Raw genomic sequence first — 46077 nt, forward strand, 5'->3', positions numbered from 1 at the left:
ACTGACCGGCTCCGGCGACATCGCCCCCGCGGTGTCCGGGTCCGGGGGCCTGGGGACCACCGTCACGCAGACCCTCATCGGCACGTTCGCCGGGCTGTTGGCAGTGGTCGTGCTCGGGGCGACGTTCATCACGGCCGAGTACCGACGCGGCCTCATCCGTACCACCGTGGCCGCGAGCCCGCGCCGCGGGCGGGTGCTGGCCGCGAAAGCCGTCGTGCTCGCCGCCGCCGCCTTCGCCACAGGTCTGGTCTCCGCCGCGCTGGTGGTCCCGCTCGGCCAGCGCGTGCTGCGCGGCAACGGCGTCTACGTCGCCCCCGCTTCGCCACTCACCGAGGTGCGTCTCATCGTGGGGACCGCGGGGCTGCTGGCCGTCGCCGCTGTCCTCGCCCTGGGCATCGGAACGCTGCTGCGGCGCAGCGCCACCGCGGTCGCGGCGGTCACCGTGGTGATCGTCCTGCCGTATCTGCTGGCCGTGAGCGTCCTGCCGGCCGGGGCCGGGCAGTGGCTGCTGCGGCTCACGCCCGCCGCCGGCTTCGCCATACAGCAGAGCGCTGTGCGCTACGGCCAGGTCAGCAGCGTGTACACGGCGGCGGAGGGCTACTTCCCGCTGTCGCCCTGGGCAGGCTTCGCCGTGCTCTGCGCGTGGGCGGCTCTCGTGCTGTCCGTGGCCTTCCGCGCCTTCCGCCGAAGGGACGTGTGAGCATGCGTGACGCCCTGCGCGCGGAGTGGACCAAGCTGCGCACCGACCCCGGCCTGACCTGGCTGCTGCTTGCCGCTGTCGTGTTGACGGCGGGAGTCGGTGCCGCCGCCGCGGCCACCGTGCGCTGCCCGGCTGCCGGTTGCTCCACCGACCCCGTCCGGATCAGCCTGACCGGCGTCACGCTCGGGCAGGCGGTCGTGGCGGTGCTCGCCGTGCTGGCGGTCGGCAACGAGTACAGCACGGGAATGATCCGTTCGACCCTGGCCGCCATGCCGCGCCGGTGGGCCGTGCTCACCGCCAAGTCGGCCGTCGTGTCCGCTGTGGTGGCGGCCGCCGCCCTGCTCGCCGTACTCGTGTCGCTGCTGGCCGGGGGGCTCATCCTGCCCGGCGACGGCTTCACCACGACCTCTGGGCACGGCCCGCTGTCACCGGCCGACGGCTCCGTCATCCGGGCCGCGGTCGGCTCGGTCCTCTACCTGGTGCTCATAGCCCTGCTCGCCCTCGGCACCGCCATGGCGGTACGTGACTCGGCCACCGCCATCGGCACCGTCCTGGGCCTGCTCTACGTCCTGCCGATCCTCACCCAGGTGGTGTCCGACCCGCACTGGCGCCGCCACTTCCAGCAACTCTCCCCGATGAGCGCCGGGTTGAACATCCAGGCCACCACCCACCTCAGCACCCTGCCCCTCAGCCCCTGGGCGGGACTCGGCGTGCTCGCCGCCTGGTCGTCCGCCGCGCTCCTCGGCGGCGGGCTGCTCCTGCGTCACCGGGACGCGTAACGGCCCGGCAGTGCTCGTGTCCGCCCGGCGTGGCCCGGCCGTCCCTGGTGGATCGGGCACCAGGCTGGGCAGGTGAAGGAGCGCGGTCACGAGCCGCGGCCGCTACCGACGAACGCGATCAAGGAAGGAGTGTGCGTGATGAGGTACATCAAGCTGCGTGACCTGGAGGTGTCCCGGATCGGGCTGGGCGCGATGGGCATGTCCACCGCCTACACCGGCTTCGGGGCGGACGAGGCGGAGTCGATCCGTACGGTGCACCGGGCACTGGAGCTGGGCGTCACCTTCATCGACACCGCCGAGATCTACGGCCCGTACACCAACGAGGAACTCCTCGGCCGGGCCCTGAACGGCCGCCGTGACCAGGTCGTGCTGGCCACCAAGTTCGGCATGGTCTCCCACGCGGGCGACGGCCCGGGAAACCTGGACAGCAGCCCGGCCAACATCCGCACCGCTGTCGAGGGCTCCCTCAGGCGGCTGGGCACCGACCACATCGACCTGTACTACCAGCACCGCGTCGACCCGAAGACCCCGATCGAGGAGACCGTCGGCGCCCTTGCCGAACTGGTCACCCAGGGCAAGATCCGCACGATCGGCCTGTCCGAGGCCGGACCGGACACCATCCGCCGCGCCCACGCCGTGCACCCCGTCACCGCCGTCCAGTCCGAGTACTCGTTGTTCACCCGTGGCCTGGAACAGCGCGTGATCCCGGTGCTGCGGGAGCTGAACATCGGCCTGGTGCCGTTCTCGCCGCTCGGACGCGGACTGCTGACCGGGCAGGTCCGCTCCACCGACGATCTCGCGGAGAACGACTTCCGCCGCAGCAACCCGCGGTTCGCGGCGGAGAACTTCGCTCGCAACCTCGCGCTGGCCGACCAGGTCAAGGCGCTGGCCGACCAGGTCGGCGCCACCCCCGCCCAGGTCGCCCTGGCCTGGGTCCTCGCCCAGGGGGATGACATCGCCCCCATCCCCGGCACCAAGCGCGTCACGCGCGTCGAGGAGAACACCGCCGCCGACGCCCTTCAGCTGACCGAGCAGCAGATCGCACAGCTCAGCGCCCTGCCGCCGGCCGCGGGCGACACCCACAACGAGGCCCAGATGCGCATGATGGAACGCTGACCGCCACCGGCACCCCTTTCAGCGGGGTCGGCGCACCTCCCAGGCCGGCCGGTGGAGTTGATCGTTGTAGACGATGATGTCGGCGTGGTCGGTGGGGCGGGCTGTGGCGAAGTAGAGCTGCTGGGCGGGGATGTAGCGGTCGCGCCAGGACCGTTCGATGGCGGCGGTGTCCGCGGTGGGTCCGGTCGGCCCCGTGCCCCGGTCCCTGGCGCGGTCCACCGTCTGCTCGAAGGGGACGGACACGAAGATGCGCAGGTCCCACCGGTCGATGAGTTCCGGGCGCAGGAGGAAGACTCCGTCGAAGAGCAGCACGGCGTCCGCCGGGGCGGTCGTGGCCGGCAGGGATGTCGGGGTGTCGGTGTCCTTGTCGAAGGCCGTGGTGCGGATCGTTCGGTCCCCGCCCGGGCCCAAGGGGTCGAGGAGGACCCGGCACAGTGCGGCGCGGTCGTGGGCGTCGAAGTAGCAGCCCTCGGCCGAGTACTGGCCGCGCCGGTAGCGGTGTGCGCGGGGGAGAAGGAAGTCGTCGATGCACGCGCGGATGACCTCGCGGCCCTGCGCGCGCAGGACGACGGCGAGCTCGTCGGCCAGCGTGGTCTTGCCGGAGGCGGGCGGCCCGTCAATGGCGACCCGCAGCGGGTGCGTGGTCGTGACGGCCGCTATCGCCTCGGCCAGCCGACTTGTGAGCTCACCGCGGGTGCCGTGGTCCATTCCTGCCTCTCGTTGCACGTCGGTGCCGGATCTAGGTGGTCTCACGGATGTGCCCCGCTCGTGAGGGCGTCAAAGATGGCACGGACTTCCGCCACCGGGTTCCCACCACAATGAAGGGCTCACCACCCTACGAACGCTCCCGCCTAAGATCACGTACACCGTCGTGACAGCAGGGAGTGCGGATGAGCGGGAACGCCCGGCCGGAGCCAGGGCTGTCGCCCGAGAGGCTGGCCTTCTTCACCGACGCGATCTTCGCGATCGCGATGACCCTGCTGGCGGTCGAGCTGGAGCGCCCGGACGACAAGGAGCTGGCGTCGGCCCACGCCCTGGGGAGCTTCCTGGTCGACCAGCGCAGCTCCTTTCTGGCCTTCGCCCTGGCCTTCGTTCTTCTCTGGTCGGTGTGGCGCCGCCATCACAGGCTCATGGACCAGGTCGACGAACTCTCGAAGGCGTTTGCCGCCTGGCACGCGCCCTTCCTCCTGTTGGTGGCATTCCTCCCGTTCCCCACCGCCGTCATCGGCGCCTCGATCAGCAATCCGCTGGCGCAGACCCTTTTCGCGGGGACGATAGCGGCGATGGTGTTCTGCGAGGCCGTGATCAAGGAGATCTCCATGACGTCCCTCGCGGCCCCGGGCGGCCCGGTCGGAACCCGCCAGCACCCCGACGGCTCCTGGGGAGTCGGCCTCTGGTTCGCGCTGAGCGCCGGCCTCGCGTGGGTGTCGTCGTACGCCTTCGTGCTGTGGTTCTTCGCGCCGCTCGCCGCCGAGTACGGCGGAGCCCTGATCTCCCGCCTGCGTACGGGCCGCCTGTCAGAGGGGGCTGGTAGACATGCCTGGTGGACAAAGAAGAGTTCTTAGCGGCACTCCGCGACAATCCGCAGGCAGCACTCGAGCTCGGATGCCGGATTGTCGCGACGGCCGGCGTCGATGAACGTCGGCACGCGGACGTCCCGTTCGAGATCGCACGTGACGCAGACCGCGCGACGGTGTGGCACGCGGCCGAGGCTTATACGGAAGTGAGTGACGGTGGGGCCGCGCGGTGGATGGCGGAAGGGGCGGCGTCCCTGAGCGACCCGGACGGCATCGTCGTGGATCCCCTGACGCTGCCGATCTCCATATGGGAGTACGACGAAGACCGTTGGACGCTCGATCACCAGGACTGGCGTATCGCTGTGGGGTGCGATGACCCGGCCCGTGCGATCGTCGCTCTGCATGCGGCACGGCCGCGCCTCCTCTCCGTCGCCAACGACGGCAGCGTGCAGCTGGACATCCCCGCCGGGCTCACGGGACCTCCTGGGCCCTGGTACACGCCGAATTTCGTGGGCGTCGATGAGGACGTCCCCCTGATCTGGCTGGACTGCAAGAGCGGCGCCGTCTTTCCCCTCATGGCCCGGACCGTCCTCGAAATCGTCATCGAGGAGCTGCGCGCGGCCGGTATCACTCGAGCCGAGCTGACGACGCCGAAGAATCAGGATTCAAGGCGCAGATTCCGCGGGTCCGCGTCTTCGGGGTGACGGAGGACCAGGCGCAGGGTGTAGGCGGGTTCGCTTCCCTGGTGGAGCCAGGACGTGGCGGCCACCGTGTAGGCGGCTCCGTCCTTCAACCAGTCGGCGGCTGCCTGGAAGACGTCCGCGGGGCTGTCGCCGGCGAGTACCAAAGTGCCGTCGTCCTCGACGGCGACCCACAGGTCCACGTGGGAGTTGACGAACGCTCCCGCACGTTCCCGCAACTCCTCGGCGAGGGACTGGTTCTGCAGGTCACTGATCATCTCGTCCTCCTCCTGCGCGGCAATTACTGTTCGTGTACCCGACTCACCCTCTGTCATGCCGGGCCGCTGGGCTGGCGGTCGCTGCCGCGCTGAGCTGGCCTTTTTGCGCAAGCGCGGGCACTCTCCTCACGGGCCGGTGGGCGCTGCCGATCGGATGGGTGGACGCTGGAAGACAGGGCGACATCGGTCCCCGCGGACCCGGCCACGCTCGTGCGGCGTCGGCACCGCGGGGAGGGCAGGAAGGAGAGGCCATGAGGGTGGGTGTGCTGACCGGTGGCGGCGACTGCCCTGGGCTCAATGCCGTGATCCGCAGCGTGGTGCGCAAGGGCGTACAGGAATACGGATACGAATTCATCGGCTTGCGCGACGGGTGGCTCGGCGCGATCGAGGACCGGACCGTACCGCTGGGCATCCCCGAGGTACGCGGAATCCTTCCCCGGGGAGGGACCATCCTCGGCTCCTCCCGTACCAACCCGCTCACGAAGGAGGACGGGGAAGGCCGGGTGCGGGACACACTGGCCGCGCACGGCATCGACGCGCTCATCGCCATCGGCGGCGAGGACACCCTGGGGGTCGCCGCCGAGCTGGGCCACCGGGGGCTGAAGGTGGTGGGCGTACCGAAGACCATCGACAACGACGTGGCCGGGACCGACTACACGTTCGGATTCGACACCGCCGTCGGCATCGCCACCGAGGCGATCGACCGCCTGCACACCACCGCCGAGTCGCACATGCGGGCCCTGGTGGTCGAGGTGATGGGGCGGCACGCAGGCTGGATCGCCCTGCACGCCGGGATTGCGGGCGGCGCCAACGTGATCCTCATTCCGGAGCGGCCGTTCGACATCGACCAGGTCTGCGGGTGGGTGGAGAGCCGATTCAAGATCCACTATGCCCCGATCGTGGTGGTGGCGGAGGGTGCGGTGCCCAAGGAAGGCCACATGGTCCTCAAGGACCGGACGGTTGACGAGTTCGGGCACGTGCGGTTGTCCGGCATCGGCGAGTGGCTGGCCCGGGAGATCACCGACCGCACCGGGGAGGACGCCCGCACCACCGTCCTGGGCCATGTCCAGCGGGGCGGCACGCCGAGCCCGTACGACCGCTGGCTCGCGACGCGCTTCGGTCTGCACGCGGTCGACGCGGTCAGGGACGGGGACTTCGGCTCGATGGTCGCCGTGCGCGGCACGGACATCGTCCGCATTCCGCTCGACACTGCCACGACGGGGGCCAAGACGGTCGATCCCTCGCTCTACGACGAGTTCGAGGTGTTCTTCGGCTGACGGCTGGCGGCTGGCGGCTGGCGGCTGGCGGCTCTGGCTCACGGCTTCGGCTGACGGCTCGACCGAGGAGCAGGCTTCCCCGCCCGGTTCCGGCGCCCGGTTTCAGGGTCAGCCGGCGTGCGGTACGACGGCCACCGGGCAGCGGGCGTGGTGCAGCACCGCGTGGGCGACCGGCCCGAGCCTGCCCTCGGGCGCCCGCGGCTCGGTGCGCCGCCCGATGACCAGCAGCTCCGCGTCCGAGGACGCGGTGACCAGCGCCATCGCCGGATGGAGCAGCCGGACGTCGGGTTGCACGGCGACCTCGGGGTATTTCTCCTGCCACGGCCGCAGGGCGTCGGACAGCAGGAGGACCTCCTGGTCCTCCCAGTCGGCGCGGTCGCCTTCGGTGACGTCCAGCATCAGCGGGGAGACGGCCGCGGCGGGAAGCGCCCAGGCGCGCACCACCCGCAGGAGCGCGTCGTGCCCGAGGGCGGCGGCGAAGGCGAAGTCCGCCGTGGCGTCCGCCGTCGCGTCCGGCGTGTGCGCGGCGAGACCGGCGACCACACGTGCCGAGTCCGCCATCTCCTCCGCGTCACCGCTACCGGCGTGCGGTTCCGGGACCACCACCACCGGACAGAGGGCGGCGGCAGCCGCGCGCAGCGCCACCGACCCCATCGCGAGACCGTCGAAGCCGCCTGCCCCCCGGGCGCCGACGACCAGCAGCCCGGCGTCGGCCGCGGCCGCCAGCAGGGTCTCGGCCGGACTCCCGGACACCTGCTCACCCCGTACGACCAGGCGCGGATACCTCTCGCGGAGGCCGGCGACCGCGTGCTGGAGCATTTCCTCGCCGACCGGCTGCCACACCTCCGCGGCGGCTACGGGCATCACCATTCCGGGCGCCGACGGTATGGCGTGCACCAGCCGGAGGGTGGCGTGGCGAAGCGCCGCTTCCCTGGCGGCCCAGTCAGCCGCCGCCAGACTGCGTGCGGAGCCGTCGACACCCGCCACCACGGGCAGATTCATCGCGCCCTCCTTCGCCTCGCGGGTCCCACGAACGCGCGGCGGGCCCCGGAGCCCTTCCACTCCACTGTTCCACGGCCGGCCCCATCCGGCCGCTCCTGCCGTTACGCGGGCTCCTGGAGTACGGAGAGCACATTCCCTGCGGGGTCGGTGAACCACGCGATGAGCGGGCCGCCGCCTCGGAAGATGCCCTTGTCGTCCGTCGCGAGGTTGTCGTACTCGGCGAACCGCACGCCCTTTGCGCGCAGCTCGTCGACCGCGGCCTCGATGTCGGCGACGGGGAAGTTGAGGATCGTGTACGTCGCCGGGGTGTGGTCGGCCTTGGGGTAGACCAGGATGTCCCGATCGCCAGCGATGTGGAGCGTCAGCATGCCGTGCTGCTCGGACACCCGGATCCCCAGCGTCTCGCCGTAGAACTTCCTGGCCCCTTCGATGTCGTCCACCGAGAAGCCGCTGAACGCCTTTGTCGAACCGAACATCTTCGCCTCCGCTTCCTGTGCATGAAACCTGCCTACCCCTGGAGACCGGAACTCGGCCGGAAACTCATCGCCAAGGCGCGAGGGCGTGAGGGCGCGAGAGCGCGAGGCAGCGGGATCCCGGGGATCCCCGCGCTCCCGCGAAGAGACGGCAGGCGACCAGGACTCAGGGCCCCGTACGGGCGTACGACCCTTCAGCTCAGCTCAGCTCAGCTCGCGGCGCCGGTCACGCCTGGGGCGACGAAGCGGCGGTGAAGGGGGCGGAAGGTGGTCTCCGGTTCGCCCTCGATGCCGGCCTTCTGGATCGCGGCGGCGAGCCGGTCGGCGAAGAAGCGCTCGAAGTCGGCCTGCGAGTCCCAGACGTCGGTCACGTACATGGCACCGCCCTCGAAGGAAGCAGCGTGCAGGACCGCACCGGGCGGCACGTCCTGCTCCCAGCGGACCGCTTCGCGTACCACGTCGTACTGCTCGGGCGTGGCGCCGACCCAGCGCATCGTCATCATTACGGCCATTTCCAGGATCTCCGTTCCGGGCGACGAGCCCCCTCGTCAGCAGACCGCGACGGCCGCAGCCGCGCACGCCGGGGTACCCCGTTCGTGCACGGGCTGCGGTCGGCCTCCGCGGGGCGGGGGCCGACCGCCGGGCTTGCCCGTACGGGGGTCAGGCGTAGACGCGGCCCGCGAAGCGGCGCTCGAAGCCGTCACCGATGTCGGCGGTGACCGTGACGTCGTACTGGCCGTCGGAGGAGGGCGCCAGGGTGGTGGTGGCGGTGCCGCCGGCCGCGACACGGACGGTCGTGCCGCCGGTGCCGGTGTAGCCGTCGGGGGCGAGTGTGAACGTCACCGCGGCGCCCCCGGCGTTGGTCAGGGTCAGGGTGAGGGTGCGGGGAGTGGCGGGGTCGATGGACACCGCCGCCTCGGGGTGGCCCTTGGCCGCGTTGCTCCATGTGCGCACATCGCCCTTGAAACCGCGCAGGTAGCCGTCGGGGCCGTGCAGGTCGAAGTCGTAGAGGCCGCCGCCGTAGGTCTGGGCGCTGAAGTAGTCGGAGATCGTGCCGCCCGCGGGCAGGGTGTAGCGCCAGTTGTCGTAGGCGCGGTGGTTGACGGTGTACGCGGCGAAGGCGGCGCCGAGGGTGCCGCGCGAGACGGTGGTGAACCAGATCCGCCCGGTCGCGGTGTCCGTCCTGGACGTGGTGTCGAAGAAGTAGCCGACCGTACGGGCGGGGCGGGTGCCGCTCTCCTGTACGGGGGCCACGGGCGTGGCCGGCGGGGCGGCGTCGGGCAGGCTGTTCTCCGCGTCGCAGGCGGCCACCAGGGCGGCGGTGTCCGGCAGCGACGGGAAGGAGGTGTTGGCGGTGGTGAAGTCGAACGCCGACATCAGGTCGCCGCAGACCGTACGGCGCCAGGCGGAGATGTTCGTCTCCTTCACGCCCGTCCAGTTCTCCAGGAAGCGCAGCGGCGAGGTGTGGTCGGCGACCTGGGAGTTGACCCAACCGCCGCGGCTCCACGGCGAGATGACGATCATCGGCACCCGCGGGCCGAGGCCGATGGGCTGACCGCTGACGAACTCGTCGGCGGTGCCGGCGGGCGGGACCGGCGGCGCCACATGGTCGAAGAATCCGTCGTTCTCGTCGAAGTTGAGGAAGACCACCGTCTTCGCCCACACCGCCGGGTCGGCGGCGAGCGCGTCCAGGACGTAGCGCGCGGTGTAGTCGGCCCCGTAGGCCGGCGGGTAGTCCGGGTGCTCGCTCTGGCTGGCCGGGGCGACGATCCAGCTGACCGCGGGCAGGGTGCCCGCCGCGACGTCCGCGGCGAAGGCGTCGGCGGCGCGGCGCTGCATGCCGTTGACGTAGAGCGGCGAGGTGGTCGCCGCCTTCTTGAAGCTGGTGAACCATGCCAGCGGGTTGTCGTCGTAGTTGTCCTGCTGCTGGTAGACGCGCCACGAGATGCCGGCCGCCTGCAGCCGCTCGGCGTACGTCGTCCAGGTGTAGCCCTTCTCGGAGTTGTCGGTGACCGGGCCGCCGTGCTTGCCGCCGGGATCGATCGTGCCGGTCCACTGGTAGAGCCGGTTGGGGTTGGTCGGCCCCTGCACCGAGCAGAAGTACTGGTCGCAGACGGTGAACGCCTCGGCGAGCGCGTACTGGAAGGGGATGTCGGAGCGCTGGTAGTAGCCCATCGACCAGGCGCTCTTGGCCGGGACCCAGTTGTTGTACAGGCCGTTGTTCCAGGCGTTGTGCGTGCCCGACCAGCCGTGGTCGAGGTCGCGCACCCGCTGGGCGTCCGTGGTGGCCGTGTCCAGGTGCCACGGCAGCACCAGGCTGCCGCCGGACGGACCGGAGCTGGTCTGCTGCAGCACGTCGGCGTTGTTCGGGAAGCGCAGCCGGGAGCGGTCGGCGAAGCCGCGCACGCCCTTGAGGGTGCCGAAGTAGTGGTCGAAGGAGCGGTTCTCCTGCATGAAGATCACGACGTGCTCGATGTCGTCGAGCGTGCCGGCGGCGGGCGCGGCCGCCATCGCCTGCTGCACGGACAGCGGCAGCACACCGGCCGCGGCCAGCGTGGTGCCGGCTGCGAGGAACTTGCGGCGGGTCAGGGGCGTCACGATGTCTCCTCGATGAGGGACCGGGGGTCCCGGCCGGGCCCCCGGTGGTGCGCGGGAAGAAGAAGCTCCGCCGGTGCCGGACCGTCAGGCGCCGCCGTACGACGCCGGGTTCGCCTCGACGTCCCGCCGGTCGCGCGCTCGGCGGCGGACGACACCTGCTGCGCCGGTCGCGCGCCTGGCGCCCTGCCCCGCGGTTCCGGTGACGATGGCGGCTCTCACGGCGGAGACTTTCGCGGCCGCAGATGACCCGTCGCGGTCGCGTTGCCCAACGACCAGTGAACAGGCCAGCAATTTCGGCCTAGACCCGTTATCATTTCGTTACCATTGAGGGGTGCCCGACCAGGGCCTCGGCCCGGTCAGCGGTGACCGTCCTTCTCCCCTCGGCTCACGCGGGCGAGGTCAGTCGAGGACCCCGATCTCGGTCGCGGCGAGCCGGTCCCGATCGGCGATCACGTCGTAGCCGCTGACGGTGCCGTCGTGGACGGTGAAGGCGACGGCGAGCAGCAGACGTCCCCGCGGGGCGACGACGAGCCCCACGCGGCCGTCCACCAGGGCGAGTTCGGACATCCGCGAGCGTTCGGCCAGCAGCACCGTGCCCTCGGCCACGGCCCGGGCACCGCGCACCTCGGCGGGCATGCCCGGCGGCAGGGCGGCGGCGTCCGCGCGGCGCACCGCGTCCGGGGACAGCACGGCGAGGACCGCGGTGAGGTCGCCGGACCGGGCGGCGGTCAGAAACGCTGTCACGGTCTCGCGCTGCCGGGCGAGTTCGGCGGCCGGCACCGCGGGCCGGCCGCGGACCTTGCCCCGGGCCCTGCTGGCCAGCTTCTTCGCGGCGTCCGCGGTGCGCCCCACGATGGGCGCGATCTCGTCGAAGGGCACCGCGAACATGTCGTGCAGCACGAAGGCGACCCGCTCGGCGGGCGTCAGCCGGTCCAGCACCACCAGCAGCGCGCGGCTGACCGCGTCGGCCCGCAGCACCTCCTCCTCCGGCGCGCCCGCCCTCGCCGGGCCCACGGCAGGGACCTGGTCGAGCAGGTGCTGCTCGGTGAAGTGCTCCCGGCGTGACCGGCGCGAGCGCAGCATGTCGAGGCAGATCCGGGTCACCACCGTGCGCAGCCATCCCGCGAGGTTCTCCACCTCGGCGGTGTCGGTACGTTCCAGCCGCAGCCATGTCTCCTGCACGGCGTCCTCGGCCTCGCTCACCGAGCCGAGCATCCGGTACGCCACCGCCAGCAGCGCGCCGCGCTCGGTCTCGAAGCGCTGGGTCTCGAAGCGCTGGGCCTCAACGTGCCCTGCCCCGACGCGCTGATCCCCGGAACGCCCGGCCTTCCCGCCTGCCGCCCCTCCCGTCCGCCCTTGCCGCGTACGCCGTTCCTCGTGCCCGCCCACTGTCCGCACCGCTGCCTCTCGTCCCTCATCATCACGTCCGCCTCCACCCCGCGGGTACGGACCCCGTACGCCGTAGGGGCGGGCTCCCTGACCGCCGTGTCGCGCCCGATGGTCACCTTTGCCGGACCCGCTCCGTCAGGTGCGGGACAGCGCGTACGCCGCGCTGCCCCGGCCCGCACCCCTGTGACGGAGCCGGCGCCCGACACGTGACACAAGGAGACCCGCCATGACATCCCTGCTGCACCTCGACTCCGCCGCGAACGGCTCGGGCGAGTCGGTCAGCAGAGAGCTGACCGCACTGTTCGCCCGCACCTGGAAGGAGGCGTACGGCCCCGTCGGATACCGCTACCGCGACCTCGCCGCCGACCCGGTGCCGCCGCTGGACACCGCCTACTGCACCCTCGGCCGGCGCGTGGAGCGCGCGGGCATGCTGCCGCCGAACCGCGTGCCGGACCTGGTCGCCGGACCCGACGAGGAGCGGGCGTGGGCGCTCACCCGTCCGCTGATCGCCGAACTGCTGGCCGCCGACACGGTGGTCATCGGCGCGCCGATGTACAACTACGGGGTGCCGGCGCTGCTGAAGGCGTGGATCGACCGGGTGACGTTTCCCGGCGCCTTCACCGACCCCGTTCATGGCGCGAGCTTGCTGGCCGACACGCGGTTCGTCGTGATCGCGGCGCGTGGCGGCGCGTACGGGCCGGGCACCGCTCACGCGGCCTGTGATTTCCAGACGCCCTATCTGCGCGCCTACTGGCGCCGGTACGGCGTGCCCGAGGAGCACATCGCCTTCGTCGCCGCCGAACTGACCGTCGCCGGGCTGATGCCGCACCTGGCGCAGTACCGCGAGACGGCCGCCGCGTCGCTGGCCGCCGCGCGCGCCGAGGTGACGGCGCTGGCCTTGGCGGGGGCGGGAGTCTGACGCTCCGCCGCGAGGGGGACCGCCCGCTTGCGGCCGGCCTGGTGCGGCCGGTCGAAGTGCGTAGTTTCCCCGATGCCGGAGACCGCCGCCTTTGCGAGGGTCGGTGCCGGGTGAGCCGATCATGCTGAACCGCCCACCCTCATGGCATCCGTTGGCGGAAGGTTGGTCGCATCATGTCCTGGCTCGACGATCCCCTGGCGAAAGCGGCGGTCCCGCTCGCTCCGGCGACGGTGCTGCGGACTCTCGCCGACGCCGCCGGGGATGTTCCGCCGCGGCTCACGGTCCACCTGTCCGGCGGTCACGCTCTCGCCGGCGTCCTGGTGGCGGTCGGCGCCGATCGCGGAACCGACGTCGTCGTCGTGGCCGATCCGGGCAGTGGCCGGCTCGAGTACGCGCTGGTGTCCGGCGTGGTCGCCGTCGCACTGCACGACCCGGCACCCTTCCAGGACGTACTCACCGGGGGCCGAGTGCCGCTGTCCCGGGCCGGCGGTCCTGTCACACGGCTCGCGTTGCGCCGGGAGTTCGCCCCCACCGAGGACTTCCCGCTGGACGTGGACTGGGCGGCGTTGGACGGATCCGACGTCGAGCTCGGCAACCTCGCCGCCCTGCTGCGCGGCCTGCGCGATGCCGTCGTCCAGGTACGCGCCGACGACATGGGCCGGCAGGCATGGGCGCAGATCCACACGGTGCGCGTGGCACACCGAGCCGAAACCCACCTCACGGTGCGGCCGATCGCGGACGGACTCTCTGTCCAGGCCGATCTGACCGCCGCGCTGCCCCGCGCCCTGCCGGACGAGCTTGTCGGGCAGATCAGCGCTCTGCTGTAGCCGGGCGCCGCACCAGCGCCCCCCAGCCTGGCCGCCCAGGGACAGTGAACGCGCCCGCGTCCACGGCGAGTACGGCATCCGGTGGGTGCCGTACCGCCGCGCGGGCGCCGTCATCAATCCCGGTGCGCCCCGCGAGCCCTGCCTCGTACCGGCCCCTCGGCACTCTCCGCTACCGGCCCCGCTGACCGCCGGGTACGGACGGGCGCGCGGGCCGCTTTTCGAAGGGGCCGGGTACAGGAAAGTACGATTCGAGGAACGGGGTGATCAGGTCTGTCTGGTCGGCTAAGTCGTCGTCGGTCGAGACGGTGTCGTTGACGCAGAACACGGTCTTGTCCCGGGCGGCGAGGAGGCGGCCCAGCCTCGTGTCCGTCCAGGGGTGGGAGAGGTCGATATAGACGTAGGGGAGTTCGGCCGGGATCGCCCGTCCGGTCGTGAAGGCGTAGTAGTGGTGCAGCGAGGACGCGACGGAGATGTCGTCCATGCCGCGGAAGCGACTGGACTCCGTGCGGCGGTGCTCCGCGGCGAAGGTGTGCTCGATCTCCTGGAGCACACTGCGGCGAAGGGCATGCGGCATGTGCTTCATCTTCTGGACGATCACCCCGCCGTTGTACTCTTCGATGATCCGGCGGTTGTTCTTTCCGGCCGCGGCGACCGGGGGGTCGTCCGGCGACTTCTCGCCGAGCGGCACCAGGGCCGAGGACGGAAAGAACTTGGTGGTGCCGTTCGCGAGGAAGAAGTCCTGGGCGGTGGTCTCCCGGCCGAGCATCACGTCGTCGTTGAAGTACAGGAAGTGCTCGGACAGGCCCTCGATGCGATGCAACTGGCTCTCGATGGCATGGGAGTTGAAGGTCGGCAGGCTGCCGGGTGAGCGAAAGATCTCCCGATGGCTCACGACATGGACGCCGGGTACGGAAGTGTCCAGCCAGTCCGGTACCTGGTCGTCGGTGACGACGTAGACGTTGCGTGTCCAGGGCGCGTACATGTGCAGGGAACGCAGGGAGTACCGCAGTTCGTCACGGCTGAGATAGCGGGCGGCATTGGCCGACTCGCCGTGGTACGACGCGCCCGTGTGCTCCGCCCGCCGGGCCAGCCATGCGGGGTCCGTGCCGTCGACCCAGGTGTAGACGACGTCGACGGGGAAGCGGATCTTGTCCACGGGGTGGATGGCGAAGTGCTCCCGGGTGGGAACCTCGACGCGGGCGGGCGAGTGCTCGTCCAGGGGCGCCAGGTCGGTGAGGTACGCCTCGGAGACGGTCACCGGCTTGGAGTCCGCGGGTATGTGCTCGGCGAACCGTCCTGGGCGGGGGGCGACCAGGCGTCCCTCCTCCTCGGTCCAGAACTCCACGTCGCAGCCGTAGCGCGTGCCCAGTCCCAGGCGGCTGGTGCCGTTGGTGCGGTACCACGTGAGGCGCAGGATCTCGGCGCGCGCGACCCGTCGCCAGGTCGACGGCTCGAATCCGGGCCACGACGCCTCGGGCACCGGGCGGTTCCCCTTGACCACGGTCACATAGCCGGGCTCCTGCCCGCACAGTGCCTCCAGCGCCGCCAGCACCTGCGGCCGGTCCTTGTCCCGCACGGCGACGGCTGCGGCGGTCTCGGAGCGGCTCCGTACACAGAAGTGCTCCAGGCCGCCCGCGGCCAGGGCGCTCAGCACAGCCGCGAGGTTGGCCCGGCGGGCCGTCAACGGTGTCGCGTCGGCGTCGATCAGAGCGATCTTGGGTTCCCTGCCCGCTGCCAGCACGGTGCGGCCGGGCTGATCGACGATGCCGTTGAGGCGCTTGCCCAGGCGCGACGCGCGGGCCAGCTCGGCCGCGTCGGCGGCGCCGGCAATCCGCATTTTGACCTGGGTACGCAAGCCGCGGTGGACGTGCCCCGCGATGATCCTGCGAGCGCCTTCCGGCAGAGCGCGCCGGTACGCGCCCACCAAGCGGGGCGCCTCAGGGTTTCGCATGATCGACCGCTCCTCACGAAAACCGGCGAGGCGTGAAATGCCGTCCTGGGCATAATCCCGTGAACAGCCCCTGGACCACCGGACAGTGGCTGACCGTAACCCGACGTTCCCAGGCGAGGCAATTATTTTGGTAAACGTGCGTATGCGCATGTGAATTCTGCGACGGGGCGCTGTCCACGCCCTTGGTACTTCTGCTACCCGACGTGTGAGAGCCGTCCGAACTCCCTTATGAAGACGGGGTTTTCGCTATTGTCGGCACCTGTGCAGTCGACGGGGGAGTCCCGGTGGCGCCACTACGATCCCTGACCGGGAGACAGCTGTGTTCATCCGGATACTTGTCGGCGTCGCCGTATGCGCGGCGGCCTGTGTGGTGCTGGACGTGGTGGTCGCCACGGTCCGCCTCTGCTCGACCGATCCGGACGAGCCGTACTTCGGCCACGACGATCACGGCGGCCGGCAGGACATCGTGTATCCCTTCCGGTGACACCGGGGTGGCGGCGTCCCGACGGGCCCCGGCGCGCTATGCGCGACTTGCACCGGTCCAGCGGGTGACCCGGGGAGCGCCCCCTGGGCCGAGCGTCACCAGCGCGACGGTGCCCGAGCCGATGCCGATCACGGCCGGACGCCCGACGGCGACCGTCGGCGCCAGGTCGTGGTGGCCGTGGCCCAGCCCGGCGAGCCCCATGGTGGCCGGACCCGTCCGGACGGCCAGGACGGGAGTGCCCCCCAGCGGCTGCCCGGCCAGCAGGGAGACGTCGCCGAAGCCGGCGTCGTTCACTCGGTACGCCGGTGTCCAACGGCCGGCGGGCCCACCGGAGAGCCGCTCCACCACGAGGGCCGCACTCTGCGGGACGTGATAGGCCAGCAGCAGGGAACCGTCCTGGGCGGCAACGGCGTCCGGTGCGCCGCCCGGTGGCGAGGCCGACCATGTCCGCACGGGCCGCACCTCGCCCGTGGGCGTGTCCTGCCCCCAGTGGTGCACGGAGGAGGGGCCTGCCGCGAACACATGGACGCACCCCGACGCGTCGAGTGCCGCCGTCAAGCCCTCCTGGACCTGCCCGCCCGACAGCAGGCGCCAGCCGGACCAGTTGCCCGCGGTGTCCCGGACTCTGGAGCTGAGCCCCTTGGAGGCATTGCGCACGAAAAGGTGTACCCGGCCGTCCACGCCGGTGATGACCGTGGGCGGCCCGACCCGGCGGCCGCGTACGGGGTCGCTCTCCGGGTTTCCCAGGCTGCGCCAGGCATGACCGGCGAGGGCGCCGGACGAACGCGGCGGCTCCGCCAGCATGACGATGTCCCGCGTGTTGCCCCGCACCGTCCCCTCCAGGCCGCCGAATCGTAGGCCGAACAGCAGCGCCTGGCCGTCGCGCGTCGTCGCCGCGCTCAACGCGGGAGCCAGCGGTCCGCCGCCGAGGTCCTCCGGCTCCCCCCATCTGCCGCTGCCCGCCGCGGACTCCACCCAGCGCACTGCCCGGGTGCCCAGCACGGCGTGGACCACCAGAGCGCCGTCGCTGCCGGCGGAGGCGAGCGGGCCGGCGGTGGGATAGCGGTGATGGGTGCTGCGCACCCAGCCCCTCCTGGACTTCAGTGTGGAGCCCTGGCCGATGCTGTAGTCCCCGCACCCCGCCGCGTTGCCGCACGCCCAGGCGGGACTGCCGCCGTACGCGTCGAGGTATCCGGCTTTGAGCCGTACGAGTGCGGGCGGGAGGTTGAACGGCCAGCGCTGGTTGTAGTAGCCGCGATACGTGTCGGTGAGAAAGGCCGGGGCCTCGCCGTCGCGCTCGATGCTGCCGCGTACCCACTGTGCCATCGCGGCCCAGGTGAAGAGCGCCGCGGCGGTGTGATCGGGGTGGTCCGAGTAACCGCGCTGGTCGGAACTCCGCGGATGGTGCTTGTCGTGCACCTGGATGTCGGGGTCGGGGTCGAGGGTGCGGATCAGGGTGGGCCGATAGGTGCGGAAGAGGAACGCGAGGGAGTCGGTCAGGCGCTGCGCGCTGTACGTGCGTTCGCCCCGGACCGGCGAGTCGTTCAGGGCGACGGTGTGTACGACGGTGCCCCGCCGGTCCCACAAGTCGGCCAGTCCCACGTAGCCGTGGGGGACCTTGTTGTGCATGTCGATGGCGAGGAAGACCAAGTGCGCACTTCTGCCTCGGTAGTGAAGGGTGTCCACCTCGGCGTGGCCGCCGCCGGGCAGCGCGAGCGTGGTGCGCACCCACGGCGTGAAGACGTCGGCTCCCAGCATCCGCGCGTAGCCCTGGCGCAGGCCCTGCTGACGGGAGGACACGTAGGCGGGGATGTCGGGCCGTGGCTGTGGCTGCCCGGGAACCTGGTTGACGCCGAAGGATCCGCCGCCGGTGACGTAGACGGAGACGACCGGCACGCCGCATTGGAGGGTGCCGACCGTGTCGGGGTTCATGAAGAACAGGTCGTCGTCGGGGTGTGCCAGCACCTGCATCGCCAACGGCCTGCCGGTGGCCGCGAATCGCACCTTCCGTGAGACCGGCAGCGCTCCGCCCGTCGGGGCATCGGTGAGGCCGGAGGTGCCCGGCGTCGAGGTGGGTGAGCCCGTGCAGCCCCCGGCGATGCCCGCGCCGAGAGCCGCTGCCATCGACGCGAGCACGGCCCGACGGGGGCGGCGGCCCCGGCGCAGGTCCCCTATGCGATCCACTCTCGGCCCCGCTCCCTTTGCGCAGTGAATTGGTCTCTCCGCGCAGAAGAGTGGAAGCAGGCGCTCTTGGTTTCCACGACAGGGCGAGTTCTTCTCGCGGTGAGGGGTTTTCGTCGTGACGGATGTGAAGCGTGTCCAGACCGGGCGCCAACCCGTTGTGAGTATTGTCCGGAGGCCGAATCCGGCGGCGGCTGAGGAGTTACGCTTCTCTTTCTCGTGCGGTGTCAGGCGGCCAGAACCTACGCGTCCCCGGTCTTCCCTCCGCGCACGTGACAGATGGTGAAACCAACGGAACGGGATGAGAGAGACGGGGTGTCCCGGCGACCGTGAGCGAATTCCTTCTGCCCTATGCGGTGAAGACCGCGCAGCAGGCGAGATCGGCAGCGGCGCGGATACGGCGCCGGGTCCAGCGGATCACCACCGTCCCCACGGTGGGCACCACGGTGCGCCCGCGGCCGATGCTGGTCCCGGTGCATCTGTCCGTACTCGGCGGACGCACTCTGAACGTGGCGATCCCCCTGCGGGGGAGTGATGAGGACGTCGCCGGTGCGCGCCTGGAACTGGTCCGCGGCGCAGAGCGGATGTCCACCCCACTGGTGCGGGAACGGCACGGGGCGGACGGCACGCTGCTCACCGCGACCGTGACGTTGCGTCATGGCGACGGGCCGCAGGGCCGTTCTGCCGCTCCTGACCACGGCCGCCCTTCATCCATGGTCCTGCGCGGTGGTCTGTGGCGGTTCTCAGCGGCACTTGTCCACGACGACGGCCGTGAGACTCGTGTCGATCTCGCGGCGGTCGAGCGGCGCGTGAGCGAGGGACCGACCGTCTCCCATCCGCCCTGCCCGTACAGCGGCGCGGTCTTCCGCCTGATGCGTTCGGTGAACGGCCGGGCGCTGCTCAAGGTCTCCGGCCCGGCGCAGCACGCGGAGCTCGTCGACTTCGACCTCCGCTGGGACCGGGTGACCGTACGCGGACGTCTACTGGGCCGCCGGCAGCCCGCCCAGCGGTTCTCCGCCGAAGTGCGTCGGCGCGGCACCGGCCGCACGATCGCCGCCGAAACGGTGTGGGACGGCGACCGTTTCACCTTCGATCTGCCCCTGGCCGCGATCACCCGGGGACAGCGCACCGAGCGCACCTGGGATGCCTACCTGACGGCCGGCCGGACCCGGCTGAAGGTCGCACGCCGTCTGACCGACGTGCGGCACCCCAAGCGGGTCTTCCGTACGCCCTACCGCATCGTCGCCCTTGAGGGCGGCTCGCTGGTGCGGGTCCACGCCTATGTCACACCGGCCGGAGCCCTCGCGGTGGCCTGTGCGGACTTCACCGCCGACGCACCCGCCGATGTCACCGCCGATGCAACCACCGCCGACTCCACTGCCGATGAGGACGCATGAGAATCACCTTTCTGCTCACCTGGGGCGACGAGATGGGCGGCACGGAAATGGCCGCCTACACCCAGGCGGTCCATCTCGCACCCCGGCACGATGTCGAGGTGCTGAGCGTCTTCAAGACCCGTTCCGAGCCGTTCTTCGCCATCGCCCAGCAGGTCGAGCGCCGCTACCTGGTGGACAGAACGGGTCCCTGTGAACGTCCGACCCGCCGCACGGCCCTCGACGCAGCGGCATGCCGCACGCTCGCGTCGCTGCCCAGCGAGATCGTCAAGCCGGCGTGGGAGCCCACCTTCGACCGGCTCTCGGACATCGAGATGACCGCAGCCCTCGGCGCCCTCGACTGCGACGTCCTCATCACCACCACGCCCGCGCTGATGGCCGCGGCCGCCGCACTCGTCCCGGCGCGGGTGGTCACCGTGCACGAGGAACACCGCGCTTCGCAACTGCGCGGTGTCTCGGGCGAGCCGCTTCTGGCGTGCGCACCGCGGATCGACGCCCTGGTGTCGCTGACGAACCGTACGAACGACTGGTTCGCCGACTCGCTGGGGGCGTCGGCTCCCGAGCTCGCGGTCATTCCCAACGCCGTGCCCGACGGCTACCGCCCGCGGGCCGACCTGGACGGCAGAGCGCTCGTCCTCGCCGCGCGGATGACACCGGAGAAGCAACTGGACCACGCGATCCGGGCATTCCGCGAGATCGCCGACGACTTCCCCGACTGGCGGTTGCGGATCCTCGGCGACGGCCCGCAGGAAGTGCGGCTCCGGCATCTGGTCGAGGGCCTGGGGTTGCACCTGCGGGTCGAACTCGTCGGCAGGTCACAGACGATGGAGGAGGAGTGGGCCAAGGCGGCCCTGTGCCTGCTGCCGTCGCGCAACGAAGCCTTCCCCCTCGTCCTGCTGGAGGTGTTCGCCGCAGGTGTGCCGGTCGTCGCGTACGACATCGTGACGGGCCCGGCCGAGATCATCCGCCACGGTGTGGACGGCCTGCTGGTGCCCTCCGGTGACGTCGCGTCGCTGGCCGCCGCGATGTCACAGCTCATGGGTGACGACCGGCAGCGGCGTGCCATGGGCGAGGCGGCCCGCGAGGGCGTCTACGAAAGGTTCGGCAGCCGGACGGTCACCGCGCGATGGGAGGACCTCCTCACCCGCCTGGTCGCCCGCCGCGACAGCCCGCAGCGCCTGGCCGACCGCGCGGACCGCGTCGCGCTGCGGCTCGCGGCGGGCGGCACCCGCGACTTCAGCGTCGCGGCACCTGTCTCGCACCTGCCCGACTCCTCCGACGAGCAGAAGGCCCGCGAGGTGCTCCTCCAGGCACAGAACCGCTCGCTGATCCGCTCTGCCGGGCGGCTCGCCGAGGAACGCGACGACATCAGCGGCCCCCTCATGACACAGACCAACCTGGAGATCGCCTCCACCGTGCTGGAGGACGCCGGAATCCCGTACGTCCTGCTGCGCGCCGACGGCCCCGCCCACCGCCTGGCGGTTCCCGTCGAGGAACGCGGCCGCGTACGGGACGCGCTGGCCGCCGCACTGCACGGCGAGCCGGTGTATGCCGAGCTGATCACCCCACGGGGCGCCGCACCCGGCGCCGTCCTCGCCGAACGCCTGGGCGGGGTCGGTGAGATCGCGGGCCTGCGCGTGTTCAAACCCGTCACCACCACCAGCCGCACCCTGCGCTACGGCCCGGCGTACGGCTGCACCATCGAGTTCTGGGCGCTGGAGGACGACGGCTGGCGGGCGGCCCCCCGGGGCGCGACCCTGCTCGGCAACCGGCTGCCGTCGCTGGAGGCTACGGCGAAGCTCCGCGTCGGCGGGCGCGACTACCCCACACTGGCGCAGTTCACCAAACCGCTCATGTGGCAGGTCGACTTCCCCGTGGACGCGGTCTACACCTGGGTCGACGACACCGACCCGGACTGGCGGACCCGCCGCGACACGGCGCGCGGACGCCTGGGCATGGCCACCCAGGAAGCGGACGGCGGCGACGTCCGCTTCCGCAACCGCGACGAACTGCGCTACTCCCTGCGCTCGCTGGCGATGTTCGCCCCGTGGATACGCACCATCTACCTCGTCACCGACGACCAGACTCCGGCGTGGCTGGACACCGGCCGGCCCGGCATCAGGGTGGTGAGCCACCGGGACATCTTCGAGAACCCGGCCTGGCTGCCCACCTTCAACTCGCACGCCATCGAGAGCCAGCTCCACCGGATCGACGGGCTCGCCGAACACTTCCTGTACCTCAACGACGACGTGTTCATCGGGCGCCCGCTGTCCGCGCAGTCGTTCTTCCAGAGCAACGGCGTGGCGAAGTTCTTCCGCTCACCGACCGCGGTCCCCCCGAGCGAACCGTCCCCGGATGACGAGGGCTACTTCGCGGCGGCCAAGAACAACCGCGCGCTGCTGGAGCGGGCCTTCGGACGCACCGCGACCCACGGATTCCTGCACGCCCCGCACCCGTTGCGCCGCAGCGTCCTGGCCGATATCGCCGAGCGGTTTCCCCAAGAGGTGGCACGGACGGCCGCCAATCCGTTCCGAGGCAACCGCGACCTCTCGATCGTCTCCTCGCTCCACCACCACTACGGCTACCTGACCGGGCGCTCGGCGCCAGGAGCGGTGTCGTGCCGCTACGTCAACGCGGGCGACTACGGGCACCACTCCGTGCTGAGCCACCTGCTGGCCACGCGCAACCACGACACCTTCTGCATCGGCGAGTCCCCCGACGCGGAAGTGCCCGCCGCCGAGCAGGACCGGGTGCTGCACGCCTTCCTGAGCGCGTACTTCCCCGTGCCGTCGCGCTTCGAGAAGAGCTGAGCGGGAGTCGGCACCCCCTGCGGTGAGGCTCGTCAGCGTCCTCGCCGGGCCGCCGACTGGATGCGCAGGGCGATCACGAGATCGTGCGCGCCTCCTGAACGGCCGACCAGCCGACGGCCCAACAGCCGCTCGCACGCGGCGAGATGATTGCGCACGGTGTTGGGATGCGCGTCAAGGTGCTGCGCGCACTCCTCGATCCGGCCGTTCGCGGCTATCCATGCCGTCACCGTGCGCAGGAGCGGACGCGCGTCCCTCCGTAAAGGTGCGGTGAGCTCCTGGGCCCAGGCCAGGGCGGCAGGAGAGTGGAGAATCTCCGCCAGCGAGAGTGCGGGCTCCCGCGTACCGCCGGGGGCCGACTGCGACTGCGTCTGTGCCAGCTCCAGCGCGAGGTTGAGCTCGGCCCTCACCCGCATGTCGCGGAGGTCGACTCCGAGGACCGATCCGGCGCGGTTCCAACGAGCGGCCACCGTCTTGCGGTTCAGGCTGATCTTCTCCGCGGCGGCCGCGTGTCCGGTGTGCAGGACTTCTCCCACGATCGAGAGCAGGTCGAACCGTTCCTCGTCCGACAGCTCCTGAAAGGGCGTGAGATACGCCTGAGCCCAGCCTCTGGCGCTGTCGGGCAGGTGCTGGGCCAACTGCTTTCCGTCGCTGTGCAGAGCGATGCGTTCCGGCCGGCGCCGAGCCACCCTGAGTGCCCGCGCCGCCATGTCGTAGGCATCACGGAACCGATCCAGCTCCACGGGCCCACTCTCGCCCACGGCGGCAATGGAACGGGCCTCCACCAGTTCCTTGAGCGCCCTCCTGACCTCGTCGGTGTGAGGGGACCGAGGTGGGGGAGCGACGACCACCACATGATCGGGGCAGTGCGGATCCGCGGCGGCCAGGGCGGCGCCCGCGAGAGCGCGCCGGCAGGATTCGAGGGACAGGGTTCTGCTGCCCGGCGGACACTCGACGAGGAACACCCGCGTCGGCGACGTGTCGAGAACGCCCGGGAGGACAGGGCGGGCGAGCCTGCGCGCCGCCGTCACGTCGCCGGCCATCAGGTGGGTCAGAATCGCCGCACGCGCGGTGTGGACAGCGGGGGCGAGCTCGTGTTCCCCGCGTGCCAGACGGGACGGCGTGCTCGACGCGCCCAGCGCCAGCGCCGCGTAGTTGACCAGGTCCGCCACCCACCTCGGGTACTGGGCCCGGCCCGCGACCAGGATCACCGGGCGCGGCCGGAGGCTGCCGATCCCCACGATCTGCACATAGGAGCCGGGCAGTACGAGGCACGCGGCACCCAGCGCCCCCTCCCGCACCCTCTTGGCGGTGGCGGAACCATGGGCGCGCAGCAGACTCGACGAGGCGTCGTCCCGGCCGATCACCCTGGTATCGGGCGTGATGACCGCCGCGTGGCCGCCGACCATCCCCGCGATGTGGTCCAGGAGCTTGACCAACGCGAGGTGACCGTCCGGTGCGGACGGCCGCAACTGCTCGACGAGGAGGTGCAGGAACGCCGACTCCGCCGCGACCCGATCGAGTGCCATCAACTGTCTCGCCTCCTCAGGCTTGCCGGTACGGGTGATCGCGACGGGTCACGCACAGCCGCAGCGCGGTCAGGTCATCCACTGGTGATCTCCTCGGGCTCCTCGCTCACTCCCTACTTGTCCGGAGCCCGGTTCCGCGTTCGCGCCGTTCCGAGTCGGCGCCCCGGCCTCGACAGCCGACCGCGCCGCGCACACGCACACCTTGGGGGGATGTGGACCGATCCCGCCTCGCTCTTCGACAGTTGGACACGCGGCTCCGGCCCCGGGTTGTCACCTCCCGTTCGACGGTTGTGTGACCGGATTGTCGCGGAGTCGTCACTTCCGCCCGCGTGTGGTCTCAGACGCACCTCCCGTCGCGGAAAGCGTCGTTGATCACGACATCGGCGCGGACCTGAGCACGCTCAGCGGAGCAGCCAGGTGACCGCCGTGGTCACCAGGAAGACGACGACCGCCGCGAGCCAGACCGCAGGGCTCGAGGGGCGGGTGGGCTGTGCGGGCCCGGCAGGGGGCTCTTCTACCTCCCGCGGTGACAGCAGCGCGTCCGCGAATGCCTGGGCGGTGTCCGGCCGGTCGTCGGGATCCGCGGACAGGGCGGCATCAAGGAGCGCGCGGACGGCGTCGGGAACCTCCAGGTCCGCGCGGATCGTCGGCGAGGGGGCCTTTGCCGCCTGCTCCGGGGTGAGGGTCGCGACGCGACCGCCGGTACCGAAGGGCTTGTTTCCGGTCAGCAGCTCGAAGGTGACGACGCCGAGGGCGTACACGTCTGCGCGGCTGTCGAATCCGGTGGTCTGGAAGGCCTGTTCGGGCGCCATGTAGGCGGGGGTGCCGGTGGTCACGGTCAGCCCCGAGGCGTCGGCGGCCTGCTTGGCGCTGCCGAGGTCCGCGACGAGTACGGCATGGGGTGCGCGGCCGGTGTTGAGCAGGAGGTTCGACGGCTTGACGTCACGGTGGATGATGCCCGCGTCGTGGAGCACCTGCACGGCGTATCCGGCCTCGGCCGCCAGGCGGAGCGCCTCCTGGGGACGGCAGTGCCCGATCTTCTCGGCCAGCGTGCCGCCCTGGACGTAGTCCATGACGAAGTAGGGCCGCTCGTCCTGGACACCGACGTCGTGGACCCGCACCACGCGGGGACTGGAGAGCCTGCGCAGCAGCCTCGCCTCGGCCAGGAACCGCTCCCGCACGTCGGCGTTCGACGCCCAGTTGTCGGCCAGCACCTTGACCGCGACGTCCGTGTCGAGTTCGGGATCGTATGCCTTCCACACGGTGGCGAACGAACCGGCTCCCAGCCTGTCCTCGAGGAGGTAACGACCCAGCTTCCGCATGTGGCAACATTCTGCCGTAGACGGTGGAGCCGGCAAACGCGGGTTGCCCACGCGGTAGTCGGCTCGGACGGAAACGGAAGAAGCAGGGTGGACGACGAGGACGACCTGGCAGCGCTTGTGGCGTCCGCCCAGGCAGGCGACCGGGAGTCCCTGGACCGCCTCCTCGTCAAGCTCCGGCCGGTGGTCATGCGCCGCTGCTCCAGGTTCCTGCCGCACCACGCCGACGCCGAAGAGGCCGCGCAGGACGCCCTGCTGTCGATCAGCACACATCTGCCGGAGTACCACGGCCGGGGCTCGTTCCTCGGGTGGGTGACGGTGATCGCCTCGAACGCCGCCCGGTCCACGTATCGTTCGATGCGCAGGCGCGCGGAGGACAGTCACGCGGCCGTTCCTGACGACGTCGACCCCCGAACGACCAGCGTCATCGTGGGGACCCGGCTGGGCCTCATGGAAGCGCTGGCGGAGCTCGAGGAGCGGCATCCGGCCCTGGTGGAGTCCTTTGTGCTGCGTGATCTCGGGGACCTGACCTATGGCCAGGTCGCCGAGATCACGGGCGCTCCCTTGGGGACGGTCAAGGACCGTATCCATCAGGCGCGCCGATTCATGCGGGGACGTCTCGGCGGCGTCTGAGGTACGGGGGAGGGGAGGTGTCGCTGTGCGGACTCCGGCCATCGTGGCCATCCTGGCAACGGCCGTCGCACTCGGTCTGCTGACCGGCGAGTTCGTCCTGCCCGCTCGTTCCGCTGCGACGCCGACGCCGGTCGTGGCGTCGTCCTCGCCGGCCGACGGCTCTTCCACGCCGAAACCCACGCCGACGCCGACGCCGACACCGACGCCCGCGAGCGGGCCGATGACCAACCGGAACATGGTGACGGCGGCCGACCTCAAGGAGGCCGGGTACGCGCAGCCCATCCATGTCCAGGACTCCGTAGGGGACGGTACGTACGCCACCGCGGCCTGCACGGGGGAGACGTCCCTCGGCGAGACCCTGGGAGAGCGGAACGCGCACATCCGCGGGTTGAGGACGCGCGCGGACCAGGACGAGGTCGCGCACGAAGTCGCAGCTGAAGCCAGCAGCCCCGAACTGGCCCAGAACTTCGCTGAGCGCCTCCTGCTGGAGGACGTGCAGTGCCAGGAGGAACCGGCCACCCACTGGGTCTACGGACCGACGCACACGGTTGCTGTCGCACCCGGCATCACGGGGAGCTGGATGGGCACGTACCAGGGTGATCTGAACACCACGGGGACCGCGCCACGTGGCAAGGAGCCGTGCGGAGGACTGGCCGTCCTGCGGAACGGTTCCCACTACGGGGTTCTTGAGGTCGAGGCGTGCCTGGGCACGGCCGCGATGAACCGCCTCGTCCGTGCGGCGGTCGGCCGACTCTGAGGCCGCCACCGGGACCCGGTTCAGCGGGTGTGATGTAGCTCACACCACGCAGGCGCACTGCCGTCCAACATCCGCCGCGCGACCGGCATCTCTCCCTACGTACAAGGACGCGAATCGCGTCGTGACCACACAGGAGATGACATGTCCGACAACGGGGAATCCACCAGCACGTTCTCGCGCCGCGGTCGTACCGCGCGGAAGGCGGCCATCGCGGGCGCGGCCGTGATCGCGGTCGCCGCCGGCACGGCTTCCGCCGCCGGGGCCACGGACGCGCGATCCCACGGCCGACCGGCGGCCGCGCCTGCCGCCGTCGCACAGCCCGGCCTCGGCTCGGCGAAGCTGGTCCAGAGCGAGGACTTCTTCCAGCAGGGCCTGGCTCCGGTCGGCGCGACTGTCGACCTGACCGGGAAGCAGGCGCTCTCGGCGTGCTCGGGCGAGGAGACGATGCGCGCGCTGACCAAGGGGAAGGCCGCCGCCTACGCCGACGTGTCGTGGACCTTCGACACCGCCGGCACTTTTCTGACCGAATCCGTCGCGGACGGTGCGACCGTCGCGTCCGCGGTCTCGTACGAGAAGCAGCTCAACCGGCTCGTGCGCGACTGCCAGAACGAGCCCGCGGGCCACTGGCACTACGGGGCGGGCCACTCCCTGACCGTCCAGGGCGGGGAGGCCACCTGGTACCCGTCGTTCAACGGCGACGGCGCGGTCAGCGGCGGCGCCGTGGTGATCCGCGCGGGCCACGACTTCGGCATCCTCGAACTCACCGGGCAGCCCACCGACGACCCCGGCTACATCAAGGGCATCGCGGCCGCGGCCACCAAGCGGCTGGCCGGCTGACCCCGCCCCACAGCGGCGCACCTCCCACGCCGACCGCCGTTCCCGCCGGGCACCCCGGTGGGAACGGCGGTCGGACGTGCGTGACGGCTCAGGAGTCGCCGCGGACCAGCAGGACGGAGACGGGAGCGGCCTTGGCCACGCTGTGGCTCACGCTGGCGTGCAGCAGGGCGGCGATACCCCGGTAGTGCCCGGGGCCGACCGCGATCAGGTCGCTGCCGAGAGCCTCGGCACGCTCCACGAGGATCGCGGCAAGTTCCTCCCGCAGGCCCTCGTCCACCTCGCCCTCGGCGGTGATCCCCTCGGCCCGCAGACGCCCCAGCGCCTCGTCGACGACCTGCCGCCCCGCGTCCCCCTCCTCGACGGGTACGACGACGGCCCCGCTGATCCCGTCACCGATGACCTGCTCGGGACGGATGTGGATGACGTGCACGCTCGCGCCCGTGAGCTTGGCGAGGGAGACGACGGAGTCCAGCACCGCGGCGCCGTGCGCCGATCCGTCGACGGCGGCGAGGATGTTCTTGTACATGCGCTCAACTTCCTTGTCACAGGGGCCCGAGGGATGCGCGGCCCTTCGATCGGTTCAGCCCTCAATCACCTCGCTCCATTCCGTGATCCGGAGTGACGGCCACCACTCGCCTCGGCGGTGCGCGATCGCAAGAAAGTGCCCCGGGGCACGGGTGGCCCCGGGGCGTGGGTGGGTCAGATCTTGATGCGGTCGAGGTTGGGTCCGGTGCCCGCCGTGTTGGCGATGACGACGGAGTTGGTTCCGGCCCGCAGGGACACCGAGACCTTCAGGGTGACGACGGTGTTGTAGTCCGGTGTCGACGGGAAGTTCACCGTCTGGGTGGCGCCGCCCGCGGTCACGGTCGCGCTGTGGACGCTGCCGACGCTCATGAAGTAGACGGTCATCGGATAGGTGCCGTCCGTCGGCGCGGTCACCGAGAAGGTGGCGCTGCCCAGGAAGCTGATCTTCTTGCCGCCGGAGCAGTGCGCGCAGCTGGTGACCGTGGTGCCGGTGCCCAGGACCGCCTTCTCCGCTTCGTAGGACTTTCCGGGGGAGGTGGGCGGACCGCTGGTCGTCGGCGTCGAGGTGGGAGTGTCCGTCGGCGTCGAGGTGGGCGTGTCCGTGGGTGTGGGGGTGGACGTGTCGGTGGGCGTGACGGTGGGTGTGTCCGTCGGCGTGCTCACCGGGGCCACCGACTTGAGGAAGAGCGACTGACCGCTGTCGGTCCGGGACGCGTCCACACCGTGCCCGCCCGTGTAGTCCTTCGTCTCGTTCTTCGCCCAGTCGGCGATCGGCGTGCCACCCACGTCGAGCAGGTGGTAGGCGCCGTCGGACGGCCCGGCCACACCGAACTGGTAGATCGTGTTCTTCTGCGGGTAGTACGGCTGGTACGGCCCGCCGGTGGAGAGCTGCTTGGTCATCGTGTTGTCGAAGAAGACGTTCTGCGGTCCGGACGCCCCCGACCACTTGACGCCCTTCTGGCCCGCGGTCCAGTAGATCGGGTACCAGTTGGAGGTGTCGGGCGTGGTGGTGCCGCCGCCGTCGTCACCGCAGTTGGACTTGCAGTTGCCGGCGCGGTGGTCGTACGGCACGGCCTGGGTGTTGAGCTCGATCAGATTGCGGCGCTCGTACCCGCCGTGCATGTTGAAGTCGGAGTCGATGTCGTTGCCGATCGCCACGTTGTCCGACGCCGACCACTGGAAGGTGAAGTGCCGCAAGTTTCGGGTGACGTTGTCGGCGTAGAGCGAGTCCCAGACCCGGGAGCCGCGGAAGTAGCCCCGGCCACCAGCGCCCTTGTTCCACGAGCCGTCCAGGAAGTTGTCCTGGATCTGGACGTTCTTGGCCTCTTCGGTGACGATCGGGTGGGATCCGGTCATGTAGCTGCGGATCCCCTTCACCCAGTCGTTCACCGCCCACTTGAGAACGATGCCGTTCATCTCGGCGTGCGGGTCCATGTTGCCGTAGTTCTGCACCGAGTCGGCCTGGTTGAGGCCCGACATCGGCTGGGTCATGTAGAAGTTCTCCAGGCCGACGCCGACGACCGGCTCGACGAGCGGTGAGGCGTTGCTGGCGTAGACCGAGCCGTCGATCGGCGCGGAGCCGTCGGAGGTGGAGTCGATCGGCATGTCGTACTCGAGCGGCTTGTCGATCGTGACCGTGTGGTTGGTGGTGTCGACGGCGCTGATCGTGAAGATCTGCTGCCGCATCTGCAGGTTCTCTTCGGGGTACGTCGCGCTGACCGCGTCCATCGACTGGTAGAACTTCTGCGAGTTGGCGGCCATCATGTTCACGAAGCCGCCGACCTTGAGGTTCGTCATCTTGGCGTTGGTCGCCAGGTAGACGACGGTGTCGCCCTGCCGGGCGGCGTATTTGGTCTCGCCCGGCTTGGCCCGCAGCTTGACGCCGGCCTTCCAGTGCTGGTTGATCGACCCGAGGAAGATCTCCTTGCGGTTGGCCGGGGCGGAGTTGTACTCCGACTGGTACGACGGGTCGACGGTGCGGGAACTGACCCGGAAGAGGCCGGTACCCGGCCAGGCCCACCCCATCTTCCCGTCACCCGACGTCATGTTGTCCCCGTCGGAGTCGGTGCCGTCCGGGGTGAGGACGTCGTACAGGGTGTTGGCGTCCGGGCGGTACTCGAACGCGGTGCCGGTCGCCGGATCGGTGCCCGAGCCCCGCAGAATCGTGTAGTTGGCGTCCACCTCGATCTCGTGGGTGACATTGAGGACGCCTGGCGGGAATGTGATCAGCGACAGCTTGGTGTACGAGTTGGTCGGCGAGCAGGTGCTCTTGAGCTTGTCGATGGCTGCCTGGATGCCGTTGGTGTCGTCCTTGCCGTCATTGGGCACCACGCCGTAGGTGGAGGCCAGTTGGGACGGTGTGATCTGGCAGGACGTCGAGGGGTTGATGTCCGAGGCGTCGGGCAGCGGTTGGCCGCCGCGGTAGCCGGCCTTGCTCCAGTCGGGCAGGCCGGGCAGCGGGGCGCGCCGGTTGGCGGCCGAGAGGTCGAGTGCCCGTTGCACGGGCGGGGGGTTCACGCCCGGGGGCACTGTGGACGCACCGGCGCTGCCGGCGGTGACGCCGGCCCAGCCGGCCGTCGCGATGCTGGCGGCGAGCAGGGCGAGGGTTCCGCCGAGCGCTAACCGGCGTTTGCTGTTCGATGGCATGGGATGTCCCAACATGAGGCAGTGGGGGGATAGGGCACCGTGCGGCCAGACACGGTGCCGGACGCTTCGGCAGGCCATGGGAAGAGCTGGGGGACAGGCGTGCCGAGCGGCTCTGTCCCCGGCGCAGGGGTTGGACCTGGTGCCGGGGGTTTTGTGGTGCCGGTCATGAGGGGTGGCCCGTGGGGGGCCACCCGGTCATGGTGGGTTGGTGTTGGGGGTTAGAGGACGATGCGGTCGAGGTTGGGTGCTCCGGCGTTGGGGTTGGAGAATTTGATGGTGTTGTTGCCGGCTTTGAGTTGGACGGTGACGTTCTGGGTGACGACGGTGTTGTAGTCGGGTGTTTCGGGGAAGTTGACGGTCTGGTTGACGCCGTTGACGGTGAGGGTGGCGGTGCGGGGTTGGCCGACGCTCATGAAGGAGATGGCCATGGTGTAGCTGCCGGCGGCGGGTTCGGTGATGTTGTTGAAGGTCGCGGTGCCGCCGTTGCCGAGGTAGCTGAGTTTCTTGCCGCCCGAGCAGTGTGCGCAGTTCGTGATGGTGGTGCCACCGGCCAGAGTTGCTGCCTCGGCCTCGTAGGAGTTCCCGCCACCCGGAGGCGGTGACGACGGCGGAGGAGTCGTCGGCGGCGGGGTGCCGCCGCCGTTCATGCTCGCGCCGAGGGTGTCGAGCGCGTTCTGGACCATGGCCTGGGCGTTGTCGTTGAGGTTGGAGTTGGTGCCGTTGACGACCCAGTTCGCACCGGAGAACATCACGACGGTCACGCCGTTGTCGACGCCGCCGGTGGTGCCGCTGCTGGGTATGCCGAGCAGCTGGGCGGCCTTCACGGACGCCTCGCCGAGCTCGCGGGAGTCGTTGTCCGACGTGCTCTGGTTGTTCGCGGTCTGGGTGTCACCGAAGATCGAGCCGATGACGTGGCCGTTGTAGAACATCAGCGCGAACTGCCGCCCGCTCATGCCGTGTTCCTTGTAGAAGAAGTGCGGGCACGGCTTCACGCGGTCCCAGCAGTCGTCGCCCAGCACGTAGAACGGCACGTGGTGCGCGCCCAGGGCCTTGCCGTTGCTGTCCGACCAGGTGGTCTCGCCCTGGTGGTCGGGGTCGGGGTCCGGGTCGCTGCCGTCGGTGTCGATGGCCATACCCGAGCTGTACGAGTAGACGCCCGGAGCGACCTGGTACACGTTGACGTTCTGGGCTCTGGTCATGGTGTTGATGTGCGGCTTGGTGTTGACCTGGTTCGCGGCGGTCGAGTTCGCCTTGATGCCGGCCAGTACCTCGGCGGCGGTGTACGAGGCGGAGGCCGGGGCGGCCTTGACCGTTGTGGGGGTTGTCGCGTCGGCGTGACCGACGGCGAGGGGAACCGCGAGCGCGAGGGCCGCGGCGGCGGCCACAGCGAGGCGCGTACGAGTCGATGACATGGCGGGTGGGGCCTCCGAGTCGATCGTTAGGAAAACTTCCTAACGAATGAAAGCAGTCGCGACCCGGTCACGCAATCGTCTGGTCACGTCGCTTTCCCGCGCTCATGATCCACGGACGTCCATGTCGGTGGCGATCCCTCGGCGAGGCTGGTCTGTTAGGAAACTTTCCATTCCAGCATCTTGACGAGGAGTGCCACGGAGATATTGACTGCGGGCGCTGCGGACGCAACGCCCGACCCCGAACCCCCCACGAAACCCCGGCAGTTGATGCTGACGCGTCCGATCCCGCAGTTCCTCCCGCGTCGGCGCCCTGCTTCGCTTCGGCTCTCCCGGAACACCGGCATGCCACAGCTCCGGCCCTCAGCGCGGACCGGCGGCTGAGCCCTCGGGGCGTGCCCCGTCCCGATCCCACCTGGAGGACATACGTGACGTGGTCACGACTCACCAAGGGGCTTGTCGCCGCCGCACTGCCGACAGCAGCGGTAGCGATGAGCATCAACGCGATCGCCAGTGCCAGTCCTCAGGCGGCGAACGCGTTCCCGGCCCACTACGCCGCGCCGTACCTGGAGCTCTCCAGCGGCACCGCAGGCGACATGGCAGCCGACATGAAGGCCACCGGGCTCAAGGACTACACCCTGGCGTTCCTCATCCCCAAGTCCGGTTGCACTCCGCAGTGGGAGGCCGGAAACAGCGCACTGGGCGCCTTCACTTCACAGGTCGCCGCCTTGAAGGCGGCGGGCGGTGACGTCGCCATCTCCTTCGGCGGCGCGGAGGGTGGGGAGTTGGCGCAGACCTGCACGTCCGTCGCGTCACTCACCGCCGCCTACGCCAGCGTGGTCAACACGTACGGCATCACCCGGCTCGACTTCGACATCGAAGGCGCCACCCTGGGCAACACCGCGGCCAACACCCGGCGCAACCAGGCCCTCGCCGCCCTCCAGGCACAGAACCCGAACGTCGAAGTCGACTACACCCTCGCCGTCGACCCGTCCGGCCTCGAGTCCGACACGCTCAACCTGCTCAAGGACGCCAAGAGCAAGGGCGTCAACGTCAACCTGGTCAACATCATGACCATGGACTTCGGTGACGGCGAGAACGCCCTCAACGACGCCCTGTCGGCGGCCAAGGGCACCGCCGCACAGCTCGCGAGCCTGTACGGCATCTCCACCTCCCAGGCATACGGGCGCATGGGCCTCACTCCGATCGCCGGCAAGAACGACGACAACGAGAACTTCACCCAGGCCAACGCCGGCACGCTGGAGTCCTTCGCCGCCACCAACGGCGTCCAGGAGCTGTCCTTCTGGGAGGTCGACAGCTACGACAAGGGCACCGGATACGCCTACTCCCGGATCTTCAACAAGATCACCGGCGGCACCACCCCGCCGACCACGCCGCCGCCCACGACTTCTCCGCCGTCGTCACCGCCTCCGGGTGGCGGGAACTCCTACGAGGCCGAGGCAGCAACCCTGGCCGGTGGCACCACCATCACGAACTGCGCCCACTGCTCAGGCGGCAAGAAACTCAGCTACCTCGGCAACGGCGGCACCGCGACCTTCAACAACATCACCGAACCCGCCGCAGGCAGCTACACCATGGCCATCTCCTTCATGAGCGTCGGCCAACCCCGCACCGCCACCCTCACCGTCAACGGCGTCAACCAGACCGTCAACTTCCCCGAAACACCCGACTACAACACCGTCGTCACCCAGAACGTCACCGTCCAACTCAAAGCCGGCAACAACACCATCAAATTCTCCAACCCCAACGCCGGAGCACCCAACCTCGACCGCATCATCGTCTGACCCCCACACCCCGAACCAACCCCGACAGGTGGCCCACCACAGGGCCACCTGTCGCATTTTGAGCTCCCGCTGCGCACTGCTGACACGTACGCGTGAACACCGGTGTGCCTGCGTCCAGTTGTCTTGTTACCGAACGCGGACAGGCCCGAGCGAACTCGGTCCGCGCGGGTGTCGTCTGATGGGGTGCAGCGAAACAGCTGATGCGGCTGGTCCCCCTGCGGGGGCAGGGGATGCCGTGTCCTGACGTTCTTTTGGGGGAGCTCTCATCATGACCACATACCGTGCCCGCCGTACCGCCCGTTGTGCCGCACTGGCCGCCGTCACCGCCGCGCTGGCGTTGGGCCTGACCGCCTGCGGCGGCTCTGACGACGGCGCGAAGGCGGCCGGCGGCGACCACAGTGCCGGCGCCACGCAGAGCCCTTCCGCGTCGGGCGGGGACGGCAAGGGCACCGCCGGCAACAGTGGTGACCCCGCCAAGGGGGCGCCCTCGGCGAGCGGCTCGGGCGGGACGGACCAGTCCGCGAGCCACGGCACAACCGGCGGCGCACAGCAGTGCCGTGGAGACGAGATGCTGGTCACCGCGGAGCACCGGTTCGCCGGTCAGCAGGGCGACCACCTGCTGGTCACGGCGTCGAACGAGGGCGCCAAGCCGTGCTGGGTCACCTCGTACCCGGTCGTGAAGCTCGGCGGAAACGTCGACGGCGCCGCACTGCCGCACTCCAAGAAGGACAACCCCGGTGGCGGCAAGCACATCACGCTCCAGCCCGGCGGCAAGGCGTACAGCGCGGTGAACCTGTTCGCCTACGGTTCGAAGAACCACACGGCGCAGTCGTTCGCCATGGCACTGCGCGACGCGGACGGCCACAACGGCCCCTTCTACTCGGTCGACACCAAGGGCCAGAAGCCGCAGTTCAGTTGGAGCGACGCCGACGTGATGAACTGGAACACCGAGAAGCCGTACAACTTCTGACGGCGTCTTTCGGCCAGACGTGCGCCCTGCCCCGTCACCGTTCGGCGGGGCGAACCGGCTGGCCGCGTGTCGCGCGTGGGACTGCTGTCAACTACTGGGATCAGAGTGGCGACTTTCAGCCAAGTTGATATTGCTCCCGTGACATGTACATCTCCGGGCCCATACGGTGAACAGCGCCTCGGACGACCTCACGTCGACCGGGGCGCACCCTCATGTTCGCCATCCGTACCGGGCCGCCCACACATGCGGCGCGATACGGCACGCCGGCTGTCGTGAGCAGTCGGCGTCCCCCCACAAGGAGCTCAATAGATGCGTTCCCGTATAGCCGTCGGCATCGCCGGTAGCCTGGCGCTGTCGTCCTGTCTGGTTCTGGCCGCCACTGCCACCGCTACGCCCCCCGACGCGACACCGGCAGGCCACCAGGCCCACCACAAGCACTTCGCCACCGGCCTCGACCTGACGGCGGTCAAGGCCCACCACGCCGTGAGTTCCGCGGCGGTCACCGCCAAGGCTCTGAAGGCCATCGCGCCGTTCGCCCGCTCCGGCGCGGCGCCGGCCAGCGCGGACCTCACCCAGTACGCCCTCAGCCCCGGCGACCAGGGCCCGGTCGGCTCCTGCGTCACCTGGGCCACCGGCTACTCCGGCTACGGCATCCTGATGAACGAACAGGGCATCAGCGGCGCGCCGATGGCCCCGATGTACATCTACGCGCAGATCGCCCAGGGCAACGACACCGGAACCTACGGCAGCGTCGCACTGAAGATGGAGCAGCAGCAGGGCATCGACACCCAGTCCGACTACTGGCAGGGCACCACGGACTACACCACCCAGCCGGACGCCAGCGAGACCGCCAACGCGGCCCACTACAAGCTCTCGGGCTTCGTCCAGCTGCCCACCAGCGGCCCCTCGGCCCGTGCCGCGATCGAGGACGCGATCTCCCAGGGCGAGCCGGTGCCGATCGGCTTCTCGGTCCAGCAGAGCTTCATGGACCTCAACGCCCAGACCGCGTCGGACTACAGCTACACGCCCGGTGACACCGGCAGCGACCCGGTCGTCGGCGGTCACGAGATCACCATCGTGGCCTACAACGACCAGGGCGTGACGATCGAGAACAGCTGGGGCACCAGCAACTGGGGCAACGGCGGCTACGCCAACCTCCCCTGGAGCTTCTTCGACACCGGCGCGGTGAACGAGATCCACGCGATGGGCAAACTCGCCTGACACACCGCCCGCAGCCCGGCCGCGAAATCCGCTCCACCACTCCCGCGGCCGGGCTCCGGGCGGCCTGCCGCCGCCGGGAGAGAACGGCCCTCTAGCGGGGCGATCTCTCGCTGAGGAGTGAGGCGGCGGTGGAAGTGGCGTAGTGGCGGACGCTGTTGTGGTCGCGGTGGCTGGTGGTGAGGCCCGCGTGGCGGAGCGCGGTGGCGTGCTCGGAGGCCGAGGCCAGGGACTGGTCGGCGCGTTGGGCGAGTTCGCTGGTGGTGAGTCCCGGGGTGGTGTGGATGACGTGCAGGATCCGTGATCGGCTGGTACCGAGGATCTTGTCGATGGCTTTGCGGTGCCGCCCGGGGGGCGGGCTGGTGAAGGGGCCTGTGCCGGGGTCGAGGGGGAGTTGGTAGACCAGCACGGGGATGTCGTCGGGGTTGGGCAGGAAGCGGGGGGTCGGTCCGCAGAACACCATGGGGACGACGACCAGGCCGCGGCCGGCCAAGTGGACGTCGGTGTCCTCCCGGCTGGGGATGGTCAGTACCGGTGGTTCCCAGCGGAGCGCTGGGTGGAGGCCGAGCAGGAGTGCGCCGACGCCGTGCTGGGCCAGGGCGGTTCTTCGGACGGCGAGATCGCTGTCGAGGGCCGACTGCATCTGCTGGACGTGGGGAGCGATGGCCACGTGGTGGTAGGTGGCCATCGCGCTGGTGAGGGCCGCCATGGTGTCGGTGTCGCCGTGGGCGAGCGAACCCGCCCAGGAGGGCAGGGTGTGATGACCGGCCAGTGTTCTCAGTTCGTCGGCGATCCGGTGATGCGGCGTGACGCTGATTCCCTTCAGGACATCCGCGCCGTCATGGGTGTCGACGATGGTCGGGGTGAGGAAGTCGGGGATCCAGCCGCGCACGGGAAGCAGTTCCGCCAGGGGGCGGACCAGCGCGGGCACCTGGCCCCGCAGGGAGTCGCGCCAGGGCCCGTACCGGGCTCGCTGATCGGTGCGGCGCAGGATCTGCAGACTGAGCACGGCCTCGTTCATTTGCGGCAGCAAGTGGTGGAACAGCACAACGCGGGCCAGGTCTTCCGTAGTGAAATGCAGTCGCAACGTCACGCCCCCGCGATCCCCGACATGTCCCGCTCCTGACATCTTCGGGCATTCCCAGGCTGGGCGCTACCACGAGTTTCGGTGAGGGCCGAAACCGTGTGCGGCGCCACGGTGTCTCCCTCAAACTCGTGGGAGCCGTTCACCGTTTCACGGCCATCCGGAATGGACGAAAAGAACCGCGGTTACTTCCGGGCCCGCGCGGCGGAGAGGGTGAGGTCGGCCGGGACCACCGCGCGTGATCCCGCGAAGCCGCTGGTGGTCCGCAGCCACTGTGCGTAGGCGCGGGTGACGAGGCCGTCCGGGATGAGCCGGTCGAAGGCGGGCGGGTGGTACCGGTAGGTGTACTCGGTCGCGGCCAACCGGGCGATGGGCGCCACGCGGCGCGCCCGGGACCGCTCGAACCGTCGCAGCACCTCGGGCAAGTTCCGGCCGCGGCTCTCGTGCAGCGCGACCGTCAGGGCCCAGGCGTCCTCGACGGCCTGGTTGGCACCTTGCGCGACGATCGGAGGCATGGTGTGTGCGGCGTCACCGAGCAGTGTGACCGCTCCCTGGCCCCAGCGTGCCGGGACCCGGTGCGTGTAGTGCGGGAAGACCTCGATGTCCGCTTCCTGGAGTGTCTTCAGGACCAGCGGCACCGGATCCGCCCACTGGCCGAAGCGCGTGCGCAGCGTGGGCAGGGCGGGCCCCTTGTCCGCGCCCGGCCAGGGATGGCTGAACCACCACTGGAGCGTGTCGGGGCCGGCGGGGAGCAGTCCGCAGAAGCCGAGGCGGCCGTTGATCATCAGGCCGCGGTTGGGGTCGGGGAGCAGGTGCCGCTGTGCGGAGAGTCCTTGCCAGGTGGCCCAGCCGGCCAGGCGCGGGGGGTGGTGGCCCCACAGGCTGGTGCGCACCACCGAGCGGTGGCCGTCGGCGCCGATGAGCATGTCCGCCTCGGCGACCGTGCCGTCCTCGAAGGTCGCCCGGACGCCGCTGCCGGAGTGGGTGAAGGCGGCGAGCCGGTGCCCGTAGTGGACCGTGCCGGCCGGCAGCGCTTCCGTGATGCGTTGCTGCAGTAGACGTCGGGGGCAGGTCAGACTCATGTGGCCGAGTCGCCGGGACGCGTGGGCGACATCGATGGTGTAGAGCTTCTCTCCGGTCTCTGACCGGGTCTCCAACTGGTCGATCCGGGCTCCGACTCCGGCCAGGTCGACGCCGAACCACCGCAGGATGCCCACGCCGCCGTTCCACAGGGTGACGGCGCCACCGGTGGCTCGGGGTTCGGGCGATTGTTCATAGACGGAAACCGTGTGCCCGGAATTCACAATTCCAAGGGCTGCGGCCAGGCCACTTATCCCGGCGCCGATGATCAGTATTCGCATGCGGACCGATTTCCTCCGTGTAAAGGGTGGATGTTCGGGTGGAGATTCTCTGGACCGGAGCGTCGCCTCTATGCTTATAGTACGTGCGAGAGCCGTCAAGTACCGCCCTTCGATTGCCCATCGTGTCCATGTCAGCCTGCTGGGTGAGGACGTACTTTGGTCACCGATCTGAAGACTGTGCTGTCCCGCGGCGTCGACCGGCTATTGTCGCAACAGCAGCCGGAAGGCTGGTGGGGGGATTGTCCCGACGCGAATGTCATGGTCGATGCCGTCGACCTTTTCCTGCGAATTCTCCTCGGAATAGAGGAATCCCGAACCGTCTCCGCCACCGCGCGCTGGATCAGATCTCAGCAACGCGCTGACGGAAGCTGGGGGTTGTATCCGCGCAGCCCCGGAGACCTGTCGACGACCGTCGAGGCATATCTCGCACTGCGTCTGGCCGGGGACACTCCGCGGCAGCCGCACATGGTCGACGCGGCGCGCTTCGTCCGGGCCCACGGAGGCTTGGCCGACTGCCGGATGGAGGCACGGCTGTGGCTCGCGCTCTTCTGCCAGGCGGACTGGGACGACATCCCCGCCGTACTCCCCGAGGTGCCGTTGCTGCCGCACCGGATACCCCTGTCCCTCTACCGATTCTCCGCCTGGACCAGGCTGGCCATGGTGCCGCTCGGCCTCGTCCACTGCGCACGCCCCGGCATGGATCCCGGTTTCCGGCTCGACGAGTTACGCGGCGAGGACGCACCGGCCGCGGGAGGCGGGGCCGCCGCGCGTGTCCAACGGGCCGTCCGGTGGGTCAACGCACACCCCGTGCCCCCGTTGCGCCGCGCGGCTGTGCGCCGCGGCGTCCAGTGGATCACCGACCGGCAGGAGTCCGACGGGGCATGGCTCGCCTGCAGCGTCGCCTCCGTCTTCTGTCTGCTCGGCCTGTACGCGGCCGGACTGACCGTGCAGCACCCGGTCGTCAAGGCCGGGATCCGCGGGCTCGATGACGTCGCGGTATGGGAGGAGACCCCGGACGGCCCGGTCCGCCGCATCAACTGCATGCCCACACCGGTGTGGGACACCGCCTTGTCCGTGTGCGCGCTGACCGACGCCGGCGTGCCGGGGGACCACCCCCAACTGGTCCGCTCCGTACGCTGGTTGCTCGGGCAGGAGGTCCGCCGGGTGGGAGACTGGGCGGTCGCCCGCCCCGGTCACGGCCCGGGGGGCTGGTCGGTGGGGTTCGTTGAGGAGCACTTCCCCGACTGCGACGACACCGCGCTCGTCGTCGAAGCGCTCTCCCGCGTCGCGGCGGTCGACGCGAGCCTTGCCGCCCGGTCGCGCGAAGCCTCCAACCGCGGTATCCGCTGGCTGCTGACCATGCAGTCCGGCGACGGCGGCTGGGCCGCCTACGACGCCGACAACGACTCCTGGCTCGCCGACCGGCTGCCGGTCCTCGACTTCACGGAACTGACCGACCGTCCGTGCCCCGACATCACCGGGCACGCGCTGGAGGCGCTGGGGGGCCAGGGGCTCTCGGACGACCCCGGTGCGCGTCGTGCCATCCGCTGGCTGCTGCGGAACCAGACCCCGGAGGGCTCCTGGTTCGGCCGCTGGGGCGCGAACCACCTGTACGGCACCTCCGCGGCGGTGACGGCGCTGGCGCGGGCGGGCCGACCGCCGCACGACCCGGCGATCCGCCGTGCGGTCGCCTGGCTGCTGCGGCACCAGAACCCCGACGGCGGCTGGGGCGAGGACCTGCGCTCGTACCAGGACGACGCCTGGATCGGACGGGGTGACTCCACCCCCACCCAGACCTCCTGGGCGCTGCTCGCCCTGCACGCCGGGGGGCTGACGGCGGACGACGAGCCGGTCGCCCGGGCCCTCGCCTGGCTGGGGAGCACCCAGCTGCCCGACGGCTCCTGGGACGAGCAGTCGTTCAACGGCACCGTCCTGCCACGGCAGTTCTACATGAGCTACCCGATGTACCGTCAGATCTTTCCCGTCATGGCCCTGGGGCGCTTCTCCCACCGGGCCTCCCCGACGCCCACGACGCCGCAGGACTGACCTGCTGCCGCCCGTCCGCGGTGTGACGCCACCGCGTGCACCGGACCGGCGCGCCGCGTCGACTCACCTCACGAACCTTTCCCGTCGGTCGGCCCGGCGCGCATGAGCCCCGGTAGCGGGTGTTTCACCTCGCCACCGGCTTTCGCCGACCGCCCTTCACCCGCCGAGCAGTTGTCACGACACCGATCAGGGGGACCTGTGGGACGAGCAAGGGTAACCGCCAACGACCTGACGCAGTACGACTCACTCGCCGACCAGTGGTGGGATCCGCGGGGCCCGTTCGCGGCACTGGGCTGGATCGCCGCCAAGCGCGGCGAACTCATCCCCGACGCCACGAGGGAGGACGCCGTACTCGTGGACGTGGCCTGCGGCGGCGGACTGCTCCATCCTCACATCGCCGGCAAGGGCTACCGCCACGTGGGGGTGGACCAGTCCGAGCGCTCGCTGGAAGTCGCCCGGGCGCACGGTGTGGACGAGACCCTGCTGTCCGACGTCGCGTCACTTCCCATGCCCGACAACAGTGTGGACGTCGTGGTCGCCGGGCAGTGCCTGGAGCACGTCCCGGAGCCCTACAAGGTGGTGGCCGAGTGCTGCCGTGTGCTGCGGCCCGGCGGGACGCTGCTGCTGGACACGATCGCCGACACGCTGCTGGCCCGCATCCTGATCGTCACCCTCACCGAGAACCTCCCGCTGCCGGGCATGGCACCGAAGGGGTGCCATGACCACCGGCTCTTCATCAACCGGCCCCGGCTGCTCGAGGCGGCGGCGCAGGGCGGGGTACCGCTGCGGATCTACGGTCTGTGGCCGCAGGCACGGGCCCTCATCCCCTGGTTCTTCAACCTCCGCTCCACGGTGCCCATGTTCGCCACCCGCGGCAGCCGTGTCATGTTCCAGGCCATCGGCACCAAGACCGCCACCGGACGGAGGGGAGAGGCATGACCTCGGCCTCCGACACCGCCCTGCCCGTCGCGCGGGCACGGCAGCTCCGCAGCTGGGTGGTCGCCGCGGGACCGCCGCTGGTCCTGGTGATCGTGCTCCAGGGCCTCTACGCGGTCTCGGCCGCACGGCACGTGGAGCCGCTGGTCGGCTGGCGGGTCGCGCTCACCCTGCTCGTCCTCGTGCCCGACTGCGCCGGCCGGCGCTACTGGAACGACTACGAGGACCACCGGCGCGGCCTGGACCGTCCCGACCGGGTCCGGGCGGAGAGCGCCCTGGCGCTCGGCCTGGACATGCACCGCCTGCGCGCGGTCGGACTCGGGTGCTTCGTCGTCGCCTGGATCGGGCTGGTCGTGCTGGCCGTCGCCTCGACCCTGTGGCTGCTCCCGGTCATCGCGCTGTGCTACCTGGCCTACTTCGGCTACGCCGGCGGCCCGCGCCCGCTGGGCCATCACGCACTGGGCGAAGCACTCGACTTCCTCGTCACCGGGGTCGCGGTGACGATGGTGCTGGCCTGCCTCAACACCGGCCGGATCACCGGGACGATCGCCGTGGCCGCGCTCGGCCCGGGCTTCCTCTTCGCCGCACTGATGCTGCACAACAACGCCCGGGACATGGACAAGGACCGCGCGGTCGGCAAGACCACACTGCCGCAGGTGGTCCGTCCCGAAGTCACCAAGGTGCTCTACGGCGTCTGCCTGACCGGCTTCTACGCCGTGGTCGCCGGTCTGGCCGCCGCCGAGGGCTCGACGGCGCTGCTGCTGCCACTGCTCACCCTGCCCTGGGCCGGCTACCTGGTCGTCGCCGTGGGCCGATCCCGGGTGGGCCCCACGATGATCTCTTGGGCCTGGCTCTACTACCTCATGATCGCGGACTTCGTGCTCTTCTCGATCGGGGCGTGGCTCTGACATGGACCGAGAACCGACAACGAGCCTCGCCTACTTGGGCGACCTGGACCGGGTGCGCGAAACCGTGCGCAAGGCGCTCACCCCGGAAGACCCCGAACTCCTCGCTCCGCTACAGCACTTCGTCGACCGTCCCGGCAAACTGCTGCGGCCGGCCCTCGTGCTCGCGACCGCCTCCGTCACGGGCGGCGAGACCCCCGCCACCGAGCGGGTGGTGCTGGCCGCCTCGGCGACCGAGATCCTGCACCTCGCGTCGCTCTACCACGACGACCTGTGCGACCGCTCGCCGATCCGGCGCGGTGTCCCGACGGTCAACGCCCGCTACGGCGAGAACACCGCCCTGGTCCTCGGCGATTACCTGCTTGCCACGGCCCTCGGCACGGCCGGCTCGCTGGGCGCCCAGGAACTGGCCGGCGCGGTGCGCTGCGCGCAGCAGATCTGCACCGGTCAACTGGCCGAACTCCGGGACTCGGGCAACCCCGAGCGGTCCGTCGAAGGCTATCTGCACGCCGTCGCCGGCAAGACGGCCGCGCTGCTCTCCTTCAGCGCCCGGCTCGGAGTCCTGGCCGCCGACGGGGGCGAGACCCGCGCGGAGGCGGCCGCGGCCTGCGGTCACCACCTGGGCGTGGCCTTCCAGATCTGGAACGACCTGCGCGACCTCGCCGACATCGCCGCCGACCCCGCGCCCCCCGGAGCGGGCCCCGCACCGGACCTCGGCAACGGCGTCTACACCCTGCCCGTGCTCTACGCGATGGAGCGTCACTCCGCCGCACTGCGACCGCTCCTGGCCGCGGCGACCAGCGGTGCGAATCTGGCCCGGATCGCGGGCATCGTCCAGGACAGCGGATCCTTCGACCGCGCCCGGCAGGTCGCGGACGGCCATCTGGCCACCGCCTTCGCCCGGGCGGCGGAGTTGTCCGGTCCGTACGGCGACGCCCCCGCTCTGCTGCGCGCGACCCTGCACCGGCTGCTCCCCGAGGCCGTCCGGCCGCACTCGAGGGATGAGCCCGCGGCCACACCGGCAGGGGGGATCGGATGAACGCGGCGATCCCGGCCCTCGCACCCGACCGGGTGCTGCGATTCGCGATCGACCCGTTCCGCGGCATGCTCGACGCCCGCCGCCGGCACGGCGACGTCGTGCAGGTGGGCTACGGGGCGCAGCGCGCGGTGTTCCTGTTCGGTCCCGAGGCCAACTCCTTCGTCTTCGCCAACCCGCAGCTGTTCTCCTGGCGCGACTCCTTCGCCGTGATGCTGCCCGTACTGGGGGAGACCGCGCTGCTGGTCACCGACGGGGAGGAGCACCGGCGCCGGCGCCCCCTGGTGCTTCCCGCGTTCCACCGGCGCCGCCTGGAGGAGTACGCCCGGCTGATGACCGTCAACACCCGGGAGGCGCTGACCCGGCTGCGGACGGGCCAGCGCGTCGACCTCTACGCCGAACTGCGGGCGTTGATCCGGCGCAACACCATCGACTCCTTCTTCGGTACCCGTCTGGCCCGGCAGGACGCCGAGATCGGCCGGAAGCTCCAGATCGCCCTGGACGCCACCGACCTCCCGCTGGGGCTGCAGCTGTTCCTCACCGGTGTCCCCAACCCGGTGACCGCCCGGGCCGTCCGGTCCCGGCGCTGGGTGGCCGAGCGTGTCCGCGCGGAGATCGCCGCGAGGCGGCGTTTCCCGGTGGAACGGCCCGACGCGCTCACCGTGTTGCTGGACAAGCCCTCGAACTCCGGTTGCCCGCTCGGCGACGACGAGATCGAGGACCAGGTCATCAGCCTGATCGTGGCCGGATACGAGACCACGAGTGCCGCCATGGCGTGGACGGTGCACATGCTGCTCACCCACCCCGGGAGCTGGGAGGCCGCCCGCCAGGAGGTGGCCGAGACGCTGGGGGACGGGGAGGCGGACCCGGAGACGCTCGAGAAGATGACGGTCGTCGACGACGTGGTCAACGAGGCGCTGCGGCTGCACCCGCCGGTAGTGGTGCTGCCGCGGATCACCCGTGAGGACACCGTGTTCCGCGGCCTGAGCATCCGCGCGGGTACCCGGCTGGCGATCAGCCCCTTCGTCACCCACCGGATGCCCGAGGTCTGGCCGCAGCCGGGACGGTTCGTCCCCGGGCGCTGGCGGCCCGACCACCCCCTGCACCGCCCCGCCACGCCCGCCGGCTACCTGCCGTTCGGCGGCGGGCACCACCGGTGCGTCGGGGCGCCCTTCGCGACCCTTGAAATCAAGATCATCCTCATCGAACTGCTGCGCCGCACCCGCCTGCGGTCGGCCGGACCCGTCCGTCCGGCCAGCATCATGGCGATGCGCCCGCGCCGCGGCATGCCGGTGGTCGTCGAACACTGCCAGCCCGAAGGACACGCATGAGAATCATCATCGTCGGAGGCGGCATCGCGGGCCTGGTCACCGCGCTGAGCCTGCACGAGGCCGGTTTCGCACCGGTCGTGCGCGAGTCGGCCAGGACCATCGACACCGTCGGTGTGGGCATCAACCTCCTGCCGCACGCCGTTCGCGAACTCACCGAACTCGGCCTCGGTGACGCGCTGGCCGCCATCGCCGTCCCACCGCGGCGGCTGCTGTACTGCGACCGCGCCGGCGCTCCCGTCTGGCAGGAACCGCTCGGGACAGCCGGTGGCTACCAGTGGCCGCAGTACTCCGTCCACCGCGGCCGGCTCCAGGGCATGCTGCTCGACGCCGTCCGCGAGCGGCTGGGACCGCGGGCCGTGGCCACGGGGTTGGCCTTCCGGCGGCTGCGGACGGACGGGGACGAGGTGCACGTCGAGTTCCACGACCGCCACCACGGCACGTCCGTCACCGAGCGCTGCGACGTGCTCGTGGGCGCCGACGGGATCGACTCCGCGGTCCGCGGCCAACTGCATCCCGATGAGGGGCCGGTGCACGCCAACGGGGTCCACATGTGGCGGGCCCTGGCGCCCTGTCCGCCGCTGCTGGACGGCTCCACGATCGTGGTGGCGGGCGGACAGCCCGGCGACAAGTTCGTGGCCTATCCGATCGGGCACCCGCGGGCGGCGGGCGAAGACACGGCCATGAACTGGGTGCTGGAGGTCCGCCACCCCGAGCCGGACGCCGCCTCCCGGCTCACGGGCCGCGCGGTGCCCGCCGAGGAGGCGCTCGCGGCGGCGGCGCGGTGGCACCTGCCCTGGATCGACCTGCCGGAGCTCGTACGCCGGTCCCCGGTCATCCACGAGTACCCGATGATGGACCGTGACCCCCTGCCGTTCTGGACCTCCGGCCGGATCGCCCTGCTCGGGGACGCGGCCCACCCGATGTTCCCGATGGGCATGAACGGCGGCTCCCAGTCGGTCCTCGACGCCCGTGTCCTCGCCTGGTGCCTCGCGCGCCACGGCGACCCGGTCCTCGCGCTGCGTCGCTACGACCAGGAGCGCCGCGCCGTCGTGAACGGCATCGTGCTGCGCAACCGGGACCTCGGACCGGAGAAGATCATCGCTCTCGCGACGGAGGGCGGTCAGGAACTGGACGCGGCGGAGGCCGACGCGGTCGCCCACGCCTACCGGCACGCCGCCCGTACCACCGCGCAGCAGGTCAACTCGCGCCCCTCCTGGACGGCGCACCGCACCGACCGGGCGCGCGGCTCCCGCGCACAGGACGGCGGAATGGACGCTGGGCTCAAGCGTGAGCTGGAGGAGAAGGTCTACGCGGGGGAGCGGTTGACCCGCGAGGACGGTATCGCGCTCTACGAGTCC

Annotated in this window: 40 protein-coding genes (1 of these 40 cut by a window edge); 23 read left to right on the top strand and 17 right to left on the bottom strand. The window is 70.6% G+C overall.

Annotated features, from left to right (window positions below):
• From AB0M29_RS18605 to AB0M29_RS18615, 3 genes are all read left to right on the top strand, one after another.
• Positions 1-700, top strand: the 3' portion of a protein-coding gene (locus tag AB0M29_RS18605) for an ABC transporter permease subunit (RefSeq protein WP_365383778.1). Its footprint begins 884 nt before the window's first position; the window shows 700 of its 1584 coding nt (coding positions 885-1584); its start codon lies off the left edge, out of view; the stop codon is at positions 698-700.
• Between the two features lie 2 nt (positions 701-702).
• Entirely contained in the window at positions 703-1479 is a 777-nt protein-coding gene (locus AB0M29_RS18610; protein WP_365383780.1) for an ABC transporter permease, read from the top strand.
• Positions 1480-1617: 138 nt separating this feature from the next.
• Positions 1618-2595, top strand: coding sequence for an aldo/keto reductase (locus AB0M29_RS18615; RefSeq protein WP_365383781.1), 978 nt, complete (start codon positions 1618-1620; stop codon positions 2593-2595).
• 18 nt (positions 2596-2613) lie between these two features.
• Here the strand turns inward: AB0M29_RS18615 and AB0M29_RS18620 are convergent, their stop codons facing one another.
• The gene (locus AB0M29_RS18620; protein WP_365383783.1) at positions 2614-3303 is read right to left on the bottom strand and encodes a cytidylate kinase family protein; all 690 of its coding nucleotides are present in this window, start codon (positions 3301-3303) and stop codon (positions 2614-2616) included.
• A 182-nt stretch (positions 3304-3485) separates the two neighbouring features.
• On the opposite strand from AB0M29_RS18620, the gene AB0M29_RS18625 reads away from it, so the two are divergent.
• Both AB0M29_RS18625 and AB0M29_RS18630 read left to right on the top strand, forming a co-directional pair.
• Complete coding sequence (locus tag AB0M29_RS18625; protein ID WP_365383785.1) at positions 3486-4160, top strand: TMEM175 family protein; 675 nt, start codon at positions 3486-3488, stop codon at positions 4158-4160.
• Positions 4139-4816 carry a hypothetical protein gene (locus AB0M29_RS18630; protein ID WP_365383787.1) on the top strand — a complete coding sequence of 226 codons (678 nt, stop codon included), beginning with the start codon at positions 4139-4141 and terminating at the stop codon, positions 4814-4816. Before AB0M29_RS18625 ends, AB0M29_RS18630 begins: the two co-directional genes overlap by 22 nt.
• Here the strand turns inward: AB0M29_RS18630 and AB0M29_RS18635 are convergent.
• A complete protein-coding gene (locus tag AB0M29_RS18635; protein ID WP_365383788.1) occupies positions 4771-5070 on the bottom strand; it encodes a hypothetical protein in 300 nt (99 codons plus the stop codon). The genes AB0M29_RS18630 and AB0M29_RS18635 overlap by 46 nt on opposite strands.
• Positions 5071-5321: 251 nt before the next feature.
• Between AB0M29_RS18635 and AB0M29_RS18640 the strand changes: the two genes are divergently transcribed.
• The gene (locus AB0M29_RS18640) at positions 5322-6347 is read left to right on the top strand and encodes a 6-phosphofructokinase (RefSeq protein ID WP_365383789.1); all 1026 of its coding nucleotides are present in this window, start codon (positions 5322-5324) and stop codon (positions 6345-6347) included.
• 108 nt (positions 6348-6455) lie between these two features.
• Here AB0M29_RS18640 and AB0M29_RS18645 read toward each other — a convergent pair whose 3' ends face one another.
• The 6 genes from AB0M29_RS18645 to AB0M29_RS18670 form a co-directional block, all read right to left on the bottom strand.
• Complete coding sequence (locus AB0M29_RS18645; protein ID WP_365383791.1) at positions 6456-7349, bottom strand: universal stress protein; 894 nt, start codon at positions 7347-7349, stop codon at positions 6456-6458.
• A 101-nt stretch (positions 7350-7450) separates the two neighbouring features.
• The gene (locus AB0M29_RS18650; RefSeq protein ID WP_365383793.1) at positions 7451-7825 is read right to left on the bottom strand and encodes a VOC family protein; all 375 of its coding nucleotides are present in this window, start codon (positions 7823-7825) and stop codon (positions 7451-7453) included.
• Between the two features lie 206 nt (positions 7826-8031).
• A complete protein-coding gene (locus AB0M29_RS18655) occupies positions 8032-8334 on the bottom strand; it encodes a hypothetical protein (protein ID WP_365383795.1) in 303 nt (100 codons plus the stop codon).
• 148 nt (positions 8335-8482) lie between these two features.
• Positions 8483-10420 (bottom strand): phosphocholine-specific phospholipase C, encoded by a 1938-nt coding sequence (locus AB0M29_RS18660; protein ID WP_365383796.1) that lies wholly within the window; start codon positions 10418-10420, stop codon positions 8483-8485.
• A gap of 84 nt (positions 10421-10504) precedes the next feature.
• Entirely contained in the window at positions 10505-10639 is a 135-nt protein-coding gene (locus AB0M29_RS18665; RefSeq protein ID WP_365383798.1) for a hypothetical protein, read from the bottom strand.
• 180 nt (positions 10640-10819) lie between these two features.
• Positions 10820-11818, bottom strand: coding sequence for a sigma-70 family RNA polymerase sigma factor (locus AB0M29_RS18670; RefSeq protein ID WP_365383800.1), 999 nt, complete (start codon positions 11816-11818; stop codon positions 10820-10822).
• A gap of 217 nt (positions 11819-12035) precedes the next feature.
• On the opposite strand from AB0M29_RS18670, the gene AB0M29_RS18675 reads away from it, so the two are divergent.
• Together AB0M29_RS18675 and AB0M29_RS18680 are read left to right on the top strand one after the other, a co-directional pair.
• Positions 12036-12728: an NAD(P)H-dependent oxidoreductase gene (locus AB0M29_RS18675; protein ID WP_365383801.1), complete on the top strand. Its 693-nt coding sequence runs from the start codon at positions 12036-12038 to the stop codon at positions 12726-12728.
• Between the two features lie 173 nt (positions 12729-12901).
• A complete protein-coding gene (locus tag AB0M29_RS18680; RefSeq protein ID WP_365383802.1) occupies positions 12902-13555 on the top strand; it encodes a hypothetical protein in 654 nt (217 codons plus the stop codon).
• 169 nt (positions 13556-13724) lie between these two features.
• Here the strand turns inward: AB0M29_RS18680 and AB0M29_RS18685 are convergent, their stop codons facing one another.
• Positions 13725-15506, bottom strand: a complete 1782-nt coding sequence (locus AB0M29_RS18685; protein WP_365383804.1) for a stealth family protein — start codon at positions 15504-15506, stop codon at positions 13725-13727.
• Positions 15507-15825: 319 nt separating this feature from the next.
• On the opposite strand from AB0M29_RS18685, the gene AB0M29_RS18690 reads away from it, so the two are divergent.
• A complete protein-coding gene (locus AB0M29_RS18690; protein ID WP_365383805.1) occupies positions 15826-15990 on the top strand; it encodes a hypothetical protein in 165 nt (54 codons plus the stop codon).
• A 36-nt stretch (positions 15991-16026) separates the two neighbouring features.
• Here the strand turns inward: AB0M29_RS18690 and AB0M29_RS18695 are convergent, their stop codons facing one another.
• Positions 16027-18174: a PIG-L family deacetylase gene (locus AB0M29_RS18695; protein ID WP_365383807.1), complete on the bottom strand. Its 2148-nt coding sequence runs from the start codon at positions 18172-18174 to the stop codon at positions 16027-16029.
• A 326-nt stretch (positions 18175-18500) separates the two neighbouring features.
• Here AB0M29_RS18695 and AB0M29_RS18700 point away from each other — a divergent pair, with 326 nt between their 5' ends.
• Entirely contained in the window at positions 18501-19568 is a 1068-nt protein-coding gene (locus AB0M29_RS18700; protein WP_365383809.1) for a hypothetical protein, read from the top strand.
• A complete protein-coding gene (locus tag AB0M29_RS18705) occupies positions 19565-22375 on the top strand; it encodes a stealth conserved region 3 domain-containing protein (RefSeq protein WP_365383811.1) in 2811 nt (936 codons plus the stop codon). Before AB0M29_RS18700 ends, AB0M29_RS18705 begins: the two co-directional genes overlap by 4 nt.
• Before the next feature lie 32 nt (positions 22376-22407).
• On the opposite strand, the gene AB0M29_RS18710 is transcribed toward AB0M29_RS18705, so the two are convergent.
• Positions 22408-23901, bottom strand: coding sequence for a helix-turn-helix domain-containing protein (locus AB0M29_RS18710; protein WP_365383812.1), 1494 nt, complete (start codon positions 23899-23901; stop codon positions 22408-22410).
• 401 nt (positions 23902-24302) lie between these two features.
• Complete coding sequence (locus AB0M29_RS18715; protein ID WP_365383814.1) at positions 24303-25223, bottom strand: serine/threonine-protein kinase; 921 nt, start codon at positions 25221-25223, stop codon at positions 24303-24305.
• Positions 25224-25310: 87 nt separating this feature from the next.
• Here AB0M29_RS18715 and AB0M29_RS18720 point away from each other — a divergent pair, with 87 nt between their 5' ends.
• From AB0M29_RS18720 to AB0M29_RS18730, 3 genes are all read left to right on the top strand, one after another.
• Positions 25311-25853, top strand: coding sequence for an RNA polymerase sigma factor (locus AB0M29_RS18720; RefSeq protein WP_365383816.1), 543 nt, complete (start codon positions 25311-25313; stop codon positions 25851-25853).
• Positions 25854-25878: 25 nt separating this feature from the next.
• Positions 25879-26610: a hypothetical protein gene (locus AB0M29_RS18725; RefSeq protein WP_365383818.1), complete on the top strand. Its 732-nt coding sequence runs from the start codon at positions 25879-25881 to the stop codon at positions 26608-26610.
• Between the two features lie 141 nt (positions 26611-26751).
• Entirely contained in the window at positions 26752-27447 is a 696-nt protein-coding gene (locus AB0M29_RS18730; protein ID WP_365383820.1) for a hypothetical protein, read from the top strand.
• A gap of 88 nt (positions 27448-27535) precedes the next feature.
• On the opposite strand, the gene AB0M29_RS18735 is transcribed toward AB0M29_RS18730, so the two are convergent.
• The 3 genes from AB0M29_RS18735 to AB0M29_RS18745 form a co-directional block, all read right to left on the bottom strand.
• Positions 27536-27973 carry a universal stress protein gene (locus tag AB0M29_RS18735; RefSeq protein ID WP_365383822.1) on the bottom strand — a complete coding sequence of 146 codons (438 nt, stop codon included), beginning with the start codon at positions 27971-27973 and terminating at the stop codon, positions 27536-27538.
• Positions 27974-28146: 173 nt separating this feature from the next.
• The gene (locus AB0M29_RS18740; RefSeq protein ID WP_365383823.1) at positions 28147-30618 is read right to left on the bottom strand and encodes a hypothetical protein; all 2472 of its coding nucleotides are present in this window, start codon (positions 30616-30618) and stop codon (positions 28147-28149) included.
• 218 nt (positions 30619-30836) lie between these two features.
• Positions 30837-32003 (bottom strand): glycoside hydrolase family 75 protein, encoded by a 1167-nt coding sequence (locus AB0M29_RS18745; protein WP_365383825.1) that lies wholly within the window; start codon positions 32001-32003, stop codon positions 30837-30839.
• Between the two features lie 452 nt (positions 32004-32455).
• Between AB0M29_RS18745 and AB0M29_RS18750 the strand changes: the two genes are divergently transcribed.
• The 3 genes from AB0M29_RS18750 (at position 32456) to AB0M29_RS18760 (ending at position 36023) form a co-directional block, all read left to right on the top strand.
• Complete coding sequence (locus AB0M29_RS18750; protein WP_365383827.1) at positions 32456-33832, top strand: CBM35 domain-containing protein; 1377 nt, start codon at positions 32456-32458, stop codon at positions 33830-33832.
• A 268-nt stretch (positions 33833-34100) separates the two neighbouring features.
• Entirely contained in the window at positions 34101-34802 is a 702-nt protein-coding gene (locus tag AB0M29_RS18755) for a DUF4232 domain-containing protein (protein ID WP_365383829.1), read from the top strand.
• A gap of 309 nt (positions 34803-35111) precedes the next feature.
• Positions 35112-36023: a C1 family peptidase gene (locus tag AB0M29_RS18760; RefSeq protein ID WP_365383830.1), complete on the top strand. Its 912-nt coding sequence runs from the start codon at positions 35112-35114 to the stop codon at positions 36021-36023.
• 91 nt (positions 36024-36114) lie between these two features.
• Here the strand turns inward: AB0M29_RS18760 and AB0M29_RS18765 are convergent, their stop codons facing one another.
• Together AB0M29_RS18765 and AB0M29_RS18770 are read right to left on the bottom strand one after the other, a co-directional pair.
• Positions 36115-37041: a winged helix-turn-helix domain-containing protein gene (locus tag AB0M29_RS18765; protein WP_365383832.1), complete on the bottom strand. Its 927-nt coding sequence runs from the start codon at positions 37039-37041 to the stop codon at positions 36115-36117.
• A 248-nt stretch (positions 37042-37289) separates the two neighbouring features.
• Positions 37290-38465, bottom strand: coding sequence for an NAD(P)/FAD-dependent oxidoreductase (locus AB0M29_RS18770; RefSeq protein ID WP_365383834.1), 1176 nt, complete (start codon positions 38463-38465; stop codon positions 37290-37292).
• A 177-nt stretch (positions 38466-38642) separates the two neighbouring features.
• Between AB0M29_RS18770 and shc the strand changes: the two genes are divergently transcribed.
• From shc to AB0M29_RS18800, 6 genes are all read left to right on the top strand, one after another.
• Positions 38643-40511: a squalene--hopene cyclase gene (gene shc, locus AB0M29_RS18775; protein WP_365383852.1), complete on the top strand. Its 1869-nt coding sequence runs from the start codon at positions 38643-38645 to the stop codon at positions 40509-40511.
• Between the two features lie 198 nt (positions 40512-40709).
• Positions 40710-41450: a methyltransferase domain-containing protein gene (locus AB0M29_RS18780; protein WP_365383835.1), complete on the top strand. Its 741-nt coding sequence runs from the start codon at positions 40710-40712 to the stop codon at positions 41448-41450.
• A complete protein-coding gene (locus AB0M29_RS18785) occupies positions 41447-42355 on the top strand; it encodes a prenyltransferase (RefSeq protein WP_365383837.1) in 909 nt (302 codons plus the stop codon). Before AB0M29_RS18780 ends, AB0M29_RS18785 begins: the two co-directional genes overlap by 4 nt.
• Position 42356: 1 nt before the next feature.
• On the top strand, positions 42357-43391 hold the full coding sequence (locus tag AB0M29_RS18790) for a polyprenyl synthetase family protein (protein ID WP_365383839.1): 1035 nt from the start codon (positions 42357-42359) through the stop codon (positions 43389-43391).
• Complete coding sequence (locus tag AB0M29_RS18795) at positions 43388-44719, top strand: cytochrome P450 (protein ID WP_365383841.1); 1332 nt, start codon at positions 43388-43390, stop codon at positions 44717-44719. Before AB0M29_RS18790 ends, AB0M29_RS18795 begins: the two co-directional genes overlap by 4 nt.
• The coding region (locus AB0M29_RS18800) for an FAD-dependent monooxygenase (protein WP_365383843.1) at positions 44716-46077 on the top strand (1362 nt) is incomplete at its 3' end. The genes AB0M29_RS18795 and AB0M29_RS18800, both read left to right, overlap by 4 nt.

The sequence above is a fragment of the Streptomyces sp. NPDC051976 genome, from assembly GCF_040680795.1.
Classification (GTDB): domain Bacteria; phylum Actinomycetota; class Actinomycetes; order Streptomycetales; family Streptomycetaceae; genus Actinacidiphila.

Bases quoted from the DNA above. Each gene is read 5' to 3' on its own strand.
- AB0M29_RS18610 (WP_365383780.1), top strand. From the start codon at position 703: ATGCGTGACGCCCTGCGCGCGGAGTGGACCAAGCTGCGCACCGACCCC.
- AB0M29_RS18615 (WP_365383781.1), top strand. From the start codon at position 1,618: ATGAGGTACATCAAGCTGCGTGACCTGGAGGTGTCCCGGATCGGGCTG.
- AB0M29_RS18620 (WP_365383783.1), bottom strand. From the start codon at position 3,303: ATGGACCACGGCACCCGCGGTGAGCTCACAAGTCGGCTGGCCGAGGCG.
- AB0M29_RS18625 (WP_365383785.1), top strand. From the start codon at position 3,486: ATGAGCGGGAACGCCCGGCCGGAGCCAGGGCTGTCGCCCGAGAGGCTG.
- AB0M29_RS18635 (WP_365383788.1), bottom strand. From the start codon at position 5,070: ATGATCAGTGACCTGCAGAACCAGTCCCTCGCCGAGGAGTTGCGGGAA.
- AB0M29_RS18640 (WP_365383789.1), top strand. From the start codon at position 5,322: ATGAGGGTGGGTGTGCTGACCGGTGGCGGCGACTGCCCTGGGCTCAAT.
- AB0M29_RS18645 (WP_365383791.1), bottom strand. From the start codon at position 7,349: ATGAATCTGCCCGTGGTGGCGGGTGTCGACGGCTCCGCACGCAGTCTG.
- AB0M29_RS18650 (WP_365383793.1), bottom strand. From the start codon at position 7,825: ATGTTCGGTTCGACAAAGGCGTTCAGCGGCTTCTCGGTGGACGACATC.
- AB0M29_RS18655 (WP_365383795.1), bottom strand. From the start codon at position 8,334: ATGGCCGTAATGATGACGATGCGCTGGGTCGGCGCCACGCCCGAGCAG.
- AB0M29_RS18675 (WP_365383801.1), top strand. From the start codon at position 12,036: ATGACATCCCTGCTGCACCTCGACTCCGCCGCGAACGGCTCGGGCGAG.
- AB0M29_RS18680 (WP_365383802.1), top strand. From the start codon at position 12,902: ATGTCCTGGCTCGACGATCCCCTGGCGAAAGCGGCGGTCCCGCTCGCT.
- AB0M29_RS18685 (WP_365383804.1), bottom strand. From the start codon at position 15,506: ATGCGAAACCCTGAGGCGCCCCGCTTGGTGGGCGCGTACCGGCGCGCT.
- AB0M29_RS18705 (WP_365383811.1), top strand. From the start codon at position 19,565: ATGAGAATCACCTTTCTGCTCACCTGGGGCGACGAGATGGGCGGCACG.
- AB0M29_RS18710 (WP_365383812.1), bottom strand. From the start codon at position 23,901: ATGGCACTCGATCGGGTCGCGGCGGAGTCGGCGTTCCTGCACCTCCTC.
- AB0M29_RS18715 (WP_365383814.1), bottom strand. From the start codon at position 25,223: ATGCGGAAGCTGGGTCGTTACCTCCTCGAGGACAGGCTGGGAGCCGGT.
- AB0M29_RS18730 (WP_365383820.1), top strand. From the start codon at position 26,752: ATGTCCGACAACGGGGAATCCACCAGCACGTTCTCGCGCCGCGGTCGT.
- AB0M29_RS18735 (WP_365383822.1), bottom strand. From the start codon at position 27,973: ATGTACAAGAACATCCTCGCCGCCGTCGACGGATCGGCGCACGGCGCC.
- AB0M29_RS18740 (WP_365383823.1), bottom strand. From the start codon at position 30,618: ATGCCATCGAACAGCAAACGCCGGTTAGCGCTCGGCGGAACCCTCGCC.
- AB0M29_RS18755 (WP_365383829.1), top strand. From the start codon at position 34,101: ATGACCACATACCGTGCCCGCCGTACCGCCCGTTGTGCCGCACTGGCC.
- AB0M29_RS18760 (WP_365383830.1), top strand. From the start codon at position 35,112: ATGCGTTCCCGTATAGCCGTCGGCATCGCCGGTAGCCTGGCGCTGTCG.
- AB0M29_RS18765 (WP_365383832.1), bottom strand. From the start codon at position 37,041: ATGAACGAGGCCGTGCTCAGTCTGCAGATCCTGCGCCGCACCGATCAG.
- AB0M29_RS18770 (WP_365383834.1), bottom strand. From the start codon at position 38,465: ATGCGAATACTGATCATCGGCGCCGGGATAAGTGGCCTGGCCGCAGCC.
- AB0M29_RS18785 (WP_365383837.1), top strand. From the start codon at position 41,447: ATGACCTCGGCCTCCGACACCGCCCTGCCCGTCGCGCGGGCACGGCAG.
- AB0M29_RS18790 (WP_365383839.1), top strand. From the start codon at position 42,357: ATGGACCGAGAACCGACAACGAGCCTCGCCTACTTGGGCGACCTGGAC.
- AB0M29_RS18795 (WP_365383841.1), top strand. From the start codon at position 43,388: ATGAACGCGGCGATCCCGGCCCTCGCACCCGACCGGGTGCTGCGATTC.